Annotated in this window: 52 protein-coding genes (2 of these 52 cut by a window edge); 38 read left to right on the top strand and 14 right to left on the bottom strand. The window is 44.8% G+C overall.

Annotation, left to right across the window (positions count from 1 at the left end; all coding sequences use genetic code 11):
• From VHA02S_RS05205 to VHA02S_RS05175, 7 genes are all read left to right on the top strand, one after another.
• Positions 1-1393, top strand: the 3' portion of a protein-coding gene (locus VHA02S_RS05205; RefSeq protein WP_009702147.1) for an ABC transporter substrate-binding protein. The gene continues 239 nt to the left of window position 1, outside the view; the window shows 1393 of its 1632 coding nt (coding positions 240-1632); the start codon falls outside the window, past its left edge; its stop codon occupies positions 1391-1393.
• 107 nt (positions 1394-1500) lie between these two features.
• Positions 1501-2421: an oligopeptide ABC transporter permease OppB gene (gene oppB, locus VHA02S_RS05200; RefSeq protein WP_005444724.1), complete on the top strand. Its 921-nt coding sequence runs from the start codon at positions 1501-1503 to the stop codon at positions 2419-2421.
• A gap of 15 nt (positions 2422-2436) precedes the next feature.
• Positions 2437-3339, top strand: a complete 903-nt coding sequence (oppC, locus tag VHA02S_RS05195) for an oligopeptide ABC transporter permease OppC (protein WP_005444726.1) — start codon at positions 2437-2439, stop codon at positions 3337-3339.
• Positions 3340-3369: 30 nt separating this feature from the next.
• Positions 3370-4341 (top strand): ABC transporter ATP-binding protein, encoded by a 972-nt coding sequence (locus VHA02S_RS05190; RefSeq protein ID WP_005444728.1) that lies wholly within the window; start codon positions 3370-3372, stop codon positions 4339-4341.
• Positions 4338-5330 (top strand): murein tripeptide/oligopeptide ABC transporter ATP binding protein OppF, encoded by a 993-nt coding sequence (gene oppF / locus VHA02S_RS05185; RefSeq protein WP_009698507.1) that lies wholly within the window; start codon positions 4338-4340, stop codon positions 5328-5330. Before VHA02S_RS05190 ends, oppF begins: the two co-directional genes overlap by 4 nt.
• A 184-nt stretch (positions 5331-5514) precedes the next feature.
• Entirely contained in the window at positions 5515-6459 is a 945-nt protein-coding gene (locus tag VHA02S_RS05180) for a glutathione S-transferase family protein (protein ID WP_038897679.1), read from the top strand.
• Between the two features lie 135 nt (positions 6460-6594).
• Positions 6595-7869 (top strand): MgtC/SapB family protein, encoded by a 1275-nt coding sequence (locus VHA02S_RS05175; protein ID WP_038897680.1) that lies wholly within the window; start codon positions 6595-6597, stop codon positions 7867-7869.
• A gap of 71 nt (positions 7870-7940) precedes the next feature.
• Here the strand turns inward: VHA02S_RS05175 and pta are convergent, their stop codons facing one another.
• Both pta and VHA02S_RS05165 read right to left on the bottom strand, forming a co-directional pair.
• Complete coding sequence (pta, locus tag VHA02S_RS05170; RefSeq protein ID WP_005439640.1) at positions 7941-10106, bottom strand: phosphate acetyltransferase; 2166 nt, start codon at positions 10104-10106, stop codon at positions 7941-7943.
• A 138-nt stretch (positions 10107-10244) separates the two neighbouring features.
• Complete coding sequence (locus tag VHA02S_RS05165; RefSeq protein ID WP_005444740.1) at positions 10245-11441, bottom strand: acetate kinase; 1197 nt, start codon at positions 11439-11441, stop codon at positions 10245-10247.
• A gap of 345 nt (positions 11442-11786) precedes the next feature.
• Here VHA02S_RS05165 and yfbV point away from each other — a divergent pair, with 345 nt between their 5' ends.
• The 6 genes from yfbV (at position 11787) to VHA02S_RS05130 (ending at position 18843) form a co-directional block, all read left to right on the top strand.
• Positions 11787-12239 (top strand): terminus macrodomain insulation protein YfbV, encoded by a 453-nt coding sequence (gene yfbV / locus VHA02S_RS05160; protein WP_005444743.1) that lies wholly within the window; start codon positions 11787-11789, stop codon positions 12237-12239.
• A 315-nt stretch (positions 12240-12554) separates the two neighbouring features.
• A complete protein-coding gene (locus VHA02S_RS05150) occupies positions 12555-13520 on the top strand; it encodes an ABC transporter substrate-binding protein (RefSeq protein ID WP_005444747.1) in 966 nt (321 codons plus the stop codon).
• 55 nt (positions 13521-13575) lie between these two features.
• Positions 13576-14511, top strand: coding sequence for an ABC transporter permease (locus VHA02S_RS05145; RefSeq protein WP_038897681.1), 936 nt, complete (start codon positions 13576-13578; stop codon positions 14509-14511).
• Positions 14508-15302, top strand: coding sequence for an ABC transporter ATP-binding protein (locus VHA02S_RS05140; protein ID WP_017189369.1), 795 nt, complete (start codon positions 14508-14510; stop codon positions 15300-15302). The genes VHA02S_RS05145 and VHA02S_RS05140 overlap by 4 nt, the downstream gene beginning before the upstream one ends.
• 140 nt (positions 15303-15442) lie before the next feature.
• A complete protein-coding gene (malZ, locus tag VHA02S_RS05135; RefSeq protein ID WP_038897682.1) occupies positions 15443-17269 on the top strand; it encodes a maltodextrin glucosidase in 1827 nt (608 codons plus the stop codon).
• Positions 17270-17382: 113 nt separating this feature from the next.
• On the top strand, positions 17383-18843 hold the full coding sequence (locus VHA02S_RS05130) for a sensor domain-containing diguanylate cyclase (protein ID WP_017189371.1): 1461 nt from the start codon (positions 17383-17385) through the stop codon (positions 18841-18843).
• A 65-nt stretch (positions 18844-18908) separates the two neighbouring features.
• On the opposite strand, the gene dusC is transcribed toward VHA02S_RS05130, so the two are convergent.
• Positions 18909-19868: a tRNA dihydrouridine(16) synthase DusC gene (gene dusC, locus VHA02S_RS05125; RefSeq protein ID WP_038897683.1), complete on the bottom strand. Its 960-nt coding sequence runs from the start codon at positions 19866-19868 to the stop codon at positions 18909-18911.
• Positions 19869-20055: 187 nt separating this feature from the next.
• On the opposite strand from dusC, the gene VHA02S_RS05120 reads away from it, so the two are divergent.
• Positions 20056-20664 (top strand): SEC-C metal-binding domain-containing protein, encoded by a 609-nt coding sequence (locus VHA02S_RS05120; RefSeq protein ID WP_038897684.1) that lies wholly within the window; start codon positions 20056-20058, stop codon positions 20662-20664.
• A gap of 81 nt (positions 20665-20745) precedes the next feature.
• Here the strand turns inward: VHA02S_RS05120 and dsbB are convergent, their stop codons facing one another.
• Complete coding sequence (dsbB, locus tag VHA02S_RS05115; RefSeq protein WP_017189373.1) at positions 20746-21282, bottom strand: disulfide bond formation protein DsbB; 537 nt, start codon at positions 21280-21282, stop codon at positions 20746-20748.
• A gap of 85 nt (positions 21283-21367) precedes the next feature.
• The gene (nhaB, locus tag VHA02S_RS05110) at positions 21368-22954 is read right to left on the bottom strand and encodes a Na(+)/H(+) antiporter NhaB (protein ID WP_009698498.1); all 1587 of its coding nucleotides are present in this window, start codon (positions 22952-22954) and stop codon (positions 21368-21370) included.
• A 639-nt stretch (positions 22955-23593) separates the two neighbouring features.
• On the opposite strand from nhaB, the gene fadR reads away from it, so the two are divergent.
• The gene (fadR, locus tag VHA02S_RS05105) at positions 23594-24433 is read left to right on the top strand and encodes a fatty acid metabolism transcriptional regulator FadR (RefSeq protein WP_005444763.1); all 840 of its coding nucleotides are present in this window, start codon (positions 23594-23596) and stop codon (positions 24431-24433) included.
• A gap of 107 nt (positions 24434-24540) precedes the next feature.
• On the opposite strand, the gene VHA02S_RS05100 is transcribed toward fadR, so the two are convergent.
• Together VHA02S_RS05100 and metG are read right to left on the bottom strand one after the other, a co-directional pair.
• On the bottom strand, positions 24541-25347 hold the full coding sequence (locus VHA02S_RS05100; RefSeq protein ID WP_038897685.1) for a hypothetical protein: 807 nt from the start codon (positions 25345-25347) through the stop codon (positions 24541-24543).
• Between the two features lie 213 nt (positions 25348-25560).
• Complete coding sequence (metG, locus tag VHA02S_RS05095) at positions 25561-27621, bottom strand: methionine--tRNA ligase (protein ID WP_017817847.1); 2061 nt, start codon at positions 27619-27621, stop codon at positions 25561-25563.
• A 157-nt stretch (positions 27622-27778) separates the two neighbouring features.
• On the opposite strand from metG, the gene apbC reads away from it, so the two are divergent.
• From apbC to VHA02S_RS05080, 3 genes are all read left to right on the top strand, one after another.
• Entirely contained in the window at positions 27779-28855 is a 1077-nt protein-coding gene (gene apbC / locus VHA02S_RS05090) for an iron-sulfur cluster carrier protein ApbC (RefSeq protein ID WP_026000246.1), read from the top strand.
• 181 nt (positions 28856-29036) lie between these two features.
• Positions 29037-29678 (top strand): uridine kinase, encoded by a 642-nt coding sequence (gene udk / locus VHA02S_RS05085; protein WP_005433235.1) that lies wholly within the window; start codon positions 29037-29039, stop codon positions 29676-29678.
• 190 nt (positions 29679-29868) lie between these two features.
• Positions 29869-31959 (top strand): AsmA family protein, encoded by a 2091-nt coding sequence (locus VHA02S_RS05080; protein ID WP_038897686.1) that lies wholly within the window; start codon positions 29869-29871, stop codon positions 31957-31959.
• Between the two features lie 99 nt (positions 31960-32058).
• Here VHA02S_RS05080 and cobO read toward each other — a convergent pair whose 3' ends face one another.
• Positions 32059-32664: a cob(I)yrinic acid a,c-diamide adenosyltransferase gene (gene cobO, locus VHA02S_RS05075; RefSeq protein ID WP_005444774.1), complete on the bottom strand. Its 606-nt coding sequence runs from the start codon at positions 32662-32664 to the stop codon at positions 32059-32061.
• A gap of 117 nt (positions 32665-32781) precedes the next feature.
• On the opposite strand from cobO, the gene VHA02S_RS05070 reads away from it, so the two are divergent.
• Positions 32782-33231, top strand: a complete 450-nt coding sequence (locus tag VHA02S_RS05070) for a low molecular weight protein-tyrosine-phosphatase (protein ID WP_005444780.1) — start codon at positions 32782-32784, stop codon at positions 33229-33231.
• 62 nt (positions 33232-33293) lie between these two features.
• On the opposite strand, the gene VHA02S_RS05065 is transcribed toward VHA02S_RS05070, so the two are convergent.
• Positions 33294-34853, bottom strand: coding sequence for a SulP family inorganic anion transporter (locus VHA02S_RS05065; RefSeq protein WP_005444782.1), 1560 nt, complete (start codon positions 34851-34853; stop codon positions 33294-33296).
• A gap of 327 nt (positions 34854-35180) precedes the next feature.
• Positions 35181-38279 (bottom strand): ribonuclease E, encoded by a 3099-nt coding sequence (gene rne / locus VHA02S_RS05055; protein WP_038897687.1) that lies wholly within the window; start codon positions 38277-38279, stop codon positions 35181-35183.
• Positions 38280-38591: 312 nt separating this feature from the next.
• Here rne and VHA02S_RS26100 point away from each other — a divergent pair, with 312 nt between their 5' ends.
• Positions 38592-38765 carry a hypothetical protein gene (locus VHA02S_RS26100; RefSeq protein ID WP_017189381.1) on the top strand — a complete coding sequence of 58 codons (174 nt, stop codon included), beginning with the start codon at positions 38592-38594 and terminating at the stop codon, positions 38763-38765.
• 151 nt (positions 38766-38916) lie between these two features.
• Positions 38917-39861 (top strand): 23S rRNA pseudouridine(955/2504/2580) synthase RluC, encoded by a 945-nt coding sequence (rluC, locus tag VHA02S_RS05050; protein WP_005444789.1) that lies wholly within the window; start codon positions 38917-38919, stop codon positions 39859-39861.
• Between the two features lie 354 nt (positions 39862-40215).
• Here rluC and VHA02S_RS05045 read toward each other — a convergent pair whose 3' ends face one another.
• Positions 40216-40797: a Maf family protein gene (locus VHA02S_RS05045; protein ID WP_005444793.1), complete on the bottom strand. Its 582-nt coding sequence runs from the start codon at positions 40795-40797 to the stop codon at positions 40216-40218.
• 149 nt (positions 40798-40946) lie between these two features.
• Here VHA02S_RS05045 and yceD point away from each other — a divergent pair, with 149 nt between their 5' ends.
• From yceD to VHA02S_RS04970, 15 genes are all read left to right on the top strand, one after another.
• Positions 40947-41471, top strand: a complete 525-nt coding sequence (gene yceD, locus VHA02S_RS05040; protein WP_005444794.1) for a 23S rRNA accumulation protein YceD — start codon at positions 40947-40949, stop codon at positions 41469-41471.
• Between the two features lie 59 nt (positions 41472-41530).
• A complete protein-coding gene (rpmF, locus tag VHA02S_RS05035; protein WP_005396978.1) occupies positions 41531-41701 on the top strand; it encodes a 50S ribosomal protein L32 in 171 nt (56 codons plus the stop codon).
• Positions 41702-41711: 10 nt separating this feature from the next.
• A complete protein-coding gene (gene plsX, locus VHA02S_RS05030; protein ID WP_005444797.1) occupies positions 41712-42737 on the top strand; it encodes a phosphate acyltransferase PlsX in 1026 nt (341 codons plus the stop codon).
• A gap of 5 nt (positions 42738-42742) precedes the next feature.
• On the top strand, positions 42743-43693 hold the full coding sequence (locus tag VHA02S_RS05025; RefSeq protein ID WP_038897688.1) for a beta-ketoacyl-ACP synthase III: 951 nt from the start codon (positions 42743-42745) through the stop codon (positions 43691-43693).
• Positions 43694-43768: 75 nt separating this feature from the next.
• On the top strand, positions 43769-44692 hold the full coding sequence (gene fabD, locus VHA02S_RS05020) for an ACP S-malonyltransferase (protein WP_005444801.1): 924 nt from the start codon (positions 43769-43771) through the stop codon (positions 44690-44692).
• A gap of 34 nt (positions 44693-44726) precedes the next feature.
• On the top strand, positions 44727-45461 hold the full coding sequence (fabG, locus tag VHA02S_RS05015; protein ID WP_038897698.1) for a 3-oxoacyl-ACP reductase FabG: 735 nt from the start codon (positions 44727-44729) through the stop codon (positions 45459-45461).
• Positions 45462-45706: 245 nt separating this feature from the next.
• A complete protein-coding gene (gene acpP / locus VHA02S_RS05010) occupies positions 45707-45940 on the top strand; it encodes an acyl carrier protein (protein ID WP_004406112.1) in 234 nt (77 codons plus the stop codon).
• Positions 45941-46033: 93 nt separating this feature from the next.
• On the top strand, positions 46034-47281 hold the full coding sequence (gene fabF / locus VHA02S_RS05005; protein ID WP_005444811.1) for a beta-ketoacyl-ACP synthase II: 1248 nt from the start codon (positions 46034-46036) through the stop codon (positions 47279-47281).
• A 107-nt stretch (positions 47282-47388) separates the two neighbouring features.
• Complete coding sequence (gene pabC, locus VHA02S_RS05000) at positions 47389-48204, top strand: aminodeoxychorismate lyase (protein ID WP_038897689.1); 816 nt, start codon at positions 47389-47391, stop codon at positions 48202-48204.
• Positions 48201-49217, top strand: coding sequence for an endolytic transglycosylase MltG (mltG, locus tag VHA02S_RS04995; RefSeq protein WP_038897690.1), 1017 nt, complete (start codon positions 48201-48203; stop codon positions 49215-49217). Before pabC ends, mltG begins: the two co-directional genes overlap by 4 nt.
• Positions 49214-49846 carry a dTMP kinase gene (tmk, locus tag VHA02S_RS04990; RefSeq protein ID WP_033001763.1) on the top strand — a complete coding sequence of 211 codons (633 nt, stop codon included), beginning with the start codon at positions 49214-49216 and terminating at the stop codon, positions 49844-49846. Before mltG ends, tmk begins: the two co-directional genes overlap by 4 nt.
• Before the next feature lie 24 nt (positions 49847-49870).
• On the top strand, positions 49871-50833 hold the full coding sequence (locus VHA02S_RS04985; RefSeq protein ID WP_038897691.1) for a DNA polymerase III subunit delta': 963 nt from the start codon (positions 49871-49873) through the stop codon (positions 50831-50833).
• Complete coding sequence (locus VHA02S_RS04980) at positions 50824-51591, top strand: TatD family hydrolase (protein ID WP_009698484.1); 768 nt, start codon at positions 50824-50826, stop codon at positions 51589-51591. The genes VHA02S_RS04985 and VHA02S_RS04980 overlap by 10 nt, the downstream gene beginning before the upstream one ends.
• A gap of 445 nt (positions 51592-52036) precedes the next feature.
• Positions 52037-53467 carry a PTS glucose transporter subunit IIBC gene (gene ptsG / locus VHA02S_RS04975; protein ID WP_005439576.1) on the top strand — a complete coding sequence of 477 codons (1431 nt, stop codon included), beginning with the start codon at positions 52037-52039 and terminating at the stop codon, positions 53465-53467.
• A 234-nt stretch (positions 53468-53701) separates the two neighbouring features.
• A complete protein-coding gene (locus VHA02S_RS04970; RefSeq protein ID WP_005444828.1) occupies positions 53702-54103 on the top strand; it encodes a hypothetical protein in 402 nt (133 codons plus the stop codon).
• A 62-nt stretch (positions 54104-54165) separates the two neighbouring features.
• On the opposite strand, the gene VHA02S_RS25735 is transcribed toward VHA02S_RS04970, so the two are convergent.
• From VHA02S_RS25735 to VHA02S_RS04960, 3 genes are all read right to left on the bottom strand, one after another.
• Positions 54166-54264: a MetS family NSS transporter small subunit gene (locus VHA02S_RS25735; protein ID WP_005444829.1), complete on the bottom strand. Its 99-nt coding sequence runs from the start codon at positions 54262-54264 to the stop codon at positions 54166-54168.
• Positions 54264-55724: a sodium-dependent transporter gene (locus tag VHA02S_RS04965; protein ID WP_038897692.1), complete on the bottom strand. Its 1461-nt coding sequence runs from the start codon at positions 55722-55724 to the stop codon at positions 54264-54266. Before VHA02S_RS04965 ends, VHA02S_RS25735 begins: the two co-directional genes overlap by 1 nt.
• 481 nt (positions 55725-56205) lie before the next feature.
• A complete protein-coding gene (locus tag VHA02S_RS04960; protein ID WP_017817853.1) occupies positions 56206-56796 on the bottom strand; it encodes an outer membrane protein in 591 nt (196 codons plus the stop codon).
• A gap of 127 nt (positions 56797-56923) precedes the next feature.
• Here VHA02S_RS04960 and cydH point away from each other — a divergent pair, with 127 nt between their 5' ends.
• Together cydH and VHA02S_RS04955 are read left to right on the top strand one after the other, a co-directional pair.
• Positions 56924-57016 carry a cytochrome bd-I oxidase subunit CydH gene (gene cydH, locus VHA02S_RS25730; RefSeq protein WP_005444835.1) on the top strand — a complete coding sequence of 31 codons (93 nt, stop codon included), beginning with the start codon at positions 56924-56926 and terminating at the stop codon, positions 57014-57016.
• A gap of 18 nt (positions 57017-57034) precedes the next feature.
• On the top strand, positions 57035-57671 hold the 5' portion of the coding sequence (locus VHA02S_RS04955; protein WP_005444837.1) for a patatin-like phospholipase family protein. Its footprint extends 509 nt past the window's final position; the window shows 637 of its 1146 coding nt (coding positions 1-637); the start codon lies at positions 57035-57037; its stop codon lies beyond the right edge, outside the window.

Raw genomic sequence — 57671 nt, 5'->3', positions numbered from 1 at the left:
CGGCGACACTATCCCTGGTGTAGCTGAGAGCTGGGAAACCTCAGACAACAAAACTTTCACCTTCCATCTACGTAAAGACGCAAAATGGTCTAACGGCGATCCTGTAACAGCGCAAGATTTTGTATACAGCTGGCAGCGTGCGGTCGATCCTGCGACGGCTTCACCATATTCTTGGTACATGGAATACACCAAGATGAAGAATGCAAAAGACATCGTTGCGGGCAAAAAAGACAAGAGCGAATTAGGTGTTAAAGCGACTGACGACCACACGCTAGTGGTTGAGCTAGATACCGCCGTTCCTTACTTTGTAATGATGGCTGGTCACACAACAATGAAACCAGTACATAAAGCGACAGTTGAGAAGTTTGGTGATCAGTGGACGAAACCAGAAAACTTCGTAGGTAACGGCGCTTATGTCGTAAACAACTGGGTTGTGAATGAGCGTCTAGAGCTTGTTCGTAACAACGAATACTGGGATAACGACAAAACGGTTATCAACAAAGTAACGTACCTTCCAATTGAGAACGGTGTTGCTGAAATGAACCGTTTCCTATCTGGTGAAATTGATTTCACGTCTAAACTGCCTACAGAGCACTTTAAGCGTCTGAAAAAAGAGCACCCAGAATCAGTATCGGTTGAAGGTAGCCTGTGTACTTACTACTACTCATTCAATACTAAGAAAGAACCATTCAACGACGTTCGCGTTCGTAAAGCGATTTCTTACGCTATCGACCGTAACATCGTAGCAAACGCAATTCTTGGCCAAGGTCAGAAGCCTGCTTACTTCCTAACGCCTGAAATTACAGCGCACTTCAACCCTGAGCTACCAGCTTACGGCAAGATGACGCAAAAAGAGCGTAATGCAGAAGCGGCACGCCTATTGGCTGAAGCGGGTTACGGCAAAGACAACCCACTTAAATTCTCTCTTCTATACAACACGGATGAGAACCACAAGAAACTAGCAGTAGCACTAGGTTCTATGTGGAAGAAAACTCTAGGTCTAGACGTAACGCTAGAAAACCAAGAGTGGAAAACTTACCTATCGACTAAAGACCAAGGTGATTTCGAAGTGGCACGCGCCGGTTGGTGTGGTGACTACAACGAAGCATCTTCATTCCTAACCCTAATGGTTAGCTCGAACACAACTGGTGGTCAGCACTGGGGTAATAAAGAGTACGATGCTCTGATTGATAAAGCGATCAAATCGACTTCTGAAGAAGAGCGTACCAAAATTTACCTAGAAGCTGAGCAACTGATGGCGAAAGATATGCCAATTGCGCCTATCTACCAGTATGTTCGTTCTCGTCTATTAAATCCGCACGTTGGTGGTTTCCCTGCAAACAACGCGGAAGAAAAGATCTACACCAAAGATCTTTACATCAAAGCTGACTAATTAAAGTCACTTCAAAACTATAAGAATAAGGCTCACACGCACCATTGAAGGAGCGTGTGCAGCCTATCATTTACATTTTAACTGTCACAGACTGAAAGAGTGAGTTTATGCTTAAATTCATCGCAAAAAGGATATTTGAGGCGATCCCAACCATGTTGGTTTTGATCACCGTATCTTTCTTTCTCATGCGTTTCGCACCGGGTAACCCATTCTCGAGCGAGCGCCCATTACCGCCAGAAGTTATGGCGAACATTGAAGCTAAATACGGTCTAGATAAGCCTGTATTTGAGCAATACACCACATATTTGACCAACGTTATCCAAGGTGATTTTGGTCCTTCATTCAAATACTTAGATTACACAGTAAATGAGCTAATCTCTGTTGCATTACCAGTATCAGCGAAGGTTGGTTTTATCGCCTTTATCTTCACTGTAATTTTGGGGGTGACGGTTGGAACCATAGCCGCACTCAAGCAGAATACTTGGGTGGACTACGCCATAATGTCAACGGCGATGCTCGGGGTAGTTATGCCGTCCTTCGTATTGGCTCCTGCTCTGATTTACTTGTTCTCTCTCCATTGGAATTTATTCCCCGCGGGTGGTTGGCATGACGGAGGGTGGCAATACATTGTGCTACCTGTGATCGGTATGTCATTGCTCTACGTGGCGACTTTCGCACGTATCACTCGTGGCTCGATGATCGAAACATTGAACAGTAACTTTATTCGTACCGCTCGCGCAAAAGGTCTAAGTTACCGTTACATCATCCTGAAACACGCACTAAAACCAGCTCTGCTTCCTGTTGTGTCATACATGGGACCAGCGTTTGTAGGTATCATCACAGGTTCGGTTGTTATCGAGACCATTTTTGGTCTGCCTGGTATCGGTAAGCTGTTTGTCAACGCTGCCTTCAACCGTGACTACTCGCTAGTAATGGGTGTGACCATTCTGATTGGTTTCCTATTCATTCTATTCAACGCTATCGTTGATATTCTGCTAGCAATGATTGACCCGAAAATTCGCTACTAACAGGGAAGTATGGTTATGTTAACGAAAAAAGAGAATCTTGAAGCGGTCGAGAAATTTGCAGAGAACCTGGAAGTTGAAGGCCGTAGTTTGTGGCAAGACGCCCGTATCCGCTTTATGCGTAACAAAGCGGCGATGGTGAGCTTGTTCATTCTTGCATTGATGACCCTAGCGGTAATCTTCTTACCGATGATTGCCCCTTACGCTTTTGATGATACTGACTGGTATGCAATGCACGTTGGTCCGAGTGCTGAGCACTGGTTTGGTACAGACAGCTTAGGTCGAGACCTTTACGTACGTACGCTGATTGGTGGTCGTATCTCTCTAATGGTTGGTGTTCTAGGTGCATTAGTTGCGGTTGTGATTGGTACACTTTACGGTGCGGCTTCTGGCTTCATTGGCGGTAAAGTTGACCGTATCATGATGCGTATTCTTGAGATCCTATATGCGGTACCGTTCATGTTCCTAGTTATCGTACTGGTAACATTCTTCGGTCGTAACATTGTTCTTATCTTCGTCGCTATCGGCGCTATCGCATGGCTAGATATGGCTCGTATCGTACGTGGTCAAACGCTAAGCCTGCGTAGTAAAGAGTTTATTGAAGCGGCACACGTTTGTGGTGTGAGCAACTGGAAGATCATCACTCGCCACATCGTTCCAAACGTATTGGGTATCGTAGCGGTTTACTCAACACTACTTATCCCAAGCATGATTCTAACGGAATCATTCCTTTCATTCCTTGGTCTTGGTGTACAGGAACCAATGACAAGTTGGGGCGCACTTCTACAAGAAGGCTCACAAACAATGGAAGTAGCAATCTGGCAGCTGGCATTCCCAGCAGCGTTCATGGTTGTGACTCTATTCTGCTTCAACTACGTTGGTGACGGTCTGCGCGATGCGCTGGATCCAAAAGACAGATAATTAAAAATAGAAAGAATAAAGGAAGCAATGATGAGTTTATTAGATGTCAAAGATCTGCGCGTCGAATTTACCACGCAAGATGGTATCGTAACCGCAGTAAACGATTTGAACTTCTCTCTGAATCAAGGCGAGACCCTAGGTATCGTAGGTGAGTCTGGTTCAGGTAAGTCACAAACTGTATTCGCAATCATGGGTCTACTGGCTAAGAACGGTATTATCTCTGGTAGCGCGAAATTTGAAGGTCGAGAAATCCTTAACCTTCCAGAAAAAGAGCTTAACAAGGTTCGAGCGGAACAGATCGCTATGATCTTCCAAGACCCGATGACCTCTCTTAACCCATACATGAAAGTCAGTGATCAGCTGATGGAAGTACTGATGCTGCACAAAGGTATGGGCAAAGCAGAAGCATTCGAAGAGTCTGTTCGTATGCTTGAAGCGGTAAAAATCCCAGAAGCTCGTAAGCGTATCACTATGTACCCACACGAGTTCTCGGGCGGTATGCGTCAACGTGTAATGATCGCAATGGCGCTGTTGTGTCGTCCAAAACTGCTTATTGCGGATGAGCCAACAACGGCATTGGACGTTACGGTTCAAGCGCAGATCATGGATCTGCTGAACGAGCTGAAATCTGAGTTCAACACTGCAATCATCATGATCACGCACGACCTTGGTGTTGTTGCAGGTTCATGTGACAAAGTACTGGTTATGTACGCGGGTCGTACCATGGAGTACGGCACAGTGAACGAAATCTTCTACAACCCAAGCCACCCATACGCAGAAGGTCTATTGAAGGCTATTCCTCGTCTAGATACAGAAGGCGAGATTCTGCCAACGATTCCTGGCAACCCGCCAAACTTGCTTCGTCTACCACCTGGCTGTCCTTACCAAGATCGCTGCCATCGCGTGATGGATCGTTGTAAGCGTGAAGCACCAATTCTGACGCCATTTGGTGATGGTCGTCAGCGTGCATGTTTTTCTGAATGGGAGGCTTGGAGCAAATGAGTACAGATAAAAAGCTAATTCTGGATGTATCTGATCTGAAAGTTCACTTCAGCATTGCATCAAAATCTGCGTGGCCTTGGTCAAAACCTTCAAGCCTAAAAGCGGTAGACGGCGTAAACGTTCGTTTATACGAAGGCGAGACCCTTGGTGTAGTAGGCGAGTCCGGTTGTGGTAAATCGACATTTGCTCGCGCCATCATTGGTCTGGTGGAAGCAACAGACGGTGAAGTGGTTTGGTTGGGTCAAGATCTGACAAAAATGAAAGACGTCCAACGTCGTGAAACGCGTAAAGAAATCCAAATGATTTTCCAAGATCCTCTGGCTTCTCTTAACCCACGTATGACGGTTGGTGACATCATCGCTGAACCATTAGAGACATTCTACCCAGAGCTGACTAAGCAAGAAGTGAAAGACCGCGTTAAAGAGATGATGGCGAAGGTAGGTCTTCTACCAAACGTTATCAACCGCTACCCACACGAATTCTCTGGTGGTCAGTGTCAGCGTATTGGTATCGCACGTGCTCTGATTTTAAAACCTAAGATGATTATCTGTGACGAGCCAGTATCAGCACTGGATGTATCGATTCAGGCTCAGGTAGTTAACCTATTGAAAGAGCTGCAAAAAGAGCTTGGTCTTTCATTGGTGTTCATCGCGCACGATTTATCAGTTGTGAAACACATTTCTGACCGCGTACTGGTTATGTACCTAGGTAATGCTGTGGAGCTGGGTGAAGCAGATGCGTTGTTTGCAGATCCAAAGCACCCATACACTCGTGCACTAATGTCTGCTGTGCCTATTCCAGATCCGGAAATTGAACGCAGTAAGAAGATCCAGATGTTAGAAGGTGATCTACCATCTCCGATCAGCCCACCATCGGGCTGTGTATTCCGTACTCGTTGCCCTCAAGCAACGGATGAGTGTGCAAAGACAAAGCCAAATATCCAAGGTTCTGATATTCATGCAGTTTCTTGTTTGCACGTAGCGGTGTAATTAAATTCGGCCTGTGACGGGCTTAAGCGCGGCTCCTTTTATAGGGTCGCGCTTTTTTTATGCCTACGATCTAGGCTTGATTTAGTTCATTCGAAATTCTTGAACAAGTTGAACTAAGCGGTTGGATTTTAAGCTTTGCATGATTCGCTAATATAGTGGAAAACAGAATCTGAGGAGAGCAGTCATGGGTAAGTTAGTTGAAGGTGTTTGGCACGATGTATGGTACGACACTAAATCAAGTGGCGGTAAATTCGTGCGAGAAGATGCAGGGTTTCGCAACTGGATTAAAAACAAACCGGATGCAACCTATCAACCAGAGTCTGGTCGCTATCACTTGTATGTTTCACTTGCTTGCCCTTGGGCGCACCGAACGTTGATTTTTCGCAGTCTCAAAGGGTTAGAAAAACACATCGATGTCACAGTGGTGTGTCCTGATATGCTCAACGAGGGCTGGCAGATGGGATTGCCTGAGCCATTATTTGGTCACTCCCGTATGCATCAAATTTATACTGAAGCTAAACCGGATTACACTGGTCGAGTTACAGTGCCAGTATTATGGGACAAGAAGACCAATACCATTGTGTCGAATGAATCGTCAGAAATCATCCGAATGTTTAACTCTGAGTTTAATGAGCTAACAGGCAATCATGATGATTATTACCCGGAGCAACTTCAAAGTGTGATTGACGAATGGAATGATTACATCTATCCAAACGTGAATAACGGTGTTTATCGTTGCGGGTTTGCCACAACTCAAGAGGCGTATGAAGAAGCTTTTGATTCACTCTTTGATACTTTGGATAAAATTGATGCCCATCTTGCGACGCATCGCTACTTAGCAGGTAATAAAATCACTGAAGCAGATTGGCGCTTGTTTACTACTCTTGTGCGTTTTGACGCCGTGTATGTAGGTCACTTTAAGTGTAATAAACAACGCATCGCGGATTACCCAAATATTCAGGGTTATTTGAAAGAGCTGTATCAAATAGAGGGTGTGGCAGAAACCACGGACTTCTACCACATAAAGCGTCACTATTATTTTAGCCATACTGGCATCAACCCAACACAAGTGGTACCGAAAGGTCCTGAATTAGATTTGGATTCACCTCATGGTCGAGAATCTATCTAAGTTTAAAACCTCTAAGAAAAGCGCCATTTGATGTGGCGCTTTTCTTTTTTCTCAATATCTTCTTAGCATCACAGCTTCTTCCTACCAATCACATAAACTGATGATATAACAACCGATCTTTGACCGAGGTGGGGTATGGATATCAATGAGTTTGTCAGTGGCGAGCATCTAATTTGGAATCTGTTTGTTGCTCTGCTTTTGGGTGCGATTGTGGGAACACAACGTGGCTGGGTGATGCGTAATAGCGTCGAAGGCAGTCGCGTTGCAGGTATCCGCACCTTTTCTTTAGTCGGTTTGCTTGGTGGCTTGGTTGGGATTCTTGCCAATCTGTATACGCCTTTGTTACTTGGCTTTGCTCTTATTGCTTTGGTTATTCTTGCTTGCATTGCGTTCGTTATTCAGCAAAGAAAGAGTGAAGACATCAGCATTACTGGCGTCGTCAGTTTAGTCATTACGTTTGTTCTTGGTAGTTTGGCAGTATCCGGTGAGCCTGTTCTTGCTGCGGCAGCTGCCGTTATCACCGCAGTTGTTCTGGACAACAAGAGAGAACTTCATCAGGCGCTTCAACGCCTCCAAGAGTACGAGCTTGATGCCGCTTTGCGTCTGCTGCTCATTTCCATCGTCTTGTTGCCGCTCTTACCTAATCAAGCTTACGGTCCTTGGAATGCACTTAATCCTTATGAGATTTGGTGGATGGTGGTGTTGATTGCCAGTATTTCATTTGTGGGCTACTTTGCGATTAAAATTGGTGGGGCGAAGCGAGGCATTTTGTTTACTTCTGTCTTCGCTGGCTTAAGCTCATCTACTGCGCTCACACTGCAGTTCTCCCATCTTTCACGCGAACAATCGAGTATCAGCCCTTTGCTAGCAAGCGGCATACTATTGAGTTGCGGTACCATGTTTCCTAGGCTGCTAATTGTGCTGTCAGTGATTAACCCTCAGTTAGTGACATTGTTGTGGCCCATCGTCATGATTATGATGATTGCTCTTTACTTCCCTGCTTGGTGGATATGGCGTCGAAGTGAGGTAGGGAAGGTGGAACAATCAAATAAACAAACCAATCCTTTGGCATTGCAATCGGCGTTGTTCTTCGGTGTCGTATTGGCTGTGATTATGCTGTTATCGCATGCACTGTCTGATCTGTTTGGTAATGCTGGTGTTCTGATACTATCTGCGCTATCCGGCATTACAGATGTCGATGCTATTTCCCTTGCTCTTGGGCGACAAAGTACTCAAACCCTAAGTGTGGAAACCGCGGCACTGGGTATTCTTATCGCGGCATCAGTCAATACAGTGGTGAAAATGGGGATGGTTGTCGCAATAGGGGATAAGGCATTGTGGAGAAGAGTTGCGCCCGTCATGGTTGGATGCGTGCTTTTTGGCGCTATTTTGTTTTTGGCTTTGTATTGATTTATCCGAATACGAAATGAAAAAAAACCTCGCCGTGGCGAGGTTTTATTATTTTGGAAGAAGCGAAGTTATTAGTTAACTGCTTTTTCTTTTGCTTGGTCAGCTTGATCTGCCTGAATCGCAGTTAGAGCAACTGTGTACACGATATCGTCTACTAGTGCACCGCGAGATAGATCGTTTACAGGCTTGCGCATACCTTGCAGCATTGGACCGATAGATACTAGGTCTGCTGAACGTTGTACCGCTTTGTAAGTCGTGTTACCAGTGTTTAGGTCTGGGAATACGAATACTGTTGCTTTACCTGCTACTGGAGAGTTAGGCGCTTTAGAAGCTGCCACGTTTTCCATGATCGCTGCGTCGTACTGTAGAGGACCGTCGATCACTAGATCTGGACGTTTCTCTTGAGCAATCTTAGTCGCTTCACGTACTTTATCTACGTCTGCACCCTTACCAGATTCACCAGTAGAGTAAGAGATCATAGCAACGCGAGGGTCGATACCGAATGCCGCTGCAGAATCAGCAGATTGGATAGCGATTTCAGCAAGCTGTTCAGCTGTTGGATCTGGGTTGATCGCACAGTCACCGTAAACCAATACTTGGTCAGGTAGCAGCATGAAGAATACAGAAGATACGATAGACGCATCAGGTGCAGTCTTGATGATTTGGAACGGAGGAACGATAGTGTTTGCTGTGGTGTGAACCGCACCAGAAACTAGACCGTCTACTTCGTCGTTCTCAAGCATCATTGTGCCTAGGAATACTGAATCTTGTAGTTTCTCACGAGCAACAACTTCAGTCATACCTTTCGCGCCACGTAGCTCAACTAGACGAGCAACGTAGTTTTCACGAACTTCATCAGAGTTGATGATAGTTACGCCAGCACCTAGCTCAACGCCTTGTTGTGCAGCAACGCGACGGATTTCGTCTGGGTTACCTAGAAGCACACATTCAGCGATACCGCGCTCAGCACAGATAGCCGCAGCTTTAACTGTACGTGGCTCGTCACCTTCAGGAAGAACGATACGCTTACCAGCTTTACGAGCGAACTCAGTTAGCTGGTAACGGAATGCTGGAGGGCTTAGACGACGAGACTTCTGAGTACCTTCAGTCATAGACTCGATCCAGTTACCGTCGATGTGACCAGCAACGTGCTCGTTGATGAACTCAATACGCTCTTTATCGTCTGCAGGTACTTCGATAGAGAAGCTCTGTAGGTTTAGAGAAGTCTGCCAAGTGTTACCTTGTGCTTTGAAGATCGGTAGACCAGTTTCGAACGCTGGCTTACAAAGACCAGTGATCTCTTCAGGGATGTCGTAACCGCCAGTCAATAGAACTGCACCGATATCAACACCGTTCATTGCTGCAAGTGCTGCTGCAACGATTACGTCTGGACGGTCTGCAGAAGTAACAAGTAGAGAACCTGGTTTGAAGTGCTCAATCATGTTTGGCAGAGAACGTGCACAGAAAGTGATGCTCTTAATACGACGAGTCGCAATGTCACCTTCGTTGATGATGTCAGCATTTAGGTGCTGAGCCATATCGATAGCACGAGTAGCGATCAGATCGATGCTCCATGGCACGCAACCTAGTACACGAATTGGAGAAGTGTTGAAGATTTCCATCACTTTCATTTCGTTTTGCTTCGCGCTGTCTGCATCATCAAAGATTTCAGATAGGTCAGGGCGAGTACGGCCAGCTTCGTCAACAGGTGCGTTTAGCTTGTTGATGATTACGCCAGAGATGTTCTTGTTCTTAGTACCACCGAAGTTAGAACATGCTACTTCGATGCGCTCTTTAAGTTGAGCTGGGTTATCTGTACCAGGAGTTGCAACAAGAACGATTTCCGCGCCTAGAGTCGCTGCGATTTCCGCGTTCACTTGGTTAGCGAATGGGTGCTTACGAGTTGGTACTAGACCTTCGATAAGCGTTACGTCTGCATCTTTGTTGATTTGGTTGTAACGCTCAACAACAGTTTCTAGCAGCTCGTCCATGTTGTCGTTACCGATTAGGCTTTCAGCAACAGACATCGCTAGTGGTTGACCGATCTTCATATCGCTGTTGTAACCAACGATAGTTGAAGTTAGATCAGGTTGATCACCGCCAGAACGTGGCTGTGAAATTGGTTTGTAGAAAGAAACCTTAACGCCTTTGCGCTCCATTGCGCGAAGAACACCCATGCTTACGCTAGTTAGACCAACACCAGCACTTGCAGGGATAAGCATAATAGTACGAGACATTCGTAGAGTACCTTTAGCTATTGGGGGATAAAAGCTCAACTCTTATTCCATGAATAATTCAGAGAATAGGAGTTAAGCCCCTAAGAAATTCTTTTGGAAGAAAAACTGGCTAGCCGAGTGGCTAGCCAGTTCAATCTATTAAAGACCTGCTAGGCGTGCAGTGTCTTCAGCAATTACTAGCTCTTCGTTAGTAGAGATAACCATTGCTGGGATACGGCTGTTAGCTGTAGTGATAGTACCTTCGCCGCCGAAACGTGCTTTAAGGTTAGCTTCACCATCAACTTCGATACCGAAGATACCTAGACGGTTTAGAACCATTTCACGGATAGGACCAGAGTTTTCGCCGATACCGCCAGTGAACGTGATTGCGTCTAGACGACCTTCCATAGAAGCAGTGTAACCAGCTACGTACTTAGCTAGACGGTGACAGAACACGTCCATTGCACGAGTTGCTTCTTCTTTCTCACCGTAGTTGTCTTCAACGAAACGACAGTCAGAAGTCACTTCAGTTAGACCAGCAAGACCAGACTCTTTAGTTAGCATGTTGTTGATTTCTTCAACAGAGTAACCTAGAGCGTCGTGTAGGTGGAATACGATAGCTGGGTCGATATCACCACAACGAGTACCCATTACTAGACCTTCAAGAGGAGTAAGACCCATAGAAGTGTCTACAGATTGACCGTTCTTAATTGCACAAACAGAAGCACCGTTACCTAGGTGACAGTTGATGATGTTTACTTCTTCAACTGGCTTGTTTAGTAGGCCTGCAACTTCACGAGTGATGAATAGGTGTGAAGTACCGTGCATGCCGTAACGACGGATACCGTGCTCTTTGTATAGTTTGTATGGAAGAGCGTATAGGAAAGACTCTTCAGGCATAGTTTGGTGGAACGCAGTGTCGAATACAGCAACGTTTTGAAGCTCTGGGAAGTTGTGTTTAGCAGCTTCGATACCGATGATGTGCGCTGGGTTGTGAAGCGGTGCGAAAGTCGCAGCGTCTTGAATACCTTTTAGTACGTCATCAGTGATTAGTGCAGATTGAGTGAACTGCTCACCACCGTGTACGATACGGTGACCGATAGCGCCTAGGTTAGCTTTAAGCTCTGGCTTAGAAGCAAGAATAGTTTCAACCATGAACGCTAGTGCTTCTTCGTGTGCTGCACCGTTGCCTAGTTGAGCTTCGTGTTTACCGTCAAGTTTCCACTTGATACGTGCTTCAGGAAGGTGAAGACATTCAGCAAGACCTGATAGGTGCTCTGCACCTGTTTCTGCATCAACAACAGCAAATTTAAGAGAAGAACTACCGCAGTTTAAAACTAAAACTAGCTTAGACATGTGTGACTACCTGTTATTCGTCTGATCAAAATCAGTTAAAGGATGAAAAATTAATCACAAGAATAGACGATACCGCCAAGGGTGCGTACTAATCTTGGTCAAAAATTGTTCTAATTCCGTATAAATGAATAGTGATGAACCCATCCACCACTATGAAGCGATCCGTGCAGAATAAAATCTCGGAGTTGCTTAAATTGTAAATAACGGCAACAATGAGATTGAGGGTCTGCAAAGGATAACGATAATAGGCAATGATAACAAAAAAATTTTGAAAGAATATTAACTTTCATCAATTTTTTGCGCCTTCAGTTGAAATGTTCAACTATTTTTTAGTGAGAGAGCGGTATGAGCAAACAAGTCGGATTGATCCATAGCCTGAAAGACGGCCAGAGTTACATGGAGATCTGGCCGGTTCGTAAAGAGCTGAACGCCATTTTTCCCGAACAACGCATTATTAAAGCAACACGCTTTGGCATTAAAGTGATGCCAGCGGTTGCAGCAATCAGTGTGCTCACTCAAATGGCTTTTAACAATTATGATGCGCTTCCTCAAGCCATTGTGGTTGCACTGTTCGCAATCAGCATGCCACTGCAAGGCATGTGGTGGTTGGGCAGCCGTTCCAATACTAAGTTGCCACCTGCTTTAGCATCGTGGTATCGAGAGCTGCACCAAAAAATTACCGAAACAGGATTTGCTTTAGAGCCTGCTAAAGCGCGTCCAAGATATAAAGAGCTCGCAGTAATTTTAAACCGAGCTTTTCGCCAACTGGATAAGACTTCATTAGAGCGTTGGTTCTAATCTTCTTGTTCGGTCATCAACTCATTGAAATGGAGTGTGCTTTTAGCCACTCCATTTTTTATGCCCGCAACATGGTTTTTTACTCTTTGCTTATTTGTAATCACCGCCTCTCGTGCCGATTGTGAGATCACAAATGTTACTTTGTTGTTAAATCTTACTTTTCTTTCCTGAGACTTAGCGTTAATAATGATAATTAGATGCACAAAAAGTGCGCAGCTATAAACACAACATCCCATCTTCTACTTCAAAGACTCGTGAGTACGTCAGCAACATTGTGCTTGCAGTTCAAGGACGAAGAAACATCAAGGAGTCATGATGAAAACAAAACGTTTACTCGCCATTGCTATTCTTGCTACGACCACGGCTTTTTCTTCCGCTAGCGTTCTGGCTAAAACCGCGACAGTCGCGGTATCACAGATTGTTGAACACCCTGCTTTGGATGCAACTCGTCAAGGGTTGTTAGACGGTCTGAAAGCCAAAGGGTATGAACAAGGGAAGAACTTAGAGTTTGACTACAAGACAGCGCAAGGTAATCCAGCAATCGCCGTTCAGATCGCACGCCAGTATGTAGGAGAAAGCCCAGACGTCCTCGTGGGTATAGCAACGCCATCAGCACAAGCTTTGGTCTCTGCGACTCGCTCTATTCCTGTTGTGTTTACTGCAGTGACGGACCCTGTTGGTGCCAAGTTGGTCAAATCGATGAGTCAACCAGGAAAGAATGTCACAGGACTCTCTGATTTATCTCCGGTCGCACAGCACGTTGCGTTGATTCAGGAAATCTTACCTTCGGTGAAATCCATTGGCGTGGTTTACAACCCAGGGGAAGCAAATGCCGTCACCTTGGTACAGTTATTGAAAGAGAGTGCAGAGTCAAAAGGATTAAAAGTTGTGGAAGCGACGGCACTGAAAAGCGCAGATGTACAATCTGCAACTCAAGCTATTGCAGCGAAATCGGACATCATTTACGCACCAACAGATAACACGGTTGCAAGCGCGATTGAAGGAATGATCGTTGCCGCAAACCAAGCGAAGAAACCGGTATTTGGAGGCGCGACGTCATATGTTGAGAAAGGGGCTATCGCAAGCTTAGGTTTTGACTACTACCAAGTCGGTGTTCAAACAGCCGATTACGTGGCAGCTATTCTTGAAGGGCAAGATCCGGGTAAGTTAGATGTAAAAGTGGCGACAGGCTCAGATCTTGTCGTGAATGAAGGCGCGGCAAGTAAGCTTGGTATTCAATTGCCAGGTTCTGTTGTGAAACGTGCAACTAGTATGCAGTAAGCGTTGTTTTTAGGTCGGTGTTCTACCGATCTGATCTATGCAGAAAGGAGCAGTTATGTCTGCATTTGCTTTTTTTGGTGCGCTCGAGATAGGGCTTATCTACGGCTTGGTCGCCTTGGGCGTTTACCTTACGTTTCGTGTTCTTGACTTTCCGGACCTAAGCGTTGACGGTAGTTTCCCTATGGGGGCGGCTGTTGCAGCAACAGCCATCGTTGCGGGTATCAACCCTTGGTTAGCAACGGGACTGGCGATAATCGCTGGTGGCATGACCGGGTGGGTAACCGCTTTTCTTGCCGTTCGTTGCGGCATCCTTCATCTTCTTGCCTCAATCCTGACCATGATTGCGGCATTTTCCATCAACATCCGCATCATGGGAAAACCGAATATGGCGCTACTAGGCGAAGATACGATTCTGACGCCTTTTGAAGTCATGGGAGATGCGATGTACATCCGACCATTGGTCGTGGGCGTATTGGTTTTACTCTCTGCGTTATTTGTTGTGCGCCTTCTAAATAGTGATTTTGGTTTAGGGTTAAGAGCAACAGGCGTAAACGCTCGAATGGTCGCGGCACAAGGAGCCAGTACGGGATTCTACACGTATTTTGGTTTGGCATTATCCAACGGATTTGTTGGTTTTGCTGGGGCTCTGTTTGCTCAAACAAATAGCTTTGCCGATGTCACGTCTGGTGTAGGGACGATTGTGGTTGGTTTAGCGGCGGTGATCCTTGGTCAGACTTTGATTCCAGGACGCAAAATCTGGGTTGCTGTTTGCGCGGTAATTATTGGTTCGGTGTTGTACCGTCTGGCGGTTGCTTTTGCGCTGAGTTCCGGCATGTTTGGTTTGCAAGCATCGGATCTAAATCTGGTGACAGCGGTGCTGGTGGCGGTCGCTCTAATTGCACCGAAACTTAAACAGAGGATGAAAGCAAAGCAGCGAGTGAGTAATGCCAAACAAGCGGCATCCAAAAACGGCTCAGGGGAGGCGCTATGATTGAACTTAATGACATTCAGGTGACGTTTAACCCTGGTACGATTTTAGAAAATCGAGCCTTAAAGAGCGTGTCCCTAGAGGTTCCTGAGCATCAATTTCTTACGGTGATTGGCTCTAACGGTGCGGGGAAATCAACTCTACTCGGAGCCGTGACGGGGGAAACGCCAATGATTAGCGGAAAGGTGATCATTGATGGGAAAGACGTGACACGGAAAACCGTTGCTCAGCGTGCTACTCAATGTGCGAGGGTGTTCCAAGACCCATTGGCTGGTACATGTGGTGAGCTTTCCATCGAAGAAAATATGGCGCTTGCTTACATGCGAGGAAAACGTCGTGGTTGGGGAATGGCTCTTTCTACTAAACGCCGTAAGCTGTTTCAGGAACGCATCAGCATTCTTGGCTTGGGGTTAGAAGATCGCTTAGGTGACAGCATTGGTCTACTCTCAGGAGGACAGCGACAGGCTGTCAGCCTTGTAATGGCAACACTTTCAGACAGTAAGCTGTTGTTGCTTGATGAGCATACCGCCGCGTTGGACCCTCGTATGGCAGCGTTTGTTATTGATTTAACTAAACGCATTGTTACTGAGTTCGACCTTACTGTGATGATGGTGACGCATTCCATGAAAGACGCGTTAGCGTGTGGTGACAGAACCGTCATGCTTCACCAAGGTGAAATAGTGCTAGATGTGGCAGGGGAGCAACGTAAAAATATGCAAGTTCCCGACTTGCTTGAAATGTTCTCTAAAGTGCGCGGAGAAGAGCTGGCTGACGATAGTCTCCTACTAAACTAGCATTGACTGCTCATCGACTACGCCTACCAAACGTGATCCTCCTTAAGAAAATGACCTATACGGTATTTTTAAAAGGAGGATTTTTAGGCAGAAGCTCTTTATTAAAATAGTAGAATATTCCAACACAAAGAGCACTTGCCATGTCCCTTCCATTTATCTTCCATAGCCAAACGAAAGATGGTCTTGAATTCGATGGTGAACGGCTGACCGTCGTTCTCAAAACGGATGACACCCAATTCGATCGCATCCACGTAAGGTGCGAGCCTGATAATGAAGAATATCTCATTGAGATGCAGCCTCATGGTAAAGCTGGTGAGTTGCAGTTGTGGAAAGGTCAGTTTGCTCCAAACAAAGATCGAGACGTGACACATTACGTGTTTAAACTTGTTAAGGGGGCGAGCCAGTTCTGGTTAGACGCGAGAGGTGTGCATAAGCGCGTTCCGCCCAAAGAGTTTCACTTTAAGTTAAACGTACAATCTCAGCCGCCAAGCTGGGTTCAAGAGCAAGTCTTCTATCAGATCTTCCCAGATCGTTTTGCTGCTAGTCAGGAGCATACCGCTATAAAAAATGCTTATGCACATCACGATTCAAGTGCCATGGTGAAGGCGTGGGGAGATGCCGTTGGAACGCACCAAAATACGGGGGCTCGCGAGTTCTTTGGTGGGGATCTAAAAGGCATTGAACAAAAGCTGGATTATCTATCCGGTCTGGGTGTCACAGCACTTTACTTTAACCCAGTTTTTACAGCGCCAAGTAATCATAAATATGACACAACGGATTACTTCCAGATTGACCCTATGTTTGGCACGAATGAGCAGTTTGCGCAGTTGTGTGAGCAAATTCGTGGCAAACAAATGAAGATTGTTTTGGATGCTGTGTTTAACCACACGTCTGTTCATCATCCTTGGTTTGATATCAAGCAAGAAGGTCAGGGCGCTTATGGAAATCCCAATTCAGATTTCCGTGATTATTACTTCTTCGAAGGTCAAACCAACAACTATATTGGCTGGAAAGGGATTGGTAACCTCCCTGTTCTCAATTTCGAAAATGAACAGGTACGTGATTACATCTACCAAAGTGAAGAAGCTGTGATCAAACATTGGCTCAAACCTCCTTATTGTGTAGATGGTTGGCGCTTCGACGTTATCCATATGCTAGGCGAGGGCGATGGTGCGAAGAATAATGCCCACTATGTGGAAGCTTTCCGTCAAGCTGCTAAGTCCACCAATCCGAATGCATATGTGTTAGGTGAACACTTCTTTGAGGCAACGCAGTGGCTACAAGGTGGACAAGAAGATGGAGCGATGAACTATTATGGCTTTGCCCACCCTGTACGTGCGTTATTTGCCAAACAAGACATTATGTATGATCCGATTGATATCAATGCGTTGGATTTCAAAGAATGGGTAGATGAAGCTCGTGCCAAAGTACCGTTTGCAAATCAGCTGTCGCAGCTTAATCAATTAGACAGTCATGATACCGCCCGTTTTCTGACGCTATTAAATGGAAATGAAGAAAAAATGCAAATGGCGCTTGCATTATTGATGACTTACGTTGGAACACCTTGTCTTTACTATGGCAGTGAAGTTGGACTAGAGGGAGGGCTCGACCCAGACAATCGACGTTGTTTCCCTTGGGACCAAATAACGACTTCTAAATGGTTACCTTTGTATAAGGAATGGATAGAAATCCGTAAGAAATACAAGGCACTACAATGTGGTAGCTTACAATGGCTTCATTGTGGTGAACAAGTCATGGCATATGTGCGTCAATGGCAAGATGAAGCAATAGTTGTGGCATTTAACCTTAGCAGCAGTGACCAAGATGTTAACCTACCATTGTGGCAACTTGGCTTAAATGCTAAACACCTGCATCAATTATTAGACAAAGGTGAACTAATGCCTGTTGAACGTCATTTTTCTGTCAATATCCCAGCAATGAACTGCAAAGTATGGCAGATGGAGTGACTTCGAGCGCCTTCTTTATTAAAATTTATGAATACATAAGTGAAAAACTATAAATAGCCCTTCGATAGCCTAAGCTTTCGAAGGGCTGATATTATTATAATCAATGGTGTTCAATGGGTACTAAAAGGCGATTTAGCCTCAAGTTTGTCATCTTCTTCCCCCTACTATTATTCCTTGCCGTCATGGTGGTGACTGCAAAGAACTACTACGACGCGATGAATCGCTACATTACATTAGAGTACGCGCAAGTTGATCGTGCTATTAATCGTGCTATCAAAGTATTAACGGCGCTGGATTACAGCTTTGTTAACTACTCCAACCCAGCTCACCCTCTGTTTCAAGAGCACAATCATATGATCAAAAATGATCTGTGTTTTGTTTGGCCGATTGATGTGCTGCTTTTAGAAAACAAGCACTCCGGAGGTCTGCCTGCCGTTGAGCTTGACTACATGATTGTTGGACAAAAAGAACTGTGTGAACCAGGAACTAAACTGTTTAAGTTGGCAGAACAAAAAGCAGGCTTTGCTCCGTCTTTGTCATTTCTACATGATATCGAATCACATGTGATTGGTATTCACTATATTGATCAGCGTGGGTATGTTATTTCTTCTCCAGATACTTACGCTCAGTACTTTTCCAAAGCACTTTGGGAGACTTTAAAGGCGAGACCTTTCTGGCAGAAAACAGCGCAGGAAACCGTCAAAGTAACCATGTCTGGTCCCGCACCGATGTTAGATCGGCACGATGGGCAAGTAGTGAGCCTGACTGTACCTATCTACGAAAAGGGTAAACACCAAGGCGTTTTATCCATAGATTTTGATGTGGATAACTTACTTGAAACGAATGAAAACCTAATAGGTAAGTTACATATCATCTCTGGAATGATGGACATACCTAAGCATGTAATCCGTTTACAGCCAATAGAACATGAGCGTTTGAGCTCAAATCATCGCATATTCTATGAATACAATTGGTGGGATGAATTTAAGAATTTATTAGTCTTTGAAAAGTACAGCGTGGCTGTAGCGTTTTTCATCTACGTACTGAGTACTGTGGCCTTGTTCTTAGTGAATACCCGTACAGAGCGCCGTTATTTCCAAGAACTGGCGGCAAAAGACCCAATGACGGGGCTGCTAAACCGCCGTGGCATACAAGCGGTTTGGCGCAATAAAATGACCAAAAAACATGTTGCGCTCGCAGTGTTTGATATCGATGACTTCAAAGCAATCAATGATACACATGGTCATGATGTCGGCGACGATGCTATCCGTCTGGTTGCAAAGTGCATACGCGAGAACATCCGCCACTCGGACGTCGCATCCCGTTTTGGTGGCGAAGAGTTTGTCTTAGCGATTTATGATGAAGACTTTGACAGTATGCTTCGCATCTTAGAGCGTGTGCGAAGCGCAATTGCTAAAAACTCACGAAAAGTGGTGTCTGGTGGGTTCACAGTGTCGGGAGGGGTTGAGTTTCAGTCTTCTCCTCAACTGGAAAGCTTTGATGAGCTATTCAAACTTGCCGATGAAAAGCTTTACGAAGCGAAGAGCACGGGCAAGAACAAGATTTGCTATTAAGAATAGAGAAATACAAAAGGGCGATATCATCGCCCTTTTTTATGTACTAATGGGTTTATTCCGCGCTAAGCGACGCGAGATTGCAACTCATCTCGGTAGCGCTGAATATGTTCAACAATAGGCGCGGCTTTGTTAAACGTGCGGATTTCTCTAAATAGCTCGTTGGCTTCTGGGTAAGCTTGACGTAGATAGGAGAACCATTGTTTTACGCGGTTAGGGTAATACAGACCTTTGTCGCCCTTCATCTCAAATTGAGAGTAGTAAATCAGCAGTTCGACAACTTCTGACCAAGCCATTGGCTTATGATCGTATTTCACCATGTTACCAAGGTTTGGGATATTAAAGGCACCACGGCAAACCATCAGAGAATCAACGCCAGTCATTTCGATGCAGCGTTGACCATCTTCGTAATTCCAAATCTCGCCATTTGCGATTAACGGGATATCAAAACGCTCGCGGATCTTTGTGATGTATTCCCATTTGATTTCAGAAGCTTTATAACCACCTTGCTTTGTACGAGCATGAACCGTTAACTCATTCGCGCCGGCAGATTGAATCGCGTCAACGATTTCAAAGCAGTCTTCAGGTTTTTCCCAACCTAAACGGATTTTTGCGGTAACAGGAATATCCGTAGGTACCGCGTCACGGCACGCTTTTACAACGTTATGGATCAACTCCGGATGCTGCAATAAAGCCGCTCCACCTTTACTTTTATTCACCAATCGAGCAGGGCATCCGAAATTAAGATCAATGCCACGAGCACCAAGTTCTGCCGCCTTGATTGCGTTTTCTGCCATCCAATTAGGCTCTTGTCCAAGTAATTGAACGTGAACAGGTACGCCAGACGCGGTTTGTGACCCTTGAAGAAGTTCTGGACACAAACGGTGGAATACGTGATCAGGTAAAAGCTGATCGATCACTCGAACAAATTCTGTCACACACAGATCATAGTCGTTAATTTCGGTCAGGATTTGGCGCATCAAATGGTCCAAAACGCCTTCCATTGGACCTAATACAACTCGCATAGTTTACCTAATACACTTTGGTGGGAAAAAAGAGGGCGATTGTAGCGATGTGAGTGAAGTTTGTCATTAAAAGACTCATCAGCATCGAGTGACATCAACGAGCATCCTATATACCCAAGCATCTCGAGGTTACTTGGGTATAAGCTCTGGGGTATAATGCCGCCAAATTTATGAGAAACCAGATGTCATGCAATACACATTAATTGAGAAAGGTGAAGTTCAGTTCGATGAGTCTTCATTGTTTTTGGAAGGGGCAGTGCTCGCTGCTAACCTAACCACAAAACCATTAGCGCCAGAAACGTGGCTAGAGCCACTGCTTGGTGAGGGCTTTAAAGCTCTTCAGCCTGTCATCGAAGAGCAAATTCACAAACAACACAATTACATCCTGAGAAATGAGTACTCGATTCTCGCGTTGACCAACGATGATTCAGATCAGTTAGCTGACTTTGCTGAAGGTTTTATGTCTGTATGGTCCATGATTGAAGAGCAATGGCATGATGTCGTGCTCAACGATGGCTTAGAGCGTATGTTGCAAGCTTTGCTTACGACAATGATGCTAGCGATTGATGAAGAGCAAACGCAACAGCAAATGCGTGATGCGGGTATTGAAACACCGCCAGCACTAAAGGATTTTATTGATCAGCTTGATTTGATGATTAACGAAGTGGCGCTTGGTGCTGATGAGCTAATGGTAGGTAAAAAATCCAAGAGCTTGAATCCGTTTAAGGATGTCGGTCGTAATGACCCTTGCCCATGTGATAGTGGTAAGAAGTTCAAGCAGTGCTGTGGTAAGTAATTGAACTAAAGATAAAAAGCCGACCATGAGGTCGGCTTTTTTGATTGGTTTAATCTGCTTTTAGTGCAATCAGTTGGAGCGTTACTGAATAGGGTTTTTACGCTTTCCGCCAAAGAACTGGGCAATCACAATAAAGGCAAGGGCGACTAAGTTACCTGCAAAGATCACCACAAGCCACTGAGGCATGGAAAGACCAAGGAACTGCCAAACGATCTTCGCACAATCGCCGTATGCTTCAAACATCCACGGAACCCATTGGTTTAATGGTGCCCAGCTAGGGAATGTGACAAACAAATCGCACGTTGCAAATGGCGATGGGTTGAACTGATAGTCCACATGTTGCATCGCTAACATCAAGCCTTTGTAAGCACTTGCTCCCCATGCGGCGAGCGCAATCCAACGTACTAATGGGTTATTGGGTGCAACAAGACCAATCATGGCAGCCACGCCAATCCCCATCATAGCGACACGTTCATAAATACACATGACACAAGGTGCCAGCATCATTACGTGTTGGAAGAAGAGGGCGCAAGCTTCAAAAAAGATGATAGCTAAAAGAAGGAGGAGCCAAGATAAGCGTCCCTTCGAAAACTGGTTTAGTGATGCAAAAATACTCACGATTACGATCCTGTTTGAAATATAAAAAAGCTCTGATTACTCAGAGCTTTTTAACTTGGATAAGTTTCCTAATCAACTCAAATTTTTAGTGTCCACCTGACACAACTGGAGCTAGATCACCACTACTAGGTACAATCCAGCCTGCATCGTAGAAGAATGCTGTCGCTGGTTCTAGGAAGAACATGATACCCATCAGACCAACAAGCGCTAATACAACCGTGTAAGGAAGCGCCATGATCACCATGCGACCGTATGATAGACGAATCAATGGTGCCAGTGCTGATGTTAGTAGGAATAGGAATGCGGCTTGACCGTTTGGTGTTGCAACTGACGGTAGGTTAGTACCTGTGTTGATTGCTACTGCTAGTAGGTCAAACTGCTCACGAGTGATCAAACCTTCCATCAATGCCGCTTTCACTTCATTGATGTAAACCGTACCAACAAACACGTTATCCGATACCATCGATAACAGACCATTTGCTACGTAGAATAAAGCGAGCTGTGTGCCTTTATCTTCTACTGCGAGTACAGAGTCAATCACAGGTTTAAATAGTTCTTGGTCAATAATTACCGCAACAACCGAGAAGAAAACAGCAAGTAACGCGGTGAAAGGCAGTGCCTCTTCAAACGCTTTACCCATTGAGTGTTCCTCGATAACACCAGTGAACGATGTTGCTAGAATAATCACTGAAAGACCAATCAAACCAACGGCTGCCAAGTGAAGCGCTAGCGCAACAATCAGCCAAACCGCGATTAGGCTTTGAACCCATAGTTTTGCAACGTCTTGGTTAGTACGAGTCTTGCGCTCTTCACGGTCGAAATCTACAAGGATCTGACGAACGTTATCAGGCAGCTGCGCACCGTAACCAAACACTTTAAGCTTCTCAACAACGGCACAAGTAATCAGACCGCAGAAGAATACAGGCAGCGTTACTGGAGCCATGCGGATCAAGAACTCACCAAAGAACCAACCTGCTTGGTCAGCAATAATCAAGTTTTGAGGTTCACCAACCATGGTTGTTACACCACCGAGCGCGGTACCCACACCTGCGTGCATCAATAGTGAACGCAAGAAAGCACGGTAGTTCTCAAGGTCGTCACGTGTTAGCTCAGTAATCGTGTCATCTTGAGTATGGTCATGATCACCAATTGGGTTACCAGAAGCGACTTTGTGGTAAATCGAGTAGAAACCTACCGCTACGCTGATAACCACCGCGATTACAGTCAGTGCATCTAGGAATGCTGACAAAAATGCTGCGGCGAAACAGAACGCGAGGGAGAGTAGCGTTTTCGAACGAATACCAAGCAGGATCTTTGTAAAGATGAACAGCAGAAGCTGCTTCATAAAGTAGATACCGGCAACCATGAATACCAATAGTAGAAGTACTTCGATATTCGCAACTAGCTCATGCTTCACCTGGGCAGGGCTAGTCATCCCGATAGCGACCGCTTCAATTGCAAGTAAACCACCTGGCTGAAGTGGGTAACACTTAAGCGCCATTGCTAGTGTGAAAATAAATTCCGCAACTAACAACCAACCTGCAACAAATGGGTCAATTAGGAAGAAGACAATCGGGTTAATAATTAGGAAGGCTATAATGGCAACTTTGTACCAATCAGGCGCTTTACCAAGGAAATTCTTGATAAAGGCATTTCCGAGCGACATCGGCATGATAATTCTCTTTATAACAAAATTATGAATAGACACTACAATAGTGCTTAAGTATCTGTTTGTTAGACTTATTATTTAGTCTTTTAAAACAATAACTTAGAAAAACAACAATCCATTGTTTTACTGTAGTCTTGCCAAGTTACTTCCCCTGAACTTAAGCACCGCTCACTTTCGACCGCAACTCTACACCCCGGCATTTATTAGTCAATAACAAAACGTGATGCTGCCGACTAAAACTGCTTTTTATTTGTAATAACGCGATCAAAACGGCGTTACTATACCACGAAAAGATTAAAAAAAATCACCTTGGAATTTAAAACCAAGTCAATTACTAGAAAAGATAAATTAAGAAAGAATATTAATCGTAAAACACAAATTTATTTTGCATATTTTGAGCAGAAAAGTGTGACGGGGTAGGCTTTATTTTTCCTGAGTTTGTGGTCTGTACATTTTATTCAAAATATAAATTTTGCGCGTTTGGTTCCAAGTGGTTAACGTTTTAAATTGAAAATATATGTAGAGTATTAACTCTATATTGAGATTTCGTTTCATTTATTGATCGTTAATTTTCGCAAATCGTTAAGTAGTGGTATGATGAGTCGTATCGACCCTTAGAAATCAAGATTGGATAAAAACAGAATGGTCATTAAGGCTAAAAGCCCTGCGGGTTTCGCAGAAAAATACATTATCGAGAGCATTTGGAACGGCCGCTTTCCACCTGGCTCAATTTTACCCGCTGAACGTGAGCTATCTGAACTAATTGGTGTTACCCGTACGACTCTACGTGAAGTACTTCAACGTCTTGCTCGTGATGGCTGGTTGACTATTCAGCACGGTAAGCCAACCAAAGTGAACCAATTTATGGAGACATCTGGTCTGCATATCTTGGACACGCTGATGACTCTAGATGTTGATAACGCGACAAACATCGTCGAAGACCTGCTTGCTGCACGTACTAACATCAGCCCTATCTTCATGCGTTATGCATTCAAAGCAAACAAAGAAGCGTCTGAGCGTACTATTCAAAACGTTATCGAGTCATGTGAAGCTCTAGTAAAAGCACCTTCATGGGACGATTTTATCGCGGCATCTCCTTATGCCGATAAGATTCTGCAAAGCGTGAAAGAAGACACGGAGAAGGATGAGGCGAAACGTCAGGAAATCCTGATTGCTAAGACGTTCAACTTCTATGATTACATGTTGTTCCAACGCTTAGCGTTCCATTCTGGCAACCAAATTTACGGTTTGATCTTTAACGGTTTGAGAAAACTGTACGATCGTGTGGGCAGCTACTACTTCTCAAATCCAGCATCACGAGATCTAGCGCTGCGCTTCTACCGCCAACTTCTAGAAACGTGTGAAACCGGTCAACGTGATCAGCTTCCTGTTGTGATTCGTCACTATGGTATGGAAAGTGCTCAGATCTGGAATGAGATGAAGCAAGAACTGCCGACCAACTTCACGGAAGACGACAGTTAATCAGCGCTCTTAGCAAAAGATTCAAATACAAAACCGCAGGCATGTACCTGCGGTTTTTTTATTATTAGTAGTAACTCACCGAGAGCAGTCAAACCATCATCGAATCGTTAAGCTAAGGACAGTCTGGGCAATGGTAGGTAAAGGGTCTCTATGATGTCTGAGAGCATCTGGTCATAGGTATTGAACACAGTAAGGGACAAATCAGAAGTAATGTCGTACAACTCCTCTTCGCTCAGTGACAGTATTTCACCTTCTATATATTCATTTAGAGATTGAATCGACCTAGCGGACATCGGAGAGGCAACGCTCAAGGGGCTAATTACTGCCAATTGATTGAGCCTTCTAATCATTACCGATGCGTAATTTCTCATCCTTTCAGGCCCTCCTCTGTCTTGCATGTCTTGAATGCTGATACGGAGCTGTGTCAGCGTTTCTAAGCTATCAATCACGGTTTGCCAATTCATATGGTACTCGTCATGTAACTCGTCTCTCTGGGCAATAGCGAGCCATGCGATGGTAACCTCATCCATTAAGAACAAACTATGGCGGATCAGTTTGCCATGCTCCATCTGATTCCGTGCTACCGTGTTGTCCTGCCATTGTTCCATCAACTTATCGATTTTGATTTGCAGCACGCGATACATGGGTTTGTTCTCAAAGCGAGAAGTTTCCACGAGCTGATGCAGTTTATAACCTAACTCCTGATGAATTTGCTCTATCTCTTTTTCATGATGTTGTTGGTATTGGATAGAGTAGTGGGTCACCGCTCGGTGACGGCGTAGTAGGTGAACCACATCGCGTAATAAGGTGAGTAATTGATATTTGCGAGCATGTTGTTTTTCTCGCTTCGCTGCCAAATGATAGATCCCTGCCAGAATGGCAATCGAGATCAAAGTAGAAATCAAAACAAACATAACCAACTCCTTGTTAGTGCTGTTGACCTAGCAACTAAGTAAGAGCATCTTTGATGCCAATAGTTAAGTTGTTTTAAAACAGTAGCTTAGCTTTTTTATGAATAAAGAACTGTACGATTTTGGTGCGTAATTTCACCAAAAGTGTGAATTTTGTCAAAAAAAATCCCCGCCAAATTGGGCGGGGATTTTTACGTTTGATCGTAAAGTGACGAATTACATTACACGCATGCCTGGTTGAGCACCTTCATGTGGCTCAAGGATCCATAGGTCGCTGCCACCAGGGCCCGCTGCTAGGATCATGCCTTCTGACATACCAAACTTCATCTTACGAGGTTTTAGGTTCGCTACCATTACGGTTAGCTTGCCTTCTAGCTCTTCAGGTTTGTAAGCTGACTTGATGCCAGAGAATACCTGACGAGTTTCACCGCCGATGTCTAGTTGGAACTTAAGCAGTTTGTTTGCTTTTGGCACTTCTTCACACGAGATGATGCGAGCAATACGCATATCAACCGCTGCAAAAGCATCGAACTCAATCTCTTCAGCGATTGGATCTTTATCTAGCTCAGTTTGGCTAGCTTTGTTCTTTTCTGCTTCCGCTTTTTCTTTTGCTGCCATTTCTGCCGCAGCGTCTTCCTTCGATGCTTCGATCATCGCTTCGATGTTCTTAGGATCGATACGGTTGAACAACGCTTTGAACTTAGTGATCTCGTGACCAGTCAGTGGTGCAGCGATGCCTTCCCAAGTTAGCTCTTCGTTTAGGAATGCTTCAGTACGCGCTGCTAGTGCAGGCATCACTGGTTTTAGGTAAGTCATCAGCACGCGGAACAGGTTAATGCCTACAGAACAGATTTCTTGCAGTTCCTGATCTTTGCCTTCTTCTTTTGCAACAACCCAAGGTGCTTTTTCGTCAACGTATTGGTTTGCTTTGTCTGCTAGTGCTGTGATTTCACGGATCGCACGACCAAACTCACGAGTTTCGTAAAGCTCTGCAATGCGGTCTGCTGCTGCAACGAATTCGTTGTATAGCTCAGGTTCTGCAAAGTTTTCAGCCAACTTGCCTTCAAAACGTTTAGAGATGAAGCCAGCGTTACGAGAAGCTAGGTTAACGATTTTGTTTACTACGTCAGCGTTAACACGTTGAGTGAAGTCTTCAAGGTTAAGGTCTAGGTCGTCGATACGGCTGTTTAGTTTTGCAGCGTAGTAGTAACGCAGACACTCTGGGTCTAGGTGGTTTAGGTAAGTGCTTGCTTTAACAAACGTACCTTTAGACTTAGACATCTTCGCACCGTTTACTGTTACGTAGCCGTGTACGAATACATTGTTTGGTTTACGGAAACCGCTGCCTTCTAGCATTGCTGGCCAGAATAGTGAGTGGAAGTAAACAATGTCTTTACCGATGAAGTGGTAAAGCTCAGTTGAGCTGTCTTTCTTCCAGTATTCGTCGAAGTCTAGACCTTCAGTCTTGTCACATAGGTTCTTGAAAGAAGCCATGTAGCCAACTGGTGCATCTAGCCATACGTAGAAGAATTTGTTCTTCTCGCCTGGGATTTCGAAGCCAAAGTAAGGCGCATCACGTGAGATGTCCCACTGTTGCAAACCAGACTCGAACCACTCTTGCATCTTGTTAGCAGTTTCAGATTGTAAAGAACCTGAACGAGTCCACTCTTTTAGCATGCTTTCGAACTGAGGTAGGTCGAAGAAGAAGTGCTCAGAGTCTTTCATGACTGGCGTTGCGCCAGATACTGCTGATTTCGGGTTAATCAGTTCAGTTGGGCTGTACGTCTCACCACAGTTATCACAGTTGTCACCGTATTGGTCTTCTGACTTACACTTAGGACAAGTACCTTTTACGAAACGATCCGGTAGGAACATTTCTTTCTCAGGGTCGAACAACTGAGAGATAGTGCGGCTAGAGATAAAGCCGTTTTTCTTCAGCTCAAGGTAGATGTGAGACGCTAGCTCGCGGTTCTCGTCTGAGTGTGTGCTGTGGTAGTTATCAAAGCTAATATCAAAGCCAGCGAAGTCTTTCTGATGCTCTTCGCTTACTGCAGCGATCATCTCTTCTGGTGTAATTCCCATCTGTTGTGCTTTTAGCATGATTGGCGTGCCGTGAGCATCGTCAGCACAGATGAAGTTTACAGTGTTGCCACGTAGGCGTTGGTAGCGAACCCAGATATCAGCTTGAATGTGCTCAAGCATGTGACCTAGGTGAATCGAACCATTAGCGTACGGAAGGGCACAAGTTACCAGCAGTTTTCTTGGATCGTTTGCCATACTTAATAATCGCTTTTTGATAGGTATAAAAAATAGAGAGTAATACTACCCCATGAGCTTCCTAACGCCAAGGCATCAAACCATGGATTGCCTTAGTTTTTTTGGGGTTCTGAATCTCGCCGCTGGGTGCTACGATTAGATGCATAAAGGAGGTCTCATGCATCAGTTCACTTCAAAACAAGATTTTTGTCATTGGCTCAACCAGTTCCAACATCCACAGTTGGTGGAAAACTGGGCGGACATTCACGGTATTGTCGTGATTCCCGCACAAGGTGGCATTCAAATCACTTTACCTTTCGCGAGTAACGAACTTCAAGTTTCGTTATCCGATTGGATACAAGAGCAACAGGCATCAGGTGACGTTCCTGCATTTGATTTCCAGATTGAGCTCAACGTTAAAGCACTTGAGACTCAAGTCACCAATGCGGTAAAGGGCGTTAAAAACATTATTGCGGTAAGTTCCGCGAAAGGTGGGGTTGGGAAATCAACCACAGCAGTAAACCTTGCCCTCGCAATTGCGCAATCCGGAGCAAAAGTAGGTTTGTTAGATGCCGATATTTATGGTCCATCGGTTCCTATGATGCTTGGTCAAGAAGACGCTAAGCCTGAAGTTCGTGATGCTAAGTGGATGGAGCCTATTTTTGCCCACGGAATCTATACTCATTCTATTGGCTACTTAGTCGATAAATCGGAAGCAGCCATTTGGCGTGGTCCCATGGCCTCTAAGGCCTTATCACAGCTACTGACAGAAACGGATTGGCCAGAGCTTGATTACTTGGTGATTGATATGCCACCGGGTACGGGGGATATCCAACTAACGCTGTCTCAGCAAATTCCAGTAACAGGTACGGTGCTTGTTACAACACCGCAAGATCTCGCATTGGCGGACGCACGTAAAGGTGCGGCGATGTTCCATAAAGTCAACGTGCCTGTTGTCGGCGTCGTTGAGAACATGAGTTACCACATTTGTAGTCAGTGTGGGGCTGTTGAGCATATTTTCGGTACTGGTGGTGCAGAGAAAATGTCACAAGAATTTGGCTTGGCGCTGCTTGGGCAAATTCCGCTTCATATCTCTATGCGAGAAGACATTGATGCTGGTATTCCGACCGTGGCGAGACGTCCGAATAGCGAACACGCTGGTTATTATAAACAACTTGCTGATCGTGTTTGTTGTACAATGTATTGGCAAGGCAAAGCCAAACCTGATGCAATCAGTTTTACTATGGTGAACTGAGTTTAATATTAGCACTGGTTGAATATTGTTCATTTAAACGTTTGCTCGGAGGTTAATCCTCTGAGCTGACAGAAACTTATAACGAAACCCTAATTCCAACTAGTAACGAACGGGTGAACTCCCTATAATCAGGCAGTTTATCTTTTTATGTGACTAGAAAATCATCATCGGGTGCAAATTAATGTCTGATAATAATCAATGCGTCATCGTAGGTATTGCTGGCGCTTCTGCTTCTGGAAAAAGTCTGATCGCGAGCACTATTTACAATGAGCTTCGCGAGAAAGTGGGCGATCATCAAATCGGTGTCATCACGGAAGATTGCTACTACAACGACCAAAGCCAACTAAGCATGGAAGAGCGTGTAAAGACTAACTACGACCACCCGAGCGCGTTAGACCACGACCTGCTGTGTGAACACTTAGAAAAATTGGTTCGTGGCGAAGCAGTAGAAGTACCAGAGTACAGCTACACTGAGCACACTCGTACAAGCAATACCACTCCAATGACCCCTAAAAAGGTCATCATTCTTGAAGGTATCTTGCTTCTGACTGATCCGCGTCTTCGCGACTTAATGCACGCGACAGTATTTATGGATACACCATTAGATATCTGTCTATTGCGTCGTGTTAAACGTGACGTTGAAGAGCGTGGTCGTACAATGGAATCTGTTCTTAAGCAATACCAGCAGACAGTACGTCCGATGTTCATGCAATTTATCGAACCTTCTAAGCAATACGCGGACATCATCGTACCTCGCGGTGGTAAAAACCGTATCGCAATCGATGTTCTTAAAGCGCACATTGCAAAACTTCTGAAAGCTTAAGCGTTTAGACGGCTATATCGCTTTATTTTTGTATGAAGAAGTGGCACCTTAGGTGCCACTTCTTTTTTTTGTTTTTAAATTAGTCAGTTGCACTACAAAATCGGACATTTTTCACGCTTTCGTGGAACGGTCAGCGATAAAACAAGTCTGTGCTTATAATTGTAAAAACACTCGAGCAAGGAAAAAGCGAATGAAGAAACTGCTCTTAATCATTGCCATTCCAATTGTGGCGATCTTAGCTGTCATTTTAGGGTTGGTTATTTTTGTCAATCCAAACCAATTTAAACCACTTATCGTGGAGCAAGCGCAAAAGCAAACTGGATTGGAACTCGTAATCGAAGGGGATATCAGCTGGCAGTTTTTCCCGTCGATTGGTTTCGAATTGGGTCGTACTGAACTGAGAAACCCACAAGGTTTTAGTCAACCAAACCTATTTAAAGTCGAGACAGTAGGTGTTGATGTCTCGGTTACCCCGCTATTAAGCAAACAGCTGGAAATTGGTAATGTCACCCTTGATGGTGCGGAGTTCTATCTTGAAACACTGAAAGATGGCACGAAGAACATTGATGCGTTAACCAAAGCACAAACTCAACAAGCAGAACAAACGACCGAAGCTTCGCCAGAAAAAGCGGAAGACTCACAAAGTGCTGCTTCTGATTGGACGATCAATCTCGCTGGAGTCAGCATTTCAAATGGCTATGTTGAAATCCAAGACAAGCAAACAGGTAGCTACACTAAGCTTTCTGACATTTCTTTAAACCTTTCTCAGTTTGCTTTTGATAACTGGACAACGGCTGATTTCGGCATGAAAGGTGAGATGAATGACCAAACGTTCACAGCACAAGGCAAAGCGGACTTTAAAGTAGCAAAAGGTCTGGCGAGCTACGCACTGAAAAACATCAACTTTGATGCGACTTACGCTGATCCTGCAAACAAAATTGACTCAGCAACTATTGGCCTAGATACGTTTGAGTTCGATAAAGTGAATAACTTGAGCTATGCATTGAAAGGTGACGCTGGTGGTATGAAGCTCGATATGCAAGGTGGTGGTGAGCTAAGTATCGATAAGGCGATCAGTAAGGTACAACTGAATAAGCTGACGTTGAATGCGACTTTTGAGGGAGATGCGCTACCGCAATCACCAATGAAAGTTGATATGGTCTCTGATCTTTCATTCGACCTCACTAAGAATCATCTGAGCTTTGTGCTCGAGAAACTTACGGCGAACGCAATTGCGCTCGATGGTAAAACAGATGTGACTCTGGGTGATATTCCTAAAGTACGTTTTGCAGTGCATAGTCCTAATATCGATTTGGACGAATTCCTTGGCTTGAATAAGCAAGCTCCAGCGGGTGATAAACCAGCATCAGGTGGCAACAGTAGTGCATCTACTGGTCCTGAAGTTGAGCCGGACTTGTCTGCACTAAAAACGCTTGATGTGAAAGGCAATATTACGATTGACAAATTTAAGGCGGCTAATGCGAAGATGGAAGCAGTGAAAGCAAGCTTCTCTGTTAATCGTGGTGTCTTTGATCTTACTTCATTCAGCTCTAAGTTGTACCAAGGCACGATCACTGCGACGGCCAAACTGGATGCGCGTAAATCACCTGCCACATACTCTGCGAAGAAATCAATCAAAGGTGTACAAGTCCAACCGTTACTTGTCGATGTAGCAAATAACGACATGCTGGAAGGTACTGGTAACATTGATGTCAATGTGAGTGGTAAGAGCCTAACGCCAACTGGCATCAAAAAGAACCTTGTTGGTACAGTGGTGATCAATTTTGCAGATGGTGCTGTGAATGGCATTAACGTTGCTCAGCTAATCCGCGAAAACTACGCGCGATTTAAAGGTCAAAGCATTGAAGGCACAGATGAAGTTAAGAAAACCGACTTCAGTGCGATGACCGCGACGTTGAAGTTAAATAAAGGCACGGTCTCAACGGATAACATGAAAGCGCAGTCTCCACTTCTTCGTGTTCGTGGTAAGGGGCAGGCAAACTACTTGAATGAAACTGTTGATTTCACCATTAGTACTTCGATAGTGGGTTCATTGGAAGGTCAGGGTGGTAAGACCATTGATGAATTGAAAGACATCACTATCCCTATCAACGTTTCTGGCAAATGGGCAGATCCTAAGTTCAAGCTAGTCTTTGATGACGTGTTGAAACAAAAAGCTCAGAAAGAAATTGATCGTGGAGTAGAGAAGCTCACGGACAAGATCAAAGATGAGAAAACAAAAGAGGCGGTAGATGGTTTGTTGAAGAACTTGTTCAACTAAAGGACCAAGCTTCTTTATGAGGATATAGGTAAAGTAAAAGGGTTGGCATTGAGCCAACCCTTTTTAGTTTTTAGTCTTTTTGGAAGCAACGGCGGACGCTTACCAATCTATGCCTTTCAGAGCTTTAACTCCGGATTCAAAGGCGTGCTTAACGTTTTTCACTTCTGATACTGTATCTGCCATTTCAATCAAAGTACGGTGCGCTCCACGTCCTGTAATGACGACCGATTGCATTTTAGGGCGATTATTTAGTGCTTCGACGACTTCGTCTAAGTCTATGTACCCGTAACTCACCATATACGTTAGTTCGTCGAACAGAACCACATCAATTGATTCATCGGCAAGCATACGCTTACATTCTTGCCAAACAAGTTGGGCGGCTTCAGTATCGGCTGTTTTGTTTTGGGTTTCCCAAGTAAAGCCTGTTGCCATAACTTGGAACTCAACACCTAGCTTTTCAAGTAGGTTACGCTCACCGTTATCCCATGTACCCTTGATAAACTGCGCTACGCTGCACTTCAAACCATGACCAACTGCACGCGCAATTGTACCAAAACCGGAAGTCGATTTGCCTTTCCCATTACCAGTGATGATCAGTAATAAACCTTTCTCCTCTTGGGCGGCTGCGATTTTCGCGTCTACCTGCTCTTTTACTTTTTGTTGGCGCGCCTTGTGGCGTGCTTCTTTGTTTTCGTCGATAGACATAATGCTTCCTCAATTCCTTTTTTGAACTGACCCAAGCCGATTTGGGTTCATTGAATTATCTCGTTATGATAGACCAACAGTTGATGAAGAAAAACCATCGATAATTCAGGGAATAAAATGAAGAAATTACTCGTTGTTTGTATGGGAAATATTTGTCGTTCGCCAACTGGTGAAGCGGTATTAAGATCTAAAGCCAAAGAACTGGGCATATCAGTGGAAGTGGACTCTGCAGGGACCATTGGTTACCACGCCGGAAATCCGCCTGATGCTCGCGCCATGCAAGCGGGAAAGCAACGCGGTTATTCGTTCAAAGGAATGCGTTCTCGCAAGGTAACAGTTGGGGACTTCGATGAATTTGATATGGTGTTAGCTGCAGACAAAGCCAATCTCGCCGATCTATTGGATATTTGCCCGGTAGAACACCGTCCTAAAGTGTCGTTGTTTTTAAGTCATGGTGACTCTGATTATGACGAGATCCCAGACCCATATTACGGTGGCGATGCTGGTTTTGAACTGGTACTGGATTTGATTGAAGAGGCGTCAGAAGCGATTTTGAAAAAAATCTGAGTATTTATTAGCTTAAATTGATAGCAAAAGGGATGAGTCATGCTCATCCCTTTTTGTTTTTATTAACCTGCAAGTACGTCGGTTGCAACCTTATAGCTTGGGTCTTCTTTTACGTTGATTTCAACCAAGCTACCTGCTTTATCTAGTAGCTTACGGCAATCAGGGCTCAAGTGACGTAGGTGAAGTGTTTTACCAAGTGCGGCGTAACGCTCAGCCAACGTTTCAATCGCTTCGATAGCAGAGTGGTCTGTTACGCGAGAGTCCGCGAAATCAACGATGATGTCTTTTGGATCGCCATGTGCGTTAAACAATTCTAGGAAGTTTGCCGCAGAACCAAAGAAGATAGGACCGTGGATCTTGTACTCTTTTGAGCCCTCTTCATTTAGACGCGTATCTGCGTAGATGTGCTTAGCATGTTGCCATGCAAACATTAGCGCAGATGCAATCACACCCACGGCTACTGCAACAGCTAGGTCAGTCAGCACCGTCACTACTGTTACAAGAACGATAACGAAGAAATCTTGCTTAGGTACGCGACGTGCAAGTTTGAAGGTTGCCCATTCGAATGTACCGATAACCACCATGAACATGACACCAACGAGTGCAGCAAGTGGAATCATCTCAATGAGTGAAGAAGCAAACAGGATGAACATTAGCAGAGCGATAGCCGCAACGATGCCTGATAGACGACCACGACCACCTGAGTTTACGTTGATCATTGACTGACCAATCATCGCACAACCACCCATTGCACCAAACACAGAACACGTCATGTTTGCCATACCTTGACCGATACATTCACGGTTAGATTGACCGCGAGTGTTAGTCATTTCGTCCAGCACTGTTAGTGTCAACAGAGACTCGATCAGACCGATAGCGGCAAGGATGATTGCGTAAGGCAAAATGATTTGCAGAGTTTCTAGAGTGAAAGGTACCGCTGGAATAGAGAAGGTCGGAAGAGAACCCGCCAAAGTCGCTGCTTCATCGCCAGACATAGTACGTAGGAAGTCAACTACGGTACGTGTTTCTAGATCCAAGCCAACAACAAGTGCAGTAACGGTCACGATCGCAACCAGAGAAGAAGGCACTGCCGTTGTGATCTTCGGTAGGAAGTGAATGATAGCCATTGTTAGCGCAACCAGACCTAGCATTAGCAGCATTTGGTCTTGTGGTAGCCACGTTAGCATACCGTTAAGGTCTGGTGCTTTGAACTGACCTAGTTGTGCAAGGAAGATAACGATAGCCAGACCGTTTACGAAACCAATCATCACCGGGTGAGGAACGATTCGGATAAATTTACCTAGCTTAAATAGACCGGCTGCAATTTGAAGAATACCCGCCAACATAATTGCGGCAAATAGATATTGAACACCGTGAGTTGCAACAAGCGACACCATAACAACTGCCATTGCGCCAGTCGCACCGGAAATCATACCTGGTCGACCACCGAAAATAGAGGTGATAAGACCGACAATAAAGGCTGCGTAAAGACCAACCATAGGGTCTACACCAGCAACAAATGCAAATGCTACGGCTTCAGGAACCAATGCGAGCGCAACAGTTAGACCTGATAGCACGTCGTTTTTTACGGAGTGCTTAGAAAATTGAGGAAATTCGAACATGTTTTGTATTGAGTTCTCTTGGCGATGAATTTCTCCCGACACATATTCGTATTTGCACAAGTACTGCTGGTGAAAGTGAAGTCACTTCTATCAGCACAAACCGTATTAAAAAAAGAGCCGCATCAGAATGGTGTCGAAAACTTGAGTCGGCGAATGCTACCGAAAAGTGTGATTAAGTTCAACAATGAAGGGGATATTGACGCACAAATGTGATCAGTCATTGATATTAATATAGCTAATTAGAGTTAACACTTACTTCAACAAAAAAGGCTGCCGATTGGCAGCCTTTTGTTTCGTATTTCGCTTAATGCGATGACAAAGTAAAACTTAGTTAAAGTTCGGTTTTGTCATTACTGCTGATGCACGGTTTGTTGCTACTTGGCTACCTGCGCCTTTCGGTGCGTAGCGCTCAGCTTTAAACGGTGCCGCTGTAACCGTAATTTCGCGAAGCTCTTGAGGACCTGGCGCTTTAGTCATTGGAGCACTAGCGCGTGGCTTAGCAGCTACTTTGATAACTTCTGCTTTAGGTTCTTGCGTTTCTACTGGCGTTTCTGCTGTAACTTCTGTTACCGCTTCTTCTGCCACTTCAATGGCTGGTTCCTGAGCTGGAGCTGTTTCAACAGCAGATTCAGTCACTTCGACAACAGGTGCTTCAACGATTGGCTCTACTTGCGTTGTTTCAACTACTGTAGCTTCAGCTTGCTCAGCAACGGCATCCTCTACCACTGGCACTTCCGCAACAGGCGCTTCTACTTTCGCTTCTACTTTCGCTTCTACAGATTCTTGAACTTTCGTTTCAACTGCTGGTGCTTCAACAACTGCAGGTTGTTCATGACGGATGATTACTTTACCCATCGCCATTTCAGGGCAAGCAAAACCACCTTGAATTGCAGGAACTGCTGCTGCCGTTACCACTGCTTCTTCCTTCACTCGCTCTTCCTTCTTAGGCGCTGGTTTTGGAATGTAACGTGGCATCACTTTACCCATTGCCATCTCAGGAGATGCTACACCACCTTTACGTAGGCGGAATGGGTTAGGACGACGATCGCGACCACGACGACGACGTTGACCACTTGCACGTAGGTGACGTGGTGAACGGCGGTTACGACGCTGCTTAGACTCTGCTTTGTTGTCTTGTTGCGCTTCTGCTGCTGCCTCAACTGGCTTCTCAACAGTTGCTTCAACTGCTTCAACAGGTTGTACTGGTACTTCCTGTTCTGCTTGCTCAGCCGCTTGCTGGTCTTTAACACGTACAGATTTGTTTAGCTTGCGACGTTGACGGCGCTCCTTCACTTTCTCTGCTTTTGCGTTTGACTTCGCTTTATTTTCTTCCGGCTTCGCTTCTGAACCAGTACGAGCTTCAGCAGCTAGCTGCAGACCTTTTTCCGCGACTTTCGCGTTAACTTTAGGCTCTTGTGCTTTTTCAGCTTGTTGAGCTCTAGGTTTACGTTTCTGGTTGCGGTTTTGCTGCTTGTTAGGCTGCTGTTGTGTTTCGTTCTGTTCAGTCGCTTGTTCTTCACGCGGTTTACGACGACGTTTGTTATCGCGGTTGTCACGACCTTCGCGGTTATCACGCTGGTTGTTGTTGCGACGACGATCGTTGCGGTCACGCTTGTTGCGCTTGTTATCGCGGTTTGGTTTTTTCTCTTCTTTCTTAGGTTCTTCTTTAACTTCTTCAGAACCACTGAATAGGAAACTACCAATTGCTTTAAACAGACGGCTGAATAGACCTGGTTTTTCTTCTTGCGGAGCTGCTTCTTTCTTCTTCGCTGCTGGAGCAGGTTTAGAAGTTGCTGCTGGCGTAGGAGCAGTTTGCGCTGGCGAAGCAAAACCTTTTAATACAGGCTCTTCGATACGCTTAGGCTTGACATCAACCTCTGCTGGCTCTTTGCCTTCTGCTTCTTTCATTGCTTCCAGTTTCTTAGGAAGTAGGTAAGAAAGCAGGTCAAACTCTTCGCCTTCTCGAACACGGATAACTTCGAAGTGAGGCGTTTCCATGTCTGAGTTTGGCACAACCGTAATCTTCACTTCTTGAATACGTTCGATGTGGTTGACCGAGCGACGTTTTTCGTTCAGAAGGTAAGATGCGATCGGCACAGGCACTACTGCTAGTACTTGGGCTGTATTGTCTTTTAGAGCTTCTTCTTCGATCAGGCGAAGTACAGAAAGTGCTAGAGATTCGTTATCACGAACAACACCTGTACCGCTACAACGAGGACAAATATGGTGGCTTGCTTCTGCTAGAGATGGGCTCAAACGCTGACGAGACATCTCCAACAGACCAAAGCGGGAAATGCGACCGATTTGTACACGAGCACGATCTAGACGAACGGCTTCACGCAGACGGTTTTCAACTTCACGCTGGTGGCGCACCGGTGTCATATCGATAAAGTCGATAACCACCAAACCACCAAGGTCACGTAGACGCAATTGACGAGCGATTTCGTCTGCTGCTTCTAGGTTAGTATTAAGCGCTGTTTCTTCGATATCGCCGCCTTTGGTTGCGCGAGCCGAGTTGATATCGATAGATGTTAGAGCTTCCGTTGGGTCGATTACGATAGAACCACCTGATGGTAAGCGCACTTCACGTTGGAAAGCCGATTCAATTTGGCTTTCGATCTGGTAGTGGCTGAATAGTGGTACTTCGCCTTCGTATTTCTTAACGCGGCTGATGAAATCAGGACGTACCAGTTTGATGTGCTCTTTAGCACGCTCATAAATGGTGTTGCTGTCGATTAGGATTTCACCGATATCACGACGTAGGTAGTCACGGATTGCACGAACGATTACGTTACTTTCTTGGTGGATTAGGAAAGGAGCAGGGTTAGAATCTGCTGCACCTTTAATTGCACCCCAGTGGTTAAGTAGTACGTTCAAGTCCCACTCAAGCTCTTCTGCACTCTTACCAACGCCAGCAGTACGTACGATTAGACCCATGCCTTGAGGCAGTTCTAGCGTGCTTAAAGCGGCTTTTAGTTGAGTACGCTCGTCACCTTCGATACGACGAGAAATACCGCCGGCACGAGGGTTATTAGGCATAAGAACAAGATAGCTACCCGCAAGAGAAATGAAAGTAGTTAGAGCTGCGCCTTTACTACCACGTTCTTCTTTTTCCACTTGAACGATAACTTCTTGACCTTCAGTCAGCACTTCTTTAATGCTTGGGCGACCTTGGTAAGTGTAACCTTCTGGGAAATATTCGCGGGCAATTTCTTTGAGAGGGAGGAAACCGTGACGCTCAGCACCGTAATCAACAAATGCGGCTTCTAAGCTTGGTTCGATACGTGTGATACGTCCTTTGTAGATATTCGCTTTTTTAGATTCATGACCCGGACTCTCGATATCAAGATCGAAAAGTCGCTGGCCATCAACCAGAGCGACACGCAACTCTTCTTTTTGAGTTGCGTTAATTAACATTCTTTTCATTGAAAATTTCTCGTTGTCTTTTCTTTTATCTTTCTTTTCAACTTGTCACTGGCTTTTCGCTCTTTCACGGTGCCTGATCCCATGGCTTATATTTTGCAGCCTCCCGGCTGGAAGGGGATGCTCTAGGGCACTTCAGTCATCACAAATTGCTTTGGGTTTCGTTGGAAACGTTAACTTGTGACCCGCTATTCGGGCGGTAGATACTCAACGTGAATATGCGAGGAGTAGAGTGACAAGTGTGTTGAACTCAACGTGTCTTACGCCAATGCTGCACCTGACGTTCAACAATCTACTCACATTGCTTGGGGATAAATGATTGGTAATGAACAAAATGTAACCAAACCTTCCTTAGCAGCTGTGAACTATAGCAGTGCAGGTGGATATCAGCAATCTGCTTTAGCGCAAACGATGGAAAATTTGGCGCTAAATTCAATTTTTGTAATTTATAACTGGCTGTTTCATAAGCACTTGAGTCTTGCAAACTGAGAAAGACACAAATCAAAACGAGAAGTTGATAAAGACTTTTAATAATCTAAACAAAAGCTTGGCGAGTTTTAGAACAATTTATGACAACGAGTGTTTCTTTTGCAGCAAGAATAATGTGAAGTCGCACAGATTTGGGTTTACAATACCGCGCATGAGCGAAATAAGAACAAAAGTCCAGTTCGTTGATATCGACGAAGATATGGCAGGTCAACGCATTGATAATTTTCTGCGTAACCAATTAAAAGATATCCCTAAGAGCATGATTTACCGAATCGTGCGTAAGGGGGAAGTGCGCGTTAACAAAAAGCGTATTAAAGCCGAGTACAAACTCAAGGCTGGCGATCTCGTACGTATTCCACCAGTAACGGTAGAGAAAAAAGAGGACGACGTTGCGCCAAGCACTAAGTTGAACAAAGTAGCAGAGCTAGAACATATGATCATTTTTGAAGACGATCATATGCTGATTCTAAATAAGCCCTCTGGTACAGCTGTGCATGGTGGCAGTGGTCTTAAATTTGGTGCTATCGAGGCACTTCGTGCGTTACGTCCGCAAGCTCGCTTCCTTGAACTTGTTCATCGTATCGACCGCGATACTTCTGGTATTTTATTGGTGGCTAAGAAGCGTTCAGCATTGCGCCATCTGCAAGCGCAATTTCGCGAAAAGACCGTGAAGAAGTTCTACTTTGCCCTTGTGATGGGGGAGTGGAAAAGCAGCTGTAAGGTCGTGAATGCGCCGCTACTTAAAAACGAAGTGAATAGCATCGTGCGTGTGAACCCAAATGGGAAGCCGTCAGAAACTCGATTCAAGATTCTGGAAAAGTTTGACCAAGCAACGCTTATCCAAGCTAGCCCAATTACCGGTCGTACTCACCAAATTCGTGTGCATACTCAATACACGGGTCACCCAATTGCATGGGATGATCGCTACGGCGACCGTCGCTTCGATGCTTACACTGGGCAAGTGGGCTTAGACCGTTTGTTCCTTCATGCAGCGAACATCAAGTTCCAGCACCCATCGAATGATGAGTGGATGGAAATCAATGCGCCGATGGAAGCGAGATTAGAGAAAGTACTCGCGGGTCTGCGTAAGAAGTAGAGGTGAGAGCGGGCTTCACCCTATGGGATAGCAAGACTGCTTCGCTTCGAAAGATGAGAAAAGAGATCCCCAACTCGCTCGTTTCTCACTCTTGAGGATGACGCGCTGCGACTTCTGAATCTAAGTGGGTAATTCTTATTTTTAGAGGGATGGGCTGACACAGCGTTTTTCCCGAGAGCGACGAAAGAGCATTGTCGGGAATCTCTATCTTAGATATAGAGTGATTAGTTTGACGCTGTGATTTTAATCTTCTCGCACTGGCATTTAAAAAAGGGTTGGCGCTTTCTCATGCCAACCCTTTAACGTTTATTAACTATCAATACCTATTACACAATATCTTTTACATAGTACTTTTTACAAAACCTCAAACCCTTGCTTTTGTAGCATGTCGATCAAGTCAATGAGAGGCAGGCCTACTAGCGTATTCGGATCTTTGCCGGCTAATTTGTTGAAAAGACAAATTCCCATTCCTTCGCTTTTAAAGCTGCCAGCACAATAAAATGGTTCTTCTCTGTCGACGTATCGTTCAATCTGTTCAAGCGTCAAATCTCTAAAATGAACTTCGAAGGTGTCGAAGCCGACTTCAGTGTGATTCGTGGCTGTATTATGTACCGCAAGCCCAGTATAAAAAGTGATGGTTTTACCGCTTTGAGCCAATAATTGCTTGATGGCATTCTCTCGGTCTAATGGTTTGCCGACTATCTTGTCGTCAATAACACAAACTTGATCGCTCCCGATCACCAAGCTGTCTTGGTCGGTATCACAAGACGTCGCTTTTCCAATCGCAAGCCTTTGCACCAAATCTAAAGGCGTTTCGTTGGGGAAGGGGGTCTCATCGCATTGCGGAGATAAACAAGTAAACGGTACTGATAGCTTTTCCAGCAGTTGTTTACGAAAAGGGGAAGTTGAGGCTAAAACCAGTTGGTAATTTTTCATTTTGAATTACAATTCACGCGAGCATTTCCAATAGGATAATCGATCAAAATTGATTCTGGCTAATGCTCTATATGTTAAGCGTAAAAAAGTACAACTTTTTTGCCTTTTTCTTTGACTAATTTTGATTTGGAAGATAATATTCGCGCCCTATGCAAAAGGTAAAAATACCGCGAACGGTTGATCCAGCAAAGTCCGCACAGAAACGATTAGATTACGATGGCATCATCCAAGCTAGTCTTTTCAAGCGCTTAGCGGAAACAACTGAAGGCGTAAAACGCGACGCAGAAGTCTCATTGTCATTTGATATTGATGAACAGCGACTTGTTGTTATCTCTGGTAAAGCTAACATCGAAGTTGATTTAGAGTGTCAGCGTTGTAATGAGGTATTCACACACATGTGTGAAGTTGAATTCCTTTACACTCCTTACTACGGTGAGAAGACGGAAGAGGAAGCACCAGAAATTTATGATTTGGTAGATCTAAATGAGTACGGTGAATTAGACCTTATACAACTGGTTGAAGACGAGTTCATCTTAACATTACCTCAAATCGCAATGCACGATGATGCGGATTGTAGCGTTGACTCAAATAACATGGTTTTTGGTGAAATTCCTGAAGAAATTGAGGAAGAAAAACCGAATCCATTCGACGTTTTGAAAAATCTGAAAAAGTAACTGGTGTGGTAGCCGCTTCTTCTTTAGGTTTTTAACCCAATAGTATAGGAGTAGGGTCAATGGCCGTACAGAAAAACCGTAAAACTCGTTCTAAGCGCGGTATGCGTCGTTCACACGATGCGCTAACTACAGCTGCACTATCTGTAGACGCGACTTCTGGTGAAACTCACCTACGCCACAACGTAACTGCTGAAGGTTACTACCGTGGTCAAAAGGTTATCAACAAGTAAGGTTGAACCTTTGCAAAGTATTACCGTTGCACTTGATGCAATGGGCGGGGATTTCGGTCCACGCGTAACAGTGCCTGCCGCCGTGCAGGCACTGTCTCATTTCCCAGAGCTAAAAGTGATTCTTATAGGTGATCAATCTCTGATCACGTCTCAATTATCTCAACTTGGTACCTCTACCAGTTCTCGTTTGAGCATTCTTCATAGCGAGAAAGTGATTTCTAATTCAGAAAAACCGTCTTTGGCCCTTCGCAATAGCCAAAATAGCTCTATGCGTATGGCGATTGATCTGGTTTCTGAAAATGAAGCTGATGCTTGTGTGAGTGGTGGTAACACCGGCGCATTGATGGCGCTGTCACGTTTTATTCTTAAGCTGCTTCCTGGTATTGAGCGTCCTGCTTTAGTTTCTGCGTTACCGACCATCAGTGGAAAACGCACCTGGATGCTAGATTTGGGAGCAAATGTGTCGTGTGATGCCGACAGTTTATTCCAGTTTGCCGTGATGGGCAGTGCATTAGCAGAAGAACACCTAGGTCGACCTCCTCGTGTTGCGGTGCTGAACATTGGCGCAGAAGAAATCAAAGGTAACGATTTAGTCAAACGCTGTGCTGAAATGCTTTCTCAAACCGACGCCATCAACTTTGTCGGTTATATTGAAGGTAATCAAATTTTGCATGACGTAGCCGATGTCATTGTTTGTGATGGCTTTGTCGGTAACGTATGCTTAAAAGCCAGCGAGGGAACAGCTCAACTCTTCATCGAAAAACTAAAAACCAGCATGATGGAATCGACGATTAAGGGTTGGATTGCTAGAAAGTTGTTTTCTCGGCTATTTAATGAACTAAAAACACTGAACCCCGACCAGTATAACGGCGCAAGTTTGCTAGGATTGCGCGGCATTGTCATAAAAAGCCATGGAAGTGCGGATGTATCTGCGATTGTCAATGCACTTGGCGAGGCAGTACACGAGGTCAAACGACAAGTACCAAGCCGTATTAGCGATCGTTTGGAAGCGGTTTTACTCGAGAGGCATTATTAGTCTTCATGTATAGCAAAATTTTAGGTACTGGCAGCTACCTGCCATCTCAGGTGCGTACTAACGCAGACCTAGAGAAAATGGTAGATACAAGTGACGAGTGGATCGTAGCTCGCACGGGTATTAAAGAGCGTCGAATTGCAGCAGAAGATGAAACTGTTGCGGACATGGCATTCTACGCAGCTGAAAACGCTATCGATATGGCCGGCATTGATAAAAATGATATCGACCTAATTATCGTTGCTACCACGAGCAGTAGCCATACTTTCCCTTCATCTGCGTGTCAGGTGCAGGCAAAGCTTGGCATTAAAGGTTGTCCTGCTTTCGACTTAGCCGCTGCTTGTTCAGGCTTTGTATACGCAATGTCTGTAGCTGACCAACACATCAAATCAGGTATGTGTAAAAACGTACTTGTGATTGGTGCTGACGCATTATCGAAAACGTGTGATCCGGCTGACCGCTCAACTATCATCTTATTTGGTGATGCGGCAGGCGCGGTGGTAATTGGTGCGAGCGAAGAACCTGGCATCATTTCGACACACGTATATTCAGATGGTCAATTTGGTGATCTTCTGAGCCTTCCTGTACCTGAGCGTGGTAAAGATGCAGATAAATGGCTGCACATGGCGGGTAACGAAGTTTTCAAAGTGGCAGTAACTCAGCTTTCGAAGTTAGTGAAAGACACGCTTGAAGCAAACGATATGCACAAGTCTGAACTAGACTGGTTGGTTCCGCACCAAGCAAACTACCGCATTATTTCAGCGACAGCGAAAAAGCTTTCGATGTCACTAGACCAAGTCGTGATCACACTTGATAAACACGGCAACACATCAGCAGCAACCGTGCCAACAGCACTGGATGAGGCGGTACGTGATGGTCGTATTAAACGTGGTCAAACTTTGCTTCTTGAAGCGTTTGGCGGCGGATTCACTTGGGGTTCTGCCCTGGTGAAATTCTAAGTTTCACAAGATTCAAAATTTAAGATGCGCTACGGTGCATCTTATTTCTTTTTACTTTGCTTAAAGGAAAACAACATGAGCAAGTTTGCTATCGTATTTCCAGGTCAAGGTTCTCAAGCAGTTGGTATGCTTGCTGATCTAGGCGAACAATATGACGTAGTAAAACAAACATTTGCAGAAGCATCTGACGCACTAGGTTACGACCTATGGGCGCTTGTTCAAAATGGACCTGCAGAAGATCTAAACCAAACTTTCCGTACTCAACCAGCGTTGCTAGCGTCATCTGTTGCTATCTGGCGTGTATGGCAAGAGCTTGGTCTTGAGCAACCAGCAAACCTAGCGGGTCACAGCCTAGGTGAGTACTCAGCGCTTGTGTGTGCTGGCGTGATTGACTTTAAAGAAGCAATCAAACTGGTTGAGCTACGTGGTCAACTGATGCAAGAAGCGGTACCTGCGGGTACTGGTGCAATGTACGCGATCATCGGTCTAGATGACGAAGCAATTGCAAAAGCTTGTGAAGAAGCAGCACAAGGTGAAGTCGTTTCTCCAGTAAACTTCAACTCACCTGGTCAAGTTGTTATCGCAGGTAGTAAAGACGCGGTAGAACGTGCTGGTGCACTATGTAAAGAAGCAGGTGCTAAGCGTGCACTTCCTCTTCCTGTTTCAGTGCCTTCACACTGCGCACTAATGAAACCTGCAGCAGAGAAACTAGCTGTCGCGCTAGAGTCTATCGAATTCAACGCACCACAACTTCCGGTTATCAACAACGTTGATGTGGCGGCTGAAACTGATCCTGCAAAAATCAAAGACGCACTTGTTCGTCAACTTCACAGCCCAGTTCGTTGGACTGAGAGCGTGCAGCTAATGAACGAGCAAGGTGTAGAAAATCTTCTTGAGCTTGGTCCTGGCAAAGTTCTGACAGGTCTGACTAAACGTATCGTGAAAACACTAAGCGCAGCAGCAGTTAACGACGTAGCGTCGCTAGAAGCCGCTAAGTAATCTGTTCACGATAAGAAAAGGAAAACACAACATGATGAATCTAGAAGGTAAGATCGCTCTAGTGACAGGCGCAAGCCGTGGCATTGGTCGTGCGATTGCTGAACTTCTTGTTGAACGCGGTGCAACGGTAATCGGTACTGCGACTTCTGAAGGCGGCGCAGCGGCGATCAGCGAGTACCTAGGTGAAAACGGTAAAGGTCTAGCACTTAACGTAACTGACGTTGAGTCTATCGAAGCAACACTAAAAGCCATCAATGATGAGTTTGGTGCAATCGATATTCTAGTAAACAACGCTGGTATCACGCGCGATAACTTGCTAATGCGTATGAAAGATGACGAGTGGAACGACATCATCAATACAAACCTAACGCCAATCTACCGCATGTCTAAAGCGGTTCTACGTGGCATGATGAAAAAACGCGCAGGTCGCATCATCAACGTAGGTTCTGTTGTTGGTACTATGGGTAACGCTGGTCAAACAAACTATGCAGCAGCAAAAGCGGGTGTGATTGGTTTCACTAAATCAATGGCTCGTGAAGTGGCTTCTCGTGGTGTAACAGTGAACACGGTTGCTCCAGGTTTCATCGAAACTGACATGACTAAGGCGCTAAATGACGACCAACGTGCAGCAACGTTGTCGAACGTGCCAGCAGGTCGTCTAGGTGACCCTCGTGAAATTGCATCAGCAGTTGTATTCCTTGCTTCACCTGAAGCGGCTTACATTACTGGTGAAACTTTGCATGTAAATGGTGGCATGTACATGGTTTAATGCACAGTTCGTGCAAAATAAGCTATTTTACTTTATGAAAAATAGCCTATAGTTGCTGTTAACTGTCATTAAGTTGTCATGCTCATGCGCAAGATTTGTGCATGATTTAAGTCAAAAATGTATTGAAATTCGGTTAAATTCGCTAATTTTGTGGTTTGACCAGCAAGGAGCCCCTTGCAAACTTCAATAGTTCGAATAAACTACGGAATCATCGCATTAGGCGAAATCTGTAAAGGAAAAGAAAAATGAGCAACATCGAAGAACGCGTAAAGAAAATCATTGTTGAACAGCTAGGTGTAGACGAAGCAGAAGTTAAAAACGAAGCTTCTTTCGTTGACGATCTAGGTGCTGATTCTCTAGACACTGTAGAGCTAGTAATGGCTCTAGAAGAGGAATTCGACACTGAGATTCCTGATGAAGAAGCAGAGAAAATCACTACTGTTCAAGCTGCAATCGACTACGTAAACAGCGCTCAGTAATTATCTCTCCCAGGCGGTCTCCTAGACCGCCTGTGTTCTTTCTAACTTCTTCTATCCTCTCATAGAAACATTCAATTCCCGGAGAATTATATCGTGTCCAAGCGTCGTGTAGTTGTCACTGGCATGGGTATGTTGTCACCGGTAGGCAACACAGTAGAATCATCTTGGAAAGCCCTGCTAGAAGGTCAAAGCGGTATCGTAAACATCGAGCATTTCGATGCAACGAACTTCTCGACTCGTTTTGCTGGTCTTGTAAAAGATTTTGATTGCACAGAGTACATGTCTAAGAAAGATGCTCGTAAAATGGATTTGTTTATCCAGTACGGCATTGCTGCGGGTATCCAAGCATTGGATGACTCTGGCTTAGAAATTACCGAAGAAAACGCGGCTCGAGTTGGTGTAGCAATCGGCTCAGGCATTGGCGGTCTAGACCTAATCGAAGCAGGTCACTCAGCGCTAGTTGAGAAAGGTCCTCGCAAAGTTAGCCCATTTTTTGTTCCTTCGACCATCGTAAACATGGTTGCGGGTAACCTATCTATCATGCGTGGTCTTCGTGGTCCTAACATCGCGATCTCTACTGCATGTACTACAGGTCTTCACAACATCGGTCACGCGGCTCGTATGATTGCATACGGTGATGCGGAAGCTATGGTTGCTGGTGGTGCAGAAAAAGCATCTACTCCACTTGGTATGGCAGGCTTCGGTGCTGCAAAAGCACTATCGACTCGTAACGATGAACCGCAAAAAGCATCACGTCCTTGGGATAAAGGTCGTGACGGCTTCGTTCTAGGTGACGGTGCGGGCGTGATGGTTCTTGAAGAGTACGAACACGCAAAAGCGCGCGGTGCTAAGATCTACGCAGAGCTTGTTGGCTTCGGTATGTCTGGTGACGCTTACCACATGACTTCTCCAAGTGAAGATGGCTCTGGTGGCGCACTGGCAATGGAAGCGGCGATGCGTGACGCAAACATCACAGGTACTCAAGTTGGTTACGTGAACGCTCACGGTACATCAACACCAGCAGGTGATGTGGCTGAAATCAAGGGTGTGAAACGCGCACTTGGTGAAGAAGGCTCTAAGCAGGTTCTTGTCTCTTCTACTAAATCTATGACTGGTCACCTTTTAGGTGCAGCAGGCTCAGTAGAAGCAATCATCACGGTTCTTTCATTGGTAGATCAAATTGTTCCACCAACGATTAACCTAGATGATCCAGAAGAAGGTTTAGATATCGACCTTGTGCCGCATACTGCGCGCAAAGTTGATATGGAATACGCAATCTGTAACTCGTTCGGCTTCGGCGGTACTAACGGTTCGCTTGTATTCAAAAAAATCGCTGAGTAAAAGTCTCTAACACAGTTTTAGAGTAGCGATACTTGTATTCTAACGGCTCGATGCTTAGCATTGAGCCGTTTTGTTTTATTTGTCGATCAGAAAGCAAGGGTATCTGAATGTTCTGGGTAAATGGACTGCCACAAACACATGTTCCACTCGGTGACCGCTCTTTCCAATATGGTGATGGCTGTTTCTCTACCATCAAAACCAAAAAAGGGCAGTTGGAGCATTGGCAAGCGCATGTTGAACGTATGGAAGCATGCTTAACGACATTACAAATCCCTTTTCCTGATTGGCGTACGGTCTTGGATTGGGCGATGTCGGCAACTTTAAAAGATGAATCTGCCGGAATCAAAATTCATATTAGCCGCGGTTGTGGTGGTCGAGGGTATAGTCCTAGCGGTGTCGAAGGTCCGGTTGTCACTATCTCGAATTTTACATTCCCTGCTCACTACCTTGCTTGGCAAGAGCGTGGCGTGCAATTAGGTGTTTGTGAAATCCGACTTGGAATCCAGCCATTACTTGCCGGACATAAGCACAATAACCGTATAGAGCAGGTGCTCGCAAAGGCAGAAATTGATGGTACTGAATTTGCTGATGCTGTGACGTTAAATGTGCAAAATCATGTCATTGAAACTACAATGGCAAACCTTTTTTGGGTTAAAGATGAAAAGGTGTTCACACCCGGTTTGTGTTTATCCGGTGTGGCTGGCGTGATGCGCCGTAAGGTTTTGGAATATCTCCAAAGCGAAGGTTACTCAGTGCAGGTAGCCGATTTCACACTGACAGATTTGCTCGATGCAGATGAGGTGTGGATGTGTAATTCACTATTGGGTGTAGCACCGGTTTCCGGTATTTCAGCACCAGAGAACAAGATTGACTTTCCAATTGGGAAATTGACTCGACGACTTCAAGGGAATCTAAATACGTGATTAAAAAACTGTTTGCGTTTGTTGTACTGATTGCCGTTATTGGTGCAGCAAGTGTTTTTTACGTTGTTTCACAGACTAAGCAATACGTTAACTCGCCAATTCTTATTGAGCAGCCTCAGCTGTTTACCGTTGAAAATGGCACCAGCTTTCACCGAGTAATGCGTGACTTGGCGAAAGGTAACATCATCGAAGCTTCAGACTACACTCGTTTAATGCCTCATCTCTATCCGGAGCTTCTTCAGGTGCGAGCAGGCACTTACCAACTAGAACCTAACACCTCTCTATATGACACGTTGGAACAACTAAACACAGGTAAAGAACATCAGTTTGCGATTACCTTTGTGGAAGGCAGTCGCTTTTCTGAGTGGGTTGAGCAGTTAAGTGCAGCGCCTTATGTCAAACATGATTTGACCGGATTATCGGAAAAGCAGATGGCTGAAAAGCTGGGGATAGAGCGCGAAAAGCTTGAAGGCTTATTCCTTGCCGAAACCTATCACTACACAGCTGGTACAAGTGAGAGTCAGATCTTAGAGCGTGCTCATAGTAAGCTGAACAAGATTTTGGATGCTCAGTGGGAAGAGCGCCAAGAGAAACTGCCACTAAAAGACAAATACGAAGCGCTGATTCTTGCTTCTATCATTGAAAAAGAGACGGCGATAGACTCGGAGCGTGAGCGTGTCGCATCTGTATTTGTGAATCGTCTTAATAAACGTATGCGTCTACAAACAGACCCTACAGTTATCTACGGTATGGGAGATGCCTATGATGGTAATATCCGCAAGAAAGATTTGCGTACTCCTACACCATACAACACATACACAATCAATGGTTTGCCACCAACGCCGATTGCCATGGCGGGTGAAGCTTCGATTGAAGCCGCGTTAAACCCTGAAAACAGTAACTATCTATATTTCGTAGCAAGTGGGAAGGGCGGACATGTATTTTCGAAATCCCTTGCTGAGCACAACCGTGCTGTACGTGCCTATTTAAGAGAACTAAGAAAGAACAAATGATGAAAGCAAACTTTATTGTCGTTGAGGGCCTAGAAGGCGCGGGTAAAAGTACGGCAATCAAAACGGTTTTGGATACGCTGAAAGCTGCAGGTATTGAAAATATCGTTAATACTCGTGAGCCCGGCGGAACCCCTCTCGCTGAAAAGATGCGTGCATTGGTTAAAGAAGAGCACGAAGGCGAAGATTTGAAAGATATGACGGAGCTGCTTTTACTCTACGCAGCTCGTGTCCAGCTAGTGGAAAATGTAATCAAGCCAGCACTTGCAAACAATCAATGGGTGGTGGGTGACCGCCATGACTTGTCTTCTCAAGCTTACCAAGGTGGTGGTCGTCAAATCGATGCGTCGCTGATGAAAAACTTACGCGACACTACGCTTGGTGAGTTCAAACCTGCTTTTACGTTGTACATGGATATCGATCCTCGTGTTGGTCTTGAGCGTGCTCGTGGTCGCGGTGAGCTAGATCGAATTGAGAAAATGGACATCAGCTTCTTTGAACGCACTCGTGAGCGTTACCTAGAGTTGGCTAATGCAGATGACTCTATCGTAGTTATCAATGCAGAGCAGTCGATTGACGAAGTGGCACATGATATCAGAGCTGCACTAAATGCATGGCTTGCAGCTCAGTAAGCTGAGGGTAGATTGAGGTGATTCATGTTAAATGACTTTCCATGGTTACAGCCCGTTTGGGATAACCTCAAAATCAGTTTGGATTCAGAGCGAGTTCCTGGAGCTTTGTTACTACAAAGTGAGAAAGGACTGGCAGTTGAAAAACTGGTTGAACTCTTCAGCCACTCTCTTTTGTGCCAAAACTACACCAGTGAGGCGTGTGGTTTTTGCCACAGTTGTCAGCTAACTCAATCTAATAGTCATCCAGACTTACATTGGGTTAAGCCGGAAAAAGAAGGCAAATCAATTACGGTTGATCAGATCCGCGCTTGTAATCGTCTTGCTCATGAATCATCACAGCTAAATGGATATCGCGTGTTCATTATTGAACCTGCGGAAGCAATGAACGAGTCTGCGTCCAATGCGTTGTTGAAAACACTAGAAGAACCAGGGCAGAAGTGTTTGTTCTTGCTTGTTACACAGAACCATGAGCGATTACTGCCAACGATTCAAAGTCGCTGTCAGCAATGGGTCGTGGCTACGCCTTCAACAGAGCAAGCTATGAGCTGGATGAGTGAGCAAGGGGCTTCTCAAGTGCCCCCTTATGCGCTTAAGTTGAATATGGGTTCACCGATAAATACGCTGGAAGCAGCAAAAAGTGGTGAGCTGGATGAGTATCAAGCGTTTGAGCGCTGCTTGATTGAGACTTTGTCTTCGCCTTTGTCAGATGTATTTCAGTGCGCGACGTTAATGGCTAAGAATCCAGACAAAGCGTTAGACTGGGCGTGGTATTTGTTGACCGATGCTCAGAAAGCACAATTTGGTGTTACGGAAGTGGATCTGCTTCCTGGCGCCGCTCAGTTTCAGCCCGGTAGATATAACGGTCTGTATCAAGCGGCCCAAAAGCTGCTTGAATTGAAAGCTCAACGACAAACCTTTCCAGGCTTAAACCTTGAGCTAGTATCTATGAATTGGTTAATTGAATCACGAGAGGCATTATGTTCGTAGATTCGCACTGTCATCTAGACAAATTGAATTACGATGACCTTCATATTAATGTTGAAGACGTTATCAACAAAGCTAAGCAAGCTAATGTTACTGAGTTATTGTCCGTTGGTGTGACTTTGGACTCTTTCCCTAAAATGCTCGAAATGATCACACCTTACAATAACGTTCACGCGTCTTGTGGTGTTCATCCTCTTGATGTTGAAAGTGCCTTTTCGATGGATATCTTACGAGAGTACGCATCCCATGAAAAAGTTGTGGCGATCGGTGAAACGGGGCTGGATTACCATTACAAACCAGAGACCGCCGCACTGCAGAAAGAGCGTTTTGAGCAGCAAGTTGACCTAGCGGTAGAATTAAACAAACCACTGATTATTCATACTCGTAATGCACGTGAAGATACATTAGAAATTCTACGCAATGGCGGAGCCGAAAAATGTGGTGGCGTCATACACTGTTTTACTGAAGATCTGCCTTTTGCAGAAGCTGCACTCGATTTAGGGTTTTACATCTCAATTTCAGGTATTGTGACTTTCCGCCAAGCGACGGAATTGAAGGATGTTGTGAAAGCCCTACCTCTTGAAAAGTTGCTTATTGAGACGGATTCTCCGTATCTTGCCCCTGTTCCACATCGTGGAAAAGAGAACCAACCAGCCTATGTTGTCGAAGTTGCTGCCTATATTGCACAGCTGAAAGAGTGTGCCTTGTCTGAAGTTGGGCAAAAAACCAGCGAAAATTTCCGAAATCTTTTTTTGCGATGAAAAATCAATAGGCAGATTAAAAAAGGGGCTTTTGCCCCTTTTTTGTTGATAAATGCACCAAAAAGATCATTTAGTTTAATGTTTACTAAATTTGTTGATTTAACCGCATCCAAATCCCTCAAATGTAATTTTGTTACTAAAAATAACATCGACCTTTATTTTATTTACGCCTTAAAATTAATTATGTAGATAATAAAATCTTTATAAAACAATAATATAAGTTTAATGCAAACCTTTTCATCGACGGTTTTTAGGTGTGATCTGCGGCTTGTTTTGAAACTAAATTTCGTAACTGTGTGGAAAGTTTGAGGGCCATCAATATATATTTAGAGCCGGAAAATATAATGCAACGTGTGGTTACATTTTCATTGGGTGCTAACATTTAGGCTACGGGGGTGTGCCGTTAGTGCCCAAATAATACTTATAATTTATCAGGAGCATAAACATGTTTAAGAACCTTTTTGCAAACCTGCAAAAAGTTGGTAAAGCTCTGATGCTACCAGTATCAGTATTACCAGTCGCAGGTATCCTACTAGGTGTTGGTGCTGCCCACCTAAGCTTTATTCCAGAAGTGGTTTCTAACCTAATGGAACAAGCTGGTGGTTCAGTATTCGGTCAAATGGCACTTCTATTTGCTGTTGGTGTAGCACTAGGCTTCACAAACAACGACGGCGTAGCTGGTCTAGCTGCTATCGTTGGTTACGGTATCATGACAGCAACGCTAGGCGTTATGGCTGGCATCATGGGCGTTGAGAAAATCGACACAGGTGTACTAGGTGGTATCCTTGTCGGTGGTGTTGCTGCTTGGGCATTCAACCGTTTCTTCAAAATCCAACTTCCAGAGTACCTTGGCTTCTTCGCTGGTAAGCGTGCTGTGCCAATCATCACTGGTTTCGCTGCGATCATCCTAGGTGTTGTACTATCTATCGTATGGCCACCAATCGGCGGTGCAATCTCTGCATTCTCTGACTGGGCTGCACACCAAAACCCACAGCTTGCGTTCGGTATCTACGGCGTAGTTGAGCGTTCTCTAATCCCATTCGGTCTACACCACGTATGGAACGTACCATTCTTCTTCGAAGCAGGTACTTGTGTGAACGCTGCTGGTGAAACTCAAAACGGCGTACTAACTTGTTACCTAGTTGCAGATGATGCATCTCGTGCTGCTGGTAATGGCTTCGGTCAGCTAGCGGGTGGTTACATGTTCAAGATGTTTGGTCTACCAGCTGCAGCAATCGCTATTGCTCACTGTGCTAAACCAGAAAACCGCGCGAAAGTAATGGGTATCATGGCGTCAGCTGCACTGACTTCATTCCTAACTGGTATTACTGAGCCAATCGAATTCTCATTCCTATTCGTTGCTCCTGTACTATACGGTATCCACGCTCTACTAGCTGGTTCTGCATACGTTGTTGCTAACACTCTAGGCTTCGTACACGGTACTTCATTCTCACATGGTCTGATCGATTTCCTAGTTCTATCTGGTCACGCTCAGAAGATGGGGCTGATGGTAGCTGTTGGTCTAGTTTACGCTGTAATCTACTACGTAGTATTCCGCACAGTAATCACTGCTCTTGACCTTAAAACTCCAGGTCGTGAAGATGAATCTGAAGAAGCTGTTGCAACTTCTGGTTCTGACATGGCAGGTGAGCTTGTTGCAGCATTCGGCGGCAAAGCAAACATCACTGGTCTAGACGCATGTATCACTCGTCTACGTGTAGCGGTAGCTGATACAGCTGCTGTTGACCAAGACAAGCTAAAACAACTAGGCGCTGCTGGTGTTGTAGTTGTAGCAGGTGGTGTTCAGGCTATCTTCGGTACTAAGTCTGATAACCTAAAAACTGAAATGGATGAGTGGATTCGTAACCACGGCTAATCTCAGTCATTCATAGAAAAGAGGAGGCTTCGGTCTCCTTTTTTTGTGCCTGTTTTTCATGCTGAAACCACGACGACTAACGGCTTATCTTTAATTTAACGTCCCACATCGTGACACAATACGCAGCCTTACAGTTGTAGCGTTTTTCGTACCTCTCCCTTACTCATTGCTGACATACCAAAACTAAATCATGTTTGAATTATGCACGCCGTTTTTTTTAGAGTGATGACGTGTATGAAAAAACAAATAATGCTGGCAGCAGCACTGTTACCTAGTGTAAGTATGGCAGCAAACCAACCGACGAATTTTTCCGTTGGTATGGCAGTGGATCAGCAATTGAGTGTCGTAGTTGAAATCGATGATAAATATCGAGGTATCATCGGTAATGACGGTATGGCATTTGACTATATCGCGAAACGTGGTTCTTTTGAGCAAAATATGCCGCTGACCTGGTATGTAGGTGTTGGTGGTTGGTACGAGTGGGATGATGAATTTGGTTTTCGTGTTCCGCTTGGCGTGAATTGGGATCTTTCAAAAGGATGGGATCTCTATGCGCAAATTCATCCAGAGCTCGATCTGTATAAAGGACCCGATCTTCAAATTGGTGGAGCTCTTGGGGTTAAATACAGCTTTTGAGTTAAAGCAGATACAAAAATGCCGGCATAAACGCCGGCATTATTCTTGATAAAGGATCGGTATTATTGCTGCTTATCCATCGCTCGCTTGATGCACACAGCTGCGCCACCCCAAGTGATGCCAAGACCAATAACCATCATAATAATTGCACTTGTTGTCATTACGCTTTCTCCTTGCTTACCACATTAATCAGTACACCAAACACAAATAGCGCGGCAATCATTGCCCAGCCAAGAGTTAGGTCGTAGCCACCGTAACCTTCTGTTAGAAGGGCATATAGCTTAGTTGCTAGGATAATTGCTAGCATGATTGGAGTAACAAAACGTAGGCAGACTACAAACCATTGACCAATAGAGAAATCTGAACGCTCATTTACATAGTCACGAACTTGTGGCACTTGTTTAAGTAGCCAAGCCATTAAGACGATTTCAACCAGACCGCCAACCATGATGCCGACGTTATTAGCAAAGTGGTCGACAAGGTCAAGTAATAATAGACCTCCGTTTGTTGCAAATGCCATTGAGACAATAAAGCCAATACCAATCACCACGTTTGCCGCTTTTTTACGGCTCCATTTCAGTTTATCGATAACTGCAGATGTTACCGCTTCCATGATTGAGATGTGCGAGCTTAAGCCAGCTACAACGAGAGCAAAGAAGAACAGAGGACCAAGAATATATGGCGCTGGTAACAAATTGATAGCGGCAGGTAGCGTTACGAACGCAAGGCCAACACCAGCAGAGACGACTTCAGTCAGTGGTTTACCTTGCTCTTGAGCCATGTAACCAAGCACTGAGAAGATCATGATACCGGCTAAGATGGAGAAACCACAGTTGATAAGGACAGTCATGAAGGCGTTATTCGTGATGTCTGATTTCTCAGGCAGATAACTGGAATACGCTAGCATGATGGCAAAGCCGATACTTAGGGTAAAGAAGATCTGCCCGTACGCAGCTGCCCACACTTTCACGTCCCAAATCTTACTGAAATCAGGCTCAAACATGTAGTTTACGCCATCTAGTGCCCCAGGAAGGAAAATCATACGACCGATCAAGAACACGACCATGATGAACAAGATTGGCATCATGATTTTTGATGCTCGTTCGATACCCGATTTAACACCACTCACAATGGCCGTGTAGGTGATTGCCCAAGCAATCAGCATGGATACTGCGATCTTCCATTGAATGCTGCCCAAATCCGTTGGTGAGTTATCACCAAGTTTTAGGTATTCACTAAAGAAGAAAGCATTGGTGTCAGAACCCCAACTTTGGGTAAACGACATACCAAAGTAAGAAATTGCCCAGCCAATAACAGCGACGTAGTAAACGGCGATAACCGCAGCTACACCCACTTGGAACCAGCCAAGCCACTCAAACTTGACGTGGATTTTAGCTAATGTTTTCGGAGCAGAACCACGGTATTTTTGACCCATACTGAATTCCAGGATCATAAATGGAATACCAGCAGTAATCATGGCGAAAAGGTAAGGAATAAAAAAGGCACCACCACCGTTCTCATAAGCCATATAAGGGAAACGCCAGATGTTACCCAGACCGATGGCTGAACCGACTGCAGCTAAGATGAATCCCGCACGGGATCCCCATTGTTCTCGCTTCATATTTGACTCCTGTACAACTCCCTAAGGAATGAAGCTCTTCTTGGCAGGTGTAAATCCCAGCAGAATAAAGGGCAACTGTTATCCGTCAGTTTTCTATCCTAAACTCGGTATTATTGTTACTTTCTGGTTTTTTACTTTGTTTTGCCAATGAAGAATTAGAATTAAATGCTTTAAATTTTGATGTGTGTTTGCAAAAGCTGAAATATTCTTCTGCTTTCTGTCTTCAGACTAACTTTTTACATTATTTATCGCAATAGATTCTAAATGTTAACGGCGAGATTTTATCTGGTTTAAATATTGTTAAATCGTGATTTGCTAGGTTATCTGATCAGTGAGGTGGGGTTATTTTCAGAGTATATGACTGTCTTATTGATGTGATCTTGGTCAAATAAACTCTTTTTGATTATTAGGGCGTATCTCTGCGTTCGATACACCCTATAGACGATTTGGCGTCAAAACGATTCTTTAGAAGTGAAAGCCGTTAGAAGCGGAAGCTAAAGCCAATATTGGATTGAAATTGGTTCATCCAGTCGGTTTCAAACTTGATTACACAAGAAGAACCATCAGTAGGAAGCACGCATGCTCCTGAGGTGTCATTGTCAACAACGGTACCTAACCAACGAACTTGAGCGGTCAATGCAAAGTTTTTAGAAAATGTGTACTCAAGTCCTGCGAAAGCACTAGCTGAGAAACCGTATTTGTCATCCACCCAATCAGCATCAGCATATGAAGCACCTAATCCAAGGCCAACATAACTTTGCCAACCTGTCGCCACTGGATAGTAGATGCTGCTTTGAAACTGCAGGTAATGGATGTCTGCTGAGTTGTTCACATCTTGTAGTTCAGAAGACTGATTCGAATAGAATAAACCTAAGCGACCCATTTCAAAAGGAGTCTCTACCGATAAAGCGTAGTTAATTGAAGGGTCAAGATCGTAGGTGCGATTGTTTTCATCTTCTACTTTGCCTCCTCCCGTGAAGCCAATGTAGGGAGTGACGATAACGTTTGCTTGAGCTGCCATAGAACAGCCCAATAATACACTCCCAACTAGCCAGCCAATTTTATTGTTCATTTGCTATCTCCTTATTATGACTAAGCTAATTGTGATGCCTTAGTCAAAATCGTGCGACTAAATTAGGCAATTCTTGAACATAATTCACACTGGTGTTATTAATTTGTTACAACAAAAGGAGGTGTCTATGGAACACGATCTAAAATCAGCCCTACTCATCGTCGTTACGGTATTCGCAGTTTTACTCTCTTTTGGCATCATTGCGATTACGACGGCTTAAACTAACGGCATTACGCCTATGATACGCAACAGCGGTATTATCACTGATAGCCATGCTGAGCTCGACATTCAAGTGTATGAGCAGTTTAGAAATGGCAAAACTGCCCTTGTCGCACAAGGAGGAGGGCAGAGAGGGATTTTTACCGCTGGTGTGCTAGACGCATTTCTTCTCTCTAATTTCGATCCATTCGACGAATTCTATGGTACGTCTGCCGGAGCGCTTAACCTCTGTGCTTTCCTTTGTCGTCAGCATGGTATGGGTAAAGCTTTTATAACCGATCTGACCACGGCTCCCGAATTCTTCCATCTGATCCGCTACATTCGTAAAAAACAGTACTTAGGTTTGGAGTGGGCGCTCGAACGTATTCAAGATTACCCTTATAAACTCGATCTGGATCTTGGTCGCTCTGCGCTAGGTCAAAGAGGAGCGTTTGCTGCGGTCACTAACGTCGATACGCTCTCAGACCACTACTTACCAATACTCGGTGGTGATTGGCTCAATACGATGGTGGCTACATGTGCTATTCCAAAACTGTATCAAGGTGCTGTAAATGTAAACGGGCAGCATTTTGTTGATGGAGGCGTTTCTGCATCGATTCCCGTTCAAGAAGCGTGGCGTAAAAATGCACGAAATATCATAGTGATCCGCACTGAGC

The organism is Vibrio harveyi NBRC 15634 = ATCC 14126 = KCTC 12724 (assembly GCF_001591145.1).
GTDB lineage: Bacteria > Pseudomonadota > Gammaproteobacteria > Enterobacterales > Vibrionaceae > Vibrio > Vibrio harveyi.
Note: the sequence above shows the minus strand (reverse complement) of the source record. Positions and strands in the feature narration are given on the sequence as shown.

What these genes read in the sequence shown, in the direction of transcription:
- VHA02S_RS26100 (WP_017189381.1), top strand. Translation starts at nt 38,592, where the DNA reads ATGATTGGTAATGAACAAAATGTAACCAAACCTTCCTTAGCAGCTGTG.
- VHA02S_RS05180 (WP_038897679.1), top strand. Translation starts at nt 5,515, where the DNA reads ATGGGTAAGTTAGTTGAAGGTGTTTGGCACGATGTATGGTACGACACT.
- oppB (WP_005444724.1), top strand. Translation starts at nt 1,501, where the DNA reads ATGCTTAAATTCATCGCAAAAAGGATATTTGAGGCGATCCCAACCATG.
- pabC (WP_038897689.1), top strand. Translation starts at nt 47,389, where the DNA reads ATGTTCTGGGTAAATGGACTGCCACAAACACATGTTCCACTCGGTGAC.
- ptsG (WP_005439576.1), top strand. Translation starts at nt 52,037, where the DNA reads ATGTTTAAGAACCTTTTTGCAAACCTGCAAAAAGTTGGTAAAGCTCTG.
- pta (WP_005439640.1), bottom strand. Translation starts at nt 10,106, where the DNA reads ATGTCTCGTACTATTATGCTTATCCCTGCAAGTGCTGGTGTTGGTCTA.
- fabG (WP_038897698.1), top strand. Translation starts at nt 44,727, where the DNA reads ATGAATCTAGAAGGTAAGATCGCTCTAGTGACAGGCGCAAGCCGTGGC.
- cydH (WP_005444835.1), top strand. Translation starts at nt 56,924, where the DNA reads ATGGAACACGATCTAAAATCAGCCCTACTCATCGTCGTTACGGTATTC.
- VHA02S_RS05070 (WP_005444780.1), top strand. Translation starts at nt 32,782, where the DNA reads ATGAAGAAATTACTCGTTGTTTGTATGGGAAATATTTGTCGTTCGCCA.
- fadR (WP_005444763.1), top strand. Translation starts at nt 23,594, where the DNA reads ATGGTCATTAAGGCTAAAAGCCCTGCGGGTTTCGCAGAAAAATACATT.
- VHA02S_RS05025 (WP_038897688.1), top strand. Translation starts at nt 42,743, where the DNA reads ATGTATAGCAAAATTTTAGGTACTGGCAGCTACCTGCCATCTCAGGTG.
- VHA02S_RS04965 (WP_038897692.1), bottom strand. Translation starts at nt 55,724, where the DNA reads ATGAAGCGAGAACAATGGGGATCCCGTGCGGGATTCATCTTAGCTGCA.
- malZ (WP_038897682.1), top strand. Translation starts at nt 15,443, where the DNA reads ATGTCCCTTCCATTTATCTTCCATAGCCAAACGAAAGATGGTCTTGAA.
- VHA02S_RS04980 (WP_009698484.1), top strand. Translation starts at nt 50,824, where the DNA reads ATGTTCGTAGATTCGCACTGTCATCTAGACAAATTGAATTACGATGAC.
- VHA02S_RS05150 (WP_005444747.1), top strand. Translation starts at nt 12,555, where the DNA reads ATGAAAACAAAACGTTTACTCGCCATTGCTATTCTTGCTACGACCACG.
- udk (WP_005433235.1), top strand. Translation starts at nt 29,037, where the DNA reads ATGTCTGATAATAATCAATGCGTCATCGTAGGTATTGCTGGCGCTTCT.
- VHA02S_RS04970 (WP_005444828.1), top strand. Translation starts at nt 53,702, where the DNA reads ATGAAAAAACAAATAATGCTGGCAGCAGCACTGTTACCTAGTGTAAGT.
- VHA02S_RS05130 (WP_017189371.1), top strand. Translation starts at nt 17,383, where the DNA reads ATGGGTACTAAAAGGCGATTTAGCCTCAAGTTTGTCATCTTCTTCCCC.
- VHA02S_RS04960 (WP_017817853.1), bottom strand. Translation starts at nt 56,796, where the DNA reads ATGAACAATAAAATTGGCTGGCTAGTTGGGAGTGTATTATTGGGCTGT.
- oppC (WP_005444726.1), top strand. Translation starts at nt 2,437, where the DNA reads ATGTTAACGAAAAAAGAGAATCTTGAAGCGGTCGAGAAATTTGCAGAG.
- VHA02S_RS05080 (WP_038897686.1), top strand. Translation starts at nt 29,869, where the DNA reads ATGAAGAAACTGCTCTTAATCATTGCCATTCCAATTGTGGCGATCTTA.
- dusC (WP_038897683.1), bottom strand. Translation starts at nt 19,868, where the DNA reads ATGCGAGTTGTATTAGGTCCAATGGAAGGCGTTTTGGACCATTTGATG.
- VHA02S_RS05145 (WP_038897681.1), top strand. Translation starts at nt 13,576, where the DNA reads ATGTCTGCATTTGCTTTTTTTGGTGCGCTCGAGATAGGGCTTATCTAC.
- VHA02S_RS05120 (WP_038897684.1), top strand. Translation starts at nt 20,056, where the DNA reads ATGCAATACACATTAATTGAGAAAGGTGAAGTTCAGTTCGATGAGTCT.
- VHA02S_RS04985 (WP_038897691.1), top strand. Translation starts at nt 49,871, where the DNA reads ATGTTAAATGACTTTCCATGGTTACAGCCCGTTTGGGATAACCTCAAA.
- metG (WP_017817847.1), bottom strand. Translation starts at nt 27,621, where the DNA reads ATGGCAAACGATCCAAGAAAACTGCTGGTAACTTGTGCCCTTCCGTAC.
- rne (WP_038897687.1), bottom strand. Translation starts at nt 38,279, where the DNA reads ATGAAAAGAATGTTAATTAACGCAACTCAAAAAGAAGAGTTGCGTGTC.
- oppF (WP_009698507.1), top strand. Translation starts at nt 4,338, where the DNA reads ATGAGTACAGATAAAAAGCTAATTCTGGATGTATCTGATCTGAAAGTT.
- VHA02S_RS05190 (WP_005444728.1), top strand. Translation starts at nt 3,370, where the DNA reads ATGAGTTTATTAGATGTCAAAGATCTGCGCGTCGAATTTACCACGCAA.
- VHA02S_RS05045 (WP_005444793.1), bottom strand. Translation starts at nt 40,797, where the DNA reads ATGAAAAATTACCAACTGGTTTTAGCCTCAACTTCCCCTTTTCGTAAA.
- VHA02S_RS05175 (WP_038897680.1), top strand. Translation starts at nt 6,595, where the DNA reads ATGGATATCAATGAGTTTGTCAGTGGCGAGCATCTAATTTGGAATCTG.
- VHA02S_RS05165 (WP_005444740.1), bottom strand. Translation starts at nt 11,441, where the DNA reads ATGTCTAAGCTAGTTTTAGTTTTAAACTGCGGTAGTTCTTCTCTTAAA.
- rluC (WP_005444789.1), top strand. Translation starts at nt 38,917, where the DNA reads ATGAGCGAAATAAGAACAAAAGTCCAGTTCGTTGATATCGACGAAGAT.
- VHA02S_RS05140 (WP_017189369.1), top strand. Translation starts at nt 14,508, where the DNA reads ATGATTGAACTTAATGACATTCAGGTGACGTTTAACCCTGGTACGATT.
- tmk (WP_033001763.1), top strand. Translation starts at nt 49,214, where the DNA reads ATGATGAAAGCAAACTTTATTGTCGTTGAGGGCCTAGAAGGCGCGGGT.
- nhaB (WP_009698498.1), bottom strand. Translation starts at nt 22,954, where the DNA reads ATGCCGATGTCGCTCGGAAATGCCTTTATCAAGAATTTCCTTGGTAAA.
- fabD (WP_005444801.1), top strand. Translation starts at nt 43,769, where the DNA reads ATGAGCAAGTTTGCTATCGTATTTCCAGGTCAAGGTTCTCAAGCAGTT.
- apbC (WP_026000246.1), top strand. Translation starts at nt 27,779, where the DNA reads ATGCATCAGTTCACTTCAAAACAAGATTTTTGTCATTGGCTCAACCAG.
- yfbV (WP_005444743.1), top strand. Translation starts at nt 11,787, where the DNA reads ATGAGCAAACAAGTCGGATTGATCCATAGCCTGAAAGACGGCCAGAGT.
- VHA02S_RS05100 (WP_038897685.1), bottom strand. Translation starts at nt 25,347, where the DNA reads ATGTTTGTTTTGATTTCTACTTTGATCTCGATTGCCATTCTGGCAGGG.
- VHA02S_RS05065 (WP_005444782.1), bottom strand. Translation starts at nt 34,853, where the DNA reads ATGTTCGAATTTCCTCAATTTTCTAAGCACTCCGTAAAAAACGACGTG.
- yceD (WP_005444794.1), top strand. Translation starts at nt 40,947, where the DNA reads ATGCAAAAGGTAAAAATACCGCGAACGGTTGATCCAGCAAAGTCCGCA.
- VHA02S_RS25735 (WP_005444829.1), bottom strand. Translation starts at nt 54,264, where the DNA reads ATGACAACAAGTGCAATTATTATGATGGTTATTGGTCTTGGCATCACT.
- cobO (WP_005444774.1), bottom strand. Translation starts at nt 32,664, where the DNA reads ATGTCTATCGACGAAAACAAAGAAGCACGCCACAAGGCGCGCCAACAA.
- rpmF (WP_005396978.1), top strand. Translation starts at nt 41,531, where the DNA reads ATGGCCGTACAGAAAAACCGTAAAACTCGTTCTAAGCGCGGTATGCGT.
- acpP (WP_004406112.1), top strand. Translation starts at nt 45,707, where the DNA reads ATGAGCAACATCGAAGAACGCGTAAAGAAAATCATTGTTGAACAGCTA.